Source organism: Streptomyces sp. NPDC058469, assembly GCF_042721125.1.
GTDB lineage: Bacteria > Actinomycetota > Actinomycetes > Streptomycetales > Streptomycetaceae > Streptomyces.
Map to the genome: position 1 here is coordinate 10,757 of NZ_JBHXME010000036.1, position 56,808 is coordinate 67,564.

The following is a 56,808-nucleotide window of genomic DNA, read 5'->3' on the forward strand; positions in this document are numbered from 1 at the left end:
TCGGGGCCATTGTATTTGGGGGGTTCTATTTCGGGAGGCACCCCCCCCGCCACCCCCACCCAACCCCCCCGCCACGGGGGGGGGCGGGTGCCACCCCCCCCCCCCCACGCCCCCGTCGACTTCGTCCGCTCAACCCCGCCAGGGCAGCTCCGCCGTGATCCGGGTAGGCCCACCCACCGGCGAGTCCACCACCAGGATCCCGTCCACCGCACCGAGCCGCCCGGCAAGACCGGCCAGCCCCGAACCGCCGGAGGCATCCGCACCGCCCACCCCGTTGTCCACGACCTGCAACATCAGCCGGTTCTCCACCCGCCACACGTCCACCGCGGCCCAGGTCGCCTTCGCGTGCTTGCTGATGTTCTGCAGCAGCTCGGAGACGGTGAAGTACGCGATCCCCTCGATCGCCGCCGCCGGCCGCGCCGGCAGGTCCACCTCCACCTGTACCGGCACCGTGCACCGCGAGGCCACGGACGACAGGGCCGCGTCCAGCCCGCGGTCCGTCAGCACCGCCGGATGGATCCCGCGCGCCAGATCCCGCAGTTCCTGCAGCGCCGTCTTCACCTCGCCGTGCGCCTCGCCCACCATGCGCGCCGCGGCCTGCGGGTCCTCGGTCAGCTTCTCCTTCGCCAGCCCCAGATCCATGGCCAGCGCTACGAGCCGAGCCTGCGCCCCGTCGTGCAGATCGCGCTCGATCCGCCGTAGATCCGCCGCCGCCGTGTCGACCACGACACCCCGGTCCGACTCCAGCTCCACGACCCGCGTCGCCAGCGTCGACGGTCCGAGCAGCCCGTGCACCATCAGCCGGTCCACCATCGTCAGTGCCCGCACGATCCACGGCGTGGCCAGCGTGAACAGCAGTCCCACCAGCGCGGTCACGGTGATCTCGAAGGGGTTGTCCAGATAGATCTGGTGGTGCTCGTCACCGTAGAGCTGGAGGCCGCCCTGCCCGCCGTACATCGGGAACACCCAGAACCACAGCGGGTACGTCAGCAGGGCCCAGCCGTAGGCCCAGAAGTTGAGGGCGACGACGAAGGAGAAGACCGCCCACGGGAAGTGCAGCACCGCGTACAGCAGGTGGCGCCAGGACGTGCCGCTCTTGAGGACGGCGCCCATCCAGGCCATCGGGCCGTGCTTCTTCATGCGCAGCGGCTCGGGGTCGGCGACGTCCAGGTCGAGCAGCCGCCGTGCCCGCGCCCGCTCCAGCGCGCCGAAACCGCGGCAGCCGGCCAGCGCGGCCGCCAGGACCGGCACACCGAGGAACGTGATCAGCAGGCCCGCACCGAGCGACACCATCGTGACCGCGTAGGTGAAGAGCAGGATGCTGATCGGCAGGCTCAGCAGGACGTATCCGAACTCCCGCCAGCTGCGCGCCTCCAGGGGTGCGCGCAGCGCGGTCGGCAACCGGTGCCGGCGCCTCTCGTCGAGGTCGAACGTGCCGTGCGTTCCGTACCCCTGCCCGTACTCCGTGGCCATTGACGTCGTCCCGTTCTACTCGTTTCCGCAGCCGTGCCAGCCGTGCTGTCGTATCTCCAGACTGCTCGACCGCAGGTCCGCGAACCATGGAGTCCGTCGGCCTCTCGGGAGGGGGGTTTTCCCTACCCCGGCTTCCCTACGTCCGACCTCGGCTTCCCTGCGCCCGGCTTCCCTGCGCCTCCGGCCTCGCTACCCCCGGCTCGGCTCGGTGGTCCGTTCGCGCCAGGGCAGTTCCGCGGTGACGGTCCTAGGGCCGCCGGGCGGGAGTCGAGGACGAACAGGCCGTCGACCGCGCCGAGTCGGTCGGCGAGGCCGCGCATGCCGGTGCGGTTGTGGAGGCGTGTGGGGTGGGGGCGCTGTCTCTGGTCGCCCGGCTAGGCGGTCCGCTCCCGCCATGGCAGCTCCGCCGTGACGGTCGTCGGGCCGCCGGGTGGGGAGTCGAGGACGAAGAGGCCGTCGACGGCGCCTAGTCGGTCGGCGAGGCCGCGCATGCCGGTGCCGCCGTCGAGGTTGGCGCCGCCGCGGCCGTCGTCCCAGACCTGGATGAGCAGCCGGTCCTCCGACCGCCACACGTCCACCGACGCCGTACGGGCACCGCTGTGCTTGCTGATGTTCTGCAGCAGCTCGGAGACGGTGAAGTACGCGATCCCCTCGATGGCGGCCGCCGGGCGCGCGCCCAGATCGGCGGTCACCTTCACCGGCACCGTGCAGCGCGAGGCGACGGAGGACAGAGCGGCGTCCAGCCCGCGGTCCGTGAGGACAGCGGGATGGATCCCGCGCGCCAGATCCCGCAGCTCCTGCAGCGCGAGTTTCACCTCGCCGTGCGCCTCGTCGACCATCGCGGCGACCTGCTCGTCGGCCTGGCCCTCCAGCAGCTTCTCCTTGGCCAGCCCCAGCCCCATGGCCAGATTGACCAGCCGGGCCTGCGCCCCGTCGTGCAGATCGCGCTCGATCCGCCGTAGATCCGCCGCCGCCGTGTCGACCACGACACCCCGGTCGGATTCGAGCTCGGCGATACGGCGTTCCAACTCGTCGGAGGGGGAGAGGAGGCCGCGCACCATCGCGCGGTCCGCGTTCGCCAGCCCGCGTGCGATGAACGGCAGCACCGGCCACAGCACGAACAGCGAGGTCAGCGTGATGGTGAAGGTCACGATGCCCCACGGCAACCGCATCCCGTCGTACAGCACCGTCCGCCAGCCCACCGGATCCTTCAGCGCCATCCACACCCGCTGCAGCAGCCCGCCGCCCTTGCGCCACGGCAACGGGCTCGGCTCGTCGATCCGCACCCCGAGCAGCCGCCGGGCCCGGCCCCGCTCGAACTTCCCGATCAGCCGCTCGCCCATCAACCCCAGCGCGAGCAGCGGAAACCCGACCACGGTGACGGTCAGCCCGGCGCTGATGAAGAGCATCGTCACCACATAGACGAAGCCGAACACCGACACCGGCAGGTTTGTCAGGAGATGTGCGATCTCCTTCCAGGTGTGTCTGTCGTAGGCGAAGCGGGCCGGCGGCAACGGCTCGTCGAGCTCGCCGCCGGGTGCCGCCGGGTCGGCGTAGGGAATGCGTACGGTCATATGGGCCAGCGTGCCGCGCGACGCGCCCCAGCGCCATGAGGTCCGCCGCCCGGGTCTGCTGGGGAAAACCCCACCACGGCATCTCAGGGTGATCTCAGGGGGAGCTCAAGGCGTGACGGGCTGCTTACCGTCCCTTTAACAGGGCCTAGACTCCCGTGCGTACAGATCGTCGAACACAGAGTTCACATGGGTCACCGGGGTAGCGGCGGTGTGGCGGCGGCGTATCGGGCCGAACTGCCGGTCGCCGGTGGTCGGTCGCCAAGGATGAGGAGGGGTCGGACTTGCGGGAGATGTTGCCGGGGACCTTGCCGGACACCTTGGGGACCTTGCGGGAACCGACCGTGGTCGTCGCGGCGGACTACTTCCGGTCCTACTCCGTCGTGGGACTGCTCGCCGTCGTCGGCGTGCTCTTCGTCGCCGTGGCCTTCGGCGCGGGCCGCCTGCTGCGCCCGGTCGTCCCCACCCCCGAGAAACTCCTGACGTACGAGTGCGGCGTCGACCCCGTCGGCGAGGGCTGGGCCCACACCCAAGTCCGGTACTACGTCTACGCGTTCCTGTACGTCATCTTCGCCGTCGACTCGATCTTCCTCTTCCCCTGGGCCACGGTCTTCGCCGCGCCGGGCTACGGCGCGACCACCCTCGTCGAGATGTTCATCTTCCTCGGCTTCCTGACCGTGGGCCTGCTGTACGCATACAAGAAGGGCGTCCTGGCATGGACGTGACGCCAGACATGACTTCGGCCTCTTCCTCTTCCCCGGCTTCCCCGGCCTCTTCCCCGGCTCATTCTTCGCCGGAGCCGGTGTACCTCCCCGAGCCGAAACGCCTGGGCGCCCTCGCCCGCCTCGCCCCCGAACCGATGAAGGTGGTCCTCAACTGGGGCCGCCGCTACTCCCTCTGGGTCTTCAACTTCGGCCTAGCCTGCTGCGCCATCGAGTTCATCGCCGCGTCCATGGCCCGCCACGACTTCATCCGCCTCGGCGTGATCCCCTTCGCGCCGGGCCCGCGCCAAGCCGACCTGATGGTCGTCTCCGGCACGGTCACGGACAAAATGGCCCCGGCCGTGAAACGCCTCTACGAGCAGATGCCCGAGCCCAAATACGTCATCTCCTTCGGCGCGTGCAGCAACTGCGGCGGCCCGTACTGGGATTCGTACTCGGTCACGAAGGGCGTCGACCAGATCATCCCGGTCGACGTCTACGTCCCCGGCTGCCCACCCCGCCCCGAAGCCCTCCTCCAGGGCATCCTCAAACTCCAGGAGAAGATCGCCCGGGAGTCGCTGGGGGAGCGGTATGGGGTGTCGGGGGGCCGGGCTTCTACGGCGGCGCTGCAGAGCGGGTTGGTGTCGGCTCCGGCTCCGGTGCCGGAACCGGTGTCGGGAACGGTGCAGGTGGCTGGTGGGGGGCCGGGCTCGGCCGGTGCGGGCTCGGAGGGCGAGGGTGCGGGTGCGGGCGCGGAGTCAGGGTCGGCGGGTGCGGGCTCAGGTTCGGGTCCGTCCTCCGACTCGGGCTCCGACTCGGGCTTGGACTCCGGCTCCGGCTCCGGCTCGGGCTCCGGCTCCGGCTCCGACTCCGACTCGGGCTCCGACTCGGGCTCCGACTCGGGCTCCGGCTCGGGCTCCGGCTCCGGCTCCGGGTCGGGGGATGCCCGATGACCGCCGTCGGTTGGCTGCCCGCTCCGGTCGAGGAACTGTTCGGTACGGAGGCCACGGCCGAGGAGTCCTACGAACTCCTCACAGTCGACGTACCTCCCACCACGTGGCTCACCGCCCTGCGCACCGCCCGTGACGACCTGGGCTGCACCTACTTCGACTGGCTGAGCGCGGTCGACGAACCCGGCACCGGCTTCCGCGTCTCCGCCCACGTCGTGGCGCTGTCACCGGTACGCCGACTCCTCGTCCGTACGACAGTCCCGCACGAGACCCCGGTACTGCCCACCGCCGTCGACGTCTACGCGGGCGCCGCCTGGCACGAACGCGAGACGCATGAAATGTTCGGCGTCGACTTCGAGGGCCACCCGGCACTGGACCACCTCCTCCTCCCGGAAACCTTCGAAGGCCACCCCCTCCGCAAGGACTTCGTCCTCGCAGCCCGAGTCGCCAAGGCCTGGCCCGGCGCGAAGGAACCGGGCGAGTCCGACCACGGCGCCCCCAAACGCCGCCAGATGCTCCCGCCCGGCGTCCCCGACCCGAACGAGTGGGGCCCGTTGAAGGGCCAACTCCCTGCGGCCCCGGCTCGCCCTGCCCGGGGTGCGGCACGGGCGGCGGGCGAGCGTCCGGTGCGTGGGGCGGGGGAGCGTGCGGTACGGGCGGAGGGTGAACGTCCGGTGCGTGGGGCGGGCGAGTCTCCGGGACGTTCGGGGGGTGAGTCTCCCGCACCTGCGGCGGGTGACGGTCCGGTACGTGCGGCTGGCGATCGCCCTGTGCGGCGGGCCCGTTCGGCTTCGGAGGGGTCGGTGAGTCAGGGGGCGTCGGCTGGGGGTGAAGTGCCTTCGGTTGGGGGTGCGGTGCCGCCGGCTGGAAGTGCAACGCCGACTGCTGAGGGTGCGGTGTCATCTGCTGGGGACGCGGTGCCACCAACCGGGGGTGAGGCGCCGTCGGTTGGGAGTGCAACGCCGACTGCTGAGGGTGCGGTGTCATCGGCTGGGGGCGAGGCGCCACCAACTGAGGGTGAGGCGCCGTCGGTTGGGAGTGCAGCGTCGTCGGCTGGAGGCGCGGTGCCGTCGGCCGGGAGGGAAGCGTCGTCGGTTGAGGGGGCAGCACCGGCGAGTGAGGGTGCGGTGCCGTCGACCAAGGGGCAGGGTCAGGCTCAGTCGGCCGAGGGTGTTCACGCCCCCGCGGTGCCGCCTGCGGGGGCGCGCCGGGCGCGTAGCGCGAGCGAGGGTTCGGTGAGCCAGGGGCAGGGCGAGGGCCCCGACCGGGAGACCGGTGACGGGTCCAGTACCGGTCGCGGGGAGCAGGGTTCGGGAACCCCGGCTGCGCCGCGCCGCGCACGCAGCGCCTCGGAGGGCTCGGCGAGTCAACAGGGGACGGGCGCGGCACCCTCTCGCCGGTCGCGCAGCGCGAGCGGCGGCTCGGCATCGCAACAGGCGCAGGCACCGGCACCGGCACCGGCGCAGGCACCGGCACCTGCGGCGGAACCGGAATCGACACCTGCGGCGGAACCGTCACAGGGACCGGCACCGGCACGAGAGGGCAGCACCGCCCAGCCCCCCACTGCTCCCCGCAGCGCAGACGCACCGTGGCACAACGCCCGCCCAGCCTTCGACGAGCCTGAGCCTGAAGCCAAGCCGGAGTCCAAGCCCGAGCCCGAGCCGGAGTCCAAGCCCGAGCCCGAGCCGGAGTCCAAGCCCGCGTCCGAACCCGAGCCCGAGGCCAAGCCCGAGCCCGAGCCGGAGTCCAAGCCCGCGTCCGAACCCGAGCCCGAGGCCAAGCCCGAGCCCGAACCGAATCCGAGCCCTGCCAAGAGGCCGGCCGACGGACCGACAGCCGAAGCCGACTCGCCTGCAATTGAGCCAGCCCCGCCCGCCACGGAGCCAGCCCCGCCCGCCACGGAGCCGGACTCGGACGCCACCGAGCCGGACTCGGACGCCACCGAGCCGGACTCGGCCACAACTGCACCTGACTCGGACGCAGTTGAACGGACCGATTCGCCCCCCACCACCGAAGACCCCACCCGCGAAGGCCCCACCCCCGAAAACCCAACTCCCCAACCCTCAACTCCCCAGCCCTCAACTCCCGACACCCCCGCAGGAGGCCCGCAGTGAACGACGTGCTCGACGTCGCCCTGCGACTCCTGATCGTCTTCGTCGTCTTCCTCACCTTCCCCCTGATCGTCGGTCAGACCGAGCACAAGGTGATGGCCCACATGCAGGGCCGCCTCGGCCCCATGTACGCCGGCGGCTTCCACGGCTGGGCCCAACTCGTCGCGGACGGCGTGAAGTTCGCCCAGAAGGAAGACATCGTCCCGGCGGGCGCGGACCGCCGTATCTTCCAACTCGCCCCCGCCGTCGCCCTCCTCCCGTACCTGCTCGTCCTCCTCGCCATCCCCATCGGCCCGAGCGAGGGCGCCGTCGGCCAGGTCCTGGACGCGGGCATCTTCTTCGTCCTCGCGGTGATGGGCGTGAGTGTCCTCGGCTCCCTCATGGCCGGTTGGGCCTCCGCCAACAAGTTCTCCCTCCTCGGCGGCCTCCGCACCGCCGCACAGCTCCTCGCCTACGAACTCCCCATGCTGCTCACCGCCGCCTCCGTGGCGATGGCAGCGGGCACGGTCTCCCTCCCCGGCATCCTCGACGCCTTCCACTGGTGGTGGCTGCCCTGGCAGATCGTCGGCGCGATCGTCTTCTTCGTGGCGGGCCTGGCGGAACTCCAGCGACCTCCCTTCGACATGCCCGTTGCCGACTCCGAGATCATCTTCGGCGCCTACACCGAGTACACCGGTCTCCGCTTCGCCCTCTTCCTCCTCGCCGAGTACGCCGGAATCGTCGTCCTGTGCGGCCTGACCACCGTCCTCTTCCTGGGCGGCTGGCACGGCCCCTGGGGCGCGGACGGCCTCGGCTGGGTGTGGACCCTGCTGAAGACCGCGCTCCTCGCCTTCGTCGTCATCTGGCTCCGCGTCACCTATCCCCGCCTGCGCGAGGACCAGCTCCAGAAACTCTCCTGGACCCTCCTCGTGCCCCTCTCCCTCGCTCAGATCGCCCTCACCGGCATCGTGAAGGTGGTGTTCCTCTAATGGCCCCGATCCCCGGCTCCGGTCTGGCCAAGGGCCTGGCCGTCACCCTCCGGACGATGACGAAGAAGACCGTCACCGAGCAGTACCCGGACACCCAGCCCGACCTCCCGCCCCGCACCCGGGGAGTTATCGGCCTGTTCGAGGAGAACTGCACGGTCTGCATGCTCTGCGCCCGCGAGTGCCCCGACTGGTGCATCTACATCGACTCCCACAAGGAGACGGTCCCGGCGGCGGCCCCCGGCGGCCGCGAGCGCAGCCGCAACGTCCTAGACCGCTTCGCCATCGACTTCTCCCTGTGCATGTACTGCGGTATCTGCATCGAGGTCTGTCCTTTCGACGCGCTGTTCTGGTCCCCGGAGTTCGAGTACGCCGAGACCGACATCCACGAACTCACCCACGAACGCGACAAGCTCCGCGAGTGGATGTGGACCGTCCCGGCCCCACCCGCCCTCGACCCCGCCGCCGAGGAACCCAAGGAGATCGCCGCCGCCCACAAGACCGCCGAGAAGCTGGCCGCGATTCAGGCAGCCCAGGCCGCGGAAGCCGCGGAGGCTATGCAGACCGCGGAATCCGCAGCGACCGCAGAGACCGCGCAGACCGACCCCGTCGACCCCACCGAGCCGCCGGAGGGAGAGTCGTGACCCTCGCCGATACCGTCGCCGTGACCGCCACGGCAGCCGCCGCCGCCCCCCACACCCACGGCTTCCTCTCCCCGACCGGCGTAGAGATCGCCTTCCTCCTCGTCGGCCTGGTCACCTTCGGCGCCGCCCTCGTCACCGTCACCACCAAGCAGCTGGTGCACGCCGCCCTGTGGCTCGTGGTGACCCTCGGGGGTCTGGCCGTCGAATACCTCCTGCTCGCCGCCGAGTTCATCGCCTGGGTGCAGGTCCTCATCTATGTCGGTTCCGTCGTCGTCCTCCTTCTCTTCGGTCTGATGCTCACCAAGGCCCCCATCGGCCGCTCCCCGGACGCGGACTCAGGGAACCGCTGTGCCGCCCTAGCCGTGGCCGTCGCCGCCGCGGCGGCCCTGGTCTGGGTCGTCGTCGACGCCTTCCGCGCGACCTGGATGGACCTGGACGGCCCGGCCGCCGGCTCGACCGCGGTGACCGGCGCGAGCCTGTTCCAGAACTGGGTCCTCCCCTTCGAGGCCCTCTCCGTCCTCCTCCTCGCGGCCCTGGTCGGCGCGATCGTCCTGTCCCGCAAGACGAAGTCGGAGCTGAGCTCTCCCCCTGTGAACTCCCGGCGCACGACCGGTAGTTCCCCATCCGTCCCGGATTCCCGTAATCACACGTTCAGGCGAAATAGCCGGTCTCAAGGCAACGATCCGACCAGGCGGGACAACCGGACCGAACGGAACACCCGGTCAGAGCGGAACGACCCGACCGAGCGGAACGACCCGACCGAGCGAAATGACTCGGCCGAGCGGAACCTGACCGAGCAGAACAACTCCACTGAGCGGAACAACGCCACCGAGCAGAAGGGAGCCCGCTGATGCACCTCGTCTATCCCGCCGTGCTCGCCGCCCTCCTCTTCTGCACGGGCATCTACGGCGTCCTCGCCCGCCGCAACGCGATCCTCGTCCTGATGTCGGTCGAGCTGATGCTCAACGCCGTCAACCTGAACCTGGTCGCCTTCGACGTCTGGCTCAGCAGGACCGCCGAGGAGAAACTGCACTCCGGCCAGGCCCTGACCCTGTTCACCATCGCCATCGCCGCCGCCGAGATCGGCATCGGCCTGGCGATCGTCCTCGCCGTCTACCGCGGCCGCGGTACCTCGGACATCGACAAGTTCCGCGACACCGCCGAGGGCCACGAATCCGACGGTCCGGACGGCCCCGGCGGCGCCAATCCCGGCGGCTCCGACAGCACCGGCGGGTCCAGTCCCGGCGGCTCTGACAGCGACGGCACCGAGCCCCCCGCGGCCGAGAAGGCTGAGGCCACCGCGTGACCACGACCACCCTCGCCGTCCTCGTCCCCCTCCTCCCGTTCCTGGGCGCCGCGGCCGGCCTGCTCCTGGGCCGCATCGCCCCCGGCTACGTCCGTCCGCTCGCCGTCCTGCCGACGCTCGCCGCGCTCGCGCCGGCCGCGGTCGTCGCCGTACGCCAGGGCGGCGACGCGGCCATCGACTCCGCCACCGAACTCACGCCCACCGGCTCGGTCCCCGTCGAACTCGCCCTGCACATCGACGGCTTCGCCGCCCTCGTCGCCGTCCTGGTCGCCTTCGTCGCGACCTGTGTGCAGATCTACTCGACGGGCTACCTGCGCGACGACCCGCGCTACCCCTCGTACGCCGCGCTCGTCTCCCTCTTCACCTCCGCGATGCTTCTCGTCGTCTACTCCGGCGACCTGATCGTGCTGCTGGTCGGCTGGGAAGTCATGGGCATCTGCTCCTACTTCCTCGTCGGCCACTACTGGGAGACCCCGGAGGCCCGCGCCGCCTCCATCAAGGCCTTCCTCGTCACCAAACTCGGCGATGTCCCCTTCCTGATCGGCCTGTTCGCGCTCGCGACCGACGCCGGGTCCTTCCGCATCACCAAGGTCCTGAGCACCGTCGCGAACGGCGGGCTGCACCACCCGACGCTGATCGCCCTGCTGCTCCTGGCCGGCGTGGCGGGCAAGTCGGCGCAGTTTCCGCTGCACACGTGGCTCCCCGACGCGATGGCCGGTCCCACTCCCGTCTCCGCGCTGATCCACGCCGCGACGATGGTCGCCGCCGGTGTCTACTTCGTCGCCCGTCTCCTCCCGGTCTTCGAGGCCTCCTCGGCCGCGATGGTCGTCCTCGCCGTCATGGCCGCCGTCACGATGGCCGGCTCGGGTCTCGCCGCGCTCGCCCAGGACGACATCAAACGCGTCCTCGCCTACTCGACGATCGGCCAACTCGGCTACATGACCGGCGCCCTGGCCGTCGGCGACCGCGGTGCCGCCGTCTTCCACCTCCTGTCCCACGGCGCCTTCAAGGCGCTGCTCTTCCTCGCGGCCGGCGTGGTCATCCACGCCTCCGGCACCAACTCGCTGGCCGCCATGTCCCGCATGGGCAACCTGCGCGCCCGCGTCCCCGACGCCTTCTGGACGATGACCGTGGCGCTCCTCGCGCTCGCCGCGATCCCGCCCTTCAGCGGCTTCTTCTCCAAGGAGTCCGTCCTCGGCGCCGCCGAACACGCGGCCACCGGAGACACCGCGCACATCCCCGGCGTCGCGGGCTGGATCGTCCTCGTCGCCGGCCTGCTCGCCGCCCTCCTCACCGCCGCGTACGCGACGCGCCTGTGGCTGCTCGCCTTCCACGGACGGGGAGTTGAAGCCCCCGACCACGGCAGGCAGCCCGTGGCGATGAACGCCGTGCTGTGGGTGCTCGCCGTCCCGTCCCTCGCCCTGGGCGGACTCGCCTATCGCGTGCTCCCCGACTGGTTCGACGGCCGCGACCTGACCCCGACGCTCACCACCTCGGTGCTGGGCACGGGCGTCGCCCTCGTCGGCGGCATCCTCACCTACGGCGCCTGGCGGCACACCACCGCGCTCGTGGCCCGCGCACCGCTGGGTGCCGTCGCGGCCCACCCGGAGGGCGATGCCGGACTCGTCGAGGCCGAGGCCATCGCGAGCCACACGCCCGCCTACGGAGACGTGGCATCGGCACCCGACCCGGCGGATCCGGGCCGCCTCCTGCTCGGCCCGCTGCACCGCCACGCGGCCACCGGCTTCCACCTGGACGCCGTCTACGCGGCCCTGTTCGTCCGCCCGGTGCTGGCCGCGGCGAGTCTCGTCCGGTTCCTCGACCGCGAGGTCGTCGACACCTACGTACGGGGTGCGGGCACCCTGCCCCGCCTGCTCGGAGCCGCCGTCAGGCGCGCCCAGACCGGCAATCTGCAGACCTATGTGAGCGCGCTGCTCGCCGGCACCGTCGTCCTGACGGTCGCCGTCCTCCTCGTCGCCACGGGAGCGTGAGCAGGCGTGATCGATATCAACGAGTCCGTGATGCAGGTCCTTCTGGCGTTCATCGTCGTCGGCCCGCTCCTCGGCGCCGTCACCGCTCTGCTGCCCGCTCCGCCCGGGCTGAAGGGGAGGTCGCCCGAGCAGGCCGTACTACGGCACGGCGTCACCGTGACCGGCGTTATCCTCATCGCCGCGATCGTCCTCGCGCTCGGCTTCGACCACGCCCATCCGTCGAAGATGCAGGCCACGACCGACATCAGCTGGATCCCCGCACTCGGCGTGCGCATCCACCTCGGCATCGACGGCATCTCCCTCCCCCTCCTGGTCCTGACCGCGCTGCTGACCTTCCTCTGCGCGCTCTACTCCTACTTCAAGATGCCTGCGGGCCCGTCCCCGAAGGCATTCGTCGCCCTGATCCTCGTCTTGGAGTCCGGCACCCTCGCCACCTTCGCCGTCCTCGACCTGATCCTCTTCTTCCTCGCCTTCGAGACCGTGCTCATCCCGATGTACTTCCTCATCGCCCGCTGGGGCGGTGCCCAACGGACCCAGGCCGCCTGGAAGTTCATCCTCTTCACGCTGCTCGGCTCCGTCGTCATGCTGCTCGGCCTGCTCCTGATCGGAATCAAGGCGGGCACATTCGACATGGTGGCACTCGCCACTGACAACGGCCGGTCGCTGTCCACATCCGTGCAGGTCATCGCCGTTCTGGCGATCGGGATCGGGCTCGCGGTCAAGACGCCGATGTGGCCGCTGCACAGCTGGCTGCCCGACGCCCACACCGCCGCCCCGACCGTCGGCTCGGTCCTGCTGGCCGGCGTGATGCTCAAGATGGGCACGTACGGGTTCGTCCGCATCCTGCTGCCGATCGCCCCTGACGGCATGCACACCTTCGCGCCGTACCTCGCCGCCTTCGCCGTCGTCGGGATCATCTACGGCTCCCTGGCCTGCCTCGCCCTCGCCAGACAGGGCGCGAGGGGCGACCTCAAGCGCCTCATCGCCTACTCGTCCGTCGGCCACATGGGCTTCGTCCTGCTCGGCATCTCGACGATGACCCCGACCGGCGTGAACGGCGCGCTGTTCGCCAACATCGCCCACGGCCTCATCACCGGCCTCCTGTTCTTCCTCGTCGGCGCCCTCAAGGACCGCACGGGCAGCACCGACCTCGACACCCTCGCAGAGGAGACCGGCGCAGCCCTCTACGGCAAGGCACCACGCCTCGGCGGCCTGCTCGCCTTCGCAGCCGTCGCCTCGCTGGGACTGCCCGGACTCGCGGGATTCTGGGGCGAGATGCTGGCGCTGTTCGGCGCGTTCAAGCCCGCCGCAGGCCTCAGCCGCCCCGCGTTCCTCACCTTCATGGCGATCGCGGCCTTCGGCACCCTGCTGACCGCCGCGTACATGCTCGCCGTGGTCCGCCGCGTCTGCATGGGCGCCGTGGCGCAGGAAGCGCCGAAGCTCGCCGACGTCCAGACGTACGAGTTCGCGGCCTGGACCCCGCTCGTCGCCCTCACCGTCGCCGCCGGCCTGTGGCCGAAGGCACTCCTCGGCCTGACCGACCCGGCCGTGCAGCAGCTCCTCGCAGGAGGCACCCGATGAGCGCCCTGGCCCAGCCTCTCGCGGAGTCGATGGTCCAGTCCGTCGACTGGCTCGCGATCGCACCGCCCACCATCACGGCGGTCGTCGGCCTGGTGGTCCTCGTCGCCGACCTGTTCCTCCAGGAGGCCAGAAAAGCGCTCCTGGGCTGGGTGTCGGTCGCGGGCCTGGCAGCCTCCGCATTCATGCTGCTGCCCCTCCTGGACGGCGACCGCGCCACCTTCTGCCTCACCGGCGACGCGACCGCCTGCAGCTACACGGCGGACCGCTTCACCCTGGTCATCCAGTTCCTGGTCCTCGGCGGCGCCCTCCTCGCGGCCCTCCTGTCGATCACCACCCTGAAGGACGCCGACAAGGGACTCCCCGAAGGGGAGTACTGGTTCCTGCTTCTGTCCTCCGCCGCGGGCGCCGCTCTCCTGCCCGCCTCCCGAGACCTCGCGACCCTGATCGTCGCCCTGGAGGTCGCCTCCCTGCCCGCCTTCGCCCTCGTCGGCATCCGGCACGGCGACAAGAAGTCCGCCGAAGCGGCCCTCAAGTTCTTCCTGTCCTCGGTCACCGCGACCGCGGTCAGCCTGATGGGCGTCAGCTTCGTGTACGCCACCACAGGCACCCTGTACCTCACCCGGATCGCCGACCGCATCCAGCACGTCGACGGCCAGTTCCACACCCTCGCCCAGACCGGCGTCGCCCTCACCCTCATCGGCTTCGCCTTCAAGACGGCAGCGGTCCCCTTCCACTTCTGGGTACCCGACACCTACGTAGGGGCGCCCCTCCCGATCGCCGCCTACTTGTCGGTCGTCGGCAAGGCGGTCGGCTTCTCCGGCCTGATCCTCCTCACCGTCGTCGCCTTCCCGTCGTACGCCGACGTGTGGGGCCCGGCACTCGCCGCACTGGCCGCCCTCACCATGACGGTCGGCAACCTGGGCGCCCTGCGCCAGCAGGCCACGCGCGCGTACAGCGCGGTACGGCTGCTCGCCTGGTCCTCCGTCGGTCAGGCCGGCTACCTCCTGGTGCCGATCGCCGCCGCCGCGTACTCCAAGGACGCCCAGAAGTCGATCGGCTCCACCGTCGCCTACGCCCTCATGTACGCCGCCGTGAACCTCGGCGCCTTCGCGGTGGCCGCACTGGTGGGCCGTAGAAGAGCACTCAATCGCGTCAGCGACTACCGCGGCCTGTACGCGTCGAACCCGCTCGCAGCCCTGCTTCTGGCCTTCTTCCTGCTGTGCCTCGCCGGACTGCCGCCCGGCGTCATCGGTCTCTTCGCCAAGGTCACCGTCTTCTCGGCGGCCGTCGACGCGGGCCTGGGCTGGCTCGCGGTCGTCATGGCCGTCAACGTGGTGATCGCGCTCTTCTACTACCTCCAGTGGACGGCCCTGTTGTTCCGCGCCCCGGAGGGCGAGCACGCCAAGCACCGCGTCCCCGCACCCCTCACCGCCGCGCTCGCCCTCACAGGCGCCCTCGGAATCGCCCTCTCCGGAGCACCCCAACTCGTCCTGCGCTTCGCCGACACCGGACTCTTCTGAGCCACCGGCACATACCACCGTCCTCACCCGGACGGCCCACCCCCGGCGCCGCACGCACAAGGGAACTAGAGCCCCCCGCCTGGCGTTGACCAGTACGGGAGGGTCCACTGGACGTGACACCACGACACCGGTGGCATCAGAGATCAGCAAGCAAAGGGTTCCCCTGCTGCACGATTTGGAGGGCGTACCGTGCACCGCCGGCACAACGGGCTCAGGACCGCAGTTCTCCTCGGGGGACTGTCCGCACTCATCATCGTCATCGGCAGCTTCTTCGGCCGCACGGGGCTCGTCGTAGCGGTCGTGATCGCGCTGGGCACGAACGCGTACGCGTACTGGAACAGCGACAAACTGGCGCTACGCGCGATGCGCGCCCGCCCGGTGAGCGAGTTCGAGGCCCCGGCCCTGTACCGGATGGTCCGTGACCTCTCCACCCAGGCCCGCCAGCCCATGCCGCGCCTGTACATCTCGCCCACGGAGGCCCCCAACGCCTTCGCGACGGGCCGCAACCCGCGAAACGCCGCCGTGTGCTGCACCGAGGGCATCCTGCGCCTCCTGGACGAGCGCGAGCTGCGCGGAGTCATCGGCCACGAACTCAGCCATGTCTACAACCGCGACATCCTGATCTCGTCGGTCGCCGGCGCTCTCGCCTCGGTGATCATGTTCCTGGTCAACTTCGCCTGGCTGATCCCGATCGGCCGCTCGAACGACGACGACGGCCCCGGCATCCTGGGCATGCTGCTGATCATGATCCTGGGTCCCCTCGCGGCCAGCCTCATCCAGTTGGCCATCAGCCGCTCCAGGGAGTACGAGGCCGACGCGTCCGGCGCCCAGCTCACCGGGGACCCCCTCGCCCTCGCGAGCGCGTTGCGCAAGCTCGACGCCGGCACGAAGCAGCTTCCGCTGCCCCCGGAGCCCCGCATCGAGACCGCGAGCCACATGATGATCGCGAACCCCTTCCGCCCGGGCCAGGGACTCTCCAAGATGTTCTCGACACACCCGCCGATGGCGGAGCGCATCGCCCGGCTCGAGAAGATGGCAGGTCGCCCCCAGTGAAAACCATCCTGAACGTCATTTGGCTCGTCCTGAGCGGCTTCTGGCTGTTCCTCGGGTACCTGCTCGCCGGCGCGCTGCTGTGCATCACCATCATTGGCATCCCGTTCGGCATCGCCGCTTTCCGTATCGGCGTCTACGCCCTGTGGCCCTTCGGGTACACGACGGTCGAGCGCCGGGACGCGGGCGCCCCCTCGTGCGTCGGCAACGTCCTGTGGCTGATCCTCGCGGGCTGGTGGCTGGCCCTCGCACACATCGTCACCGGCATCGCCATGTGCATCACGATCATCGGAATCCCGTTCGGCATCGCCAACTTCAAGCTGATCCCGGTCTCGCTTTTCCCCCTGGGCCGCGAAATCGTGCCCACGGACCAGCCGTTCGCCACCCGCTGACGGCGGCCAGCGGTGGGGGCGCCGAAGTACGTCCTGCTGTCGTACGACGAGGGGGCCGAGTCCACCGGCGAGCACGCCTACGAGGAGACCTGGGCCCTGTGCGAGGACGCAGCCGACCTCTTCGCCGACCCGCCCCCACCCGCGCGCGGGACGTACGAACTGCTCGGCTGCGCGCCCGAGGGCAACCTGCGAACAGCCCTCGCACGCGCGCGTGCCGACGGTTCGGCACCGCTCGGCCTGCTCACCCTGGAGACCCTCGACAAGACCGGCGGGGGAGAGGGCGAGTGGTGGCTGGAGGACGTACGCGTCGTAGGCGACCGTCCATGCGCCCGTGACCTGTCGTTGAGGGACATCACCGTCGAGGGCAGACAGTCCGACGACAACCCCTACGACTATCCACAGCGCCCGCCCCTGTCCCCGGGTTATCGGGTACTGGGCGCGGACGGCCAACCATGGGGCGGCTGCCGGGACTTGGTCCACATACAAGAGGGGTGCACCGAACAACTGGAGCCTCCTCTCCGCCTGTTGGGCTGCTCCCCGCGCGGTGCGCTGAGGGCGGCACTGGACGCCGGGGAAGAGGACTTGGGCCACGCCAAGGTGGTGCGTATCGACGCGTCCGGCCGGTCCGTGCAGCCCGCCGCCGAGGGCGAGTTACGGGCCTGGATCCCGTCCGCGCGCGGCCATGGCCTGGTCGACCTCACCCTCGACCCATGGTCGGAACGGCCACCGCTCGCGGCCCGGGAGGTGTGGGACCTGTGGGGCGAGGGCCGCCCCTCCGAGCCCAACCGCTGGGCCGGTTGCGACGCCGACGGCCGCCGATTCTGGCTCGACACGGCCCTGGCGAACCACACCCACACCCACACCCACACCCACACCCACGCCCACACCCGCGCCATCCCTGACCGACCGCCGGGCACCATCTACCACCTCGACGGCAGACACATCACCGACCCACCCGGCTTCTTCTGCGCCCTGGGCGAGGCGGTGAACGGCCCGGCCGGATACTTCGGTTGGGGCCTGAGCGCCCTCGACGACTGCCTGCGTGGGCGCCGGGGCGCCGAGCCACCCCTCACCCTTGTCTGGCACGACGCCGCCGTAGCCCGCGCCTGCCTCGGCGTCACCCCGCACACAGGCCCACGCCCGCCGACGTTCGAGGAACTGCTCGCCTTCCTCGCCGAAAGGGCCGTCGACGTCCGCCTGGCCTGACGGCTCGTCACCGCACCACGTCGGCCGCCCCCCGGCTCATGACCAGCAGGTTTTCCACAACCGCCAGGTTGTCCACAGGCCGGACCGACTGTCAGTGGCACGCGGCACCATGAAGCCATGACCGAGAACGAGCAGCAACTGCTGACACGGGTGGCTGCCGAGGCCCGCAACGCCCTCCCGCTGGGCTGGACTTCACTCCCCACCCCCGTGGACGACTCCACGGTGACCCGCGCCGAGGCCGCCCTGGGCTTCCGCCTGCCCCCGCTGCTCGCCGTGCTCTACTCGCGCATAGGAGACGGCGGATTCGGCCCGGAGTACGGCCTGTTGCCCCTGCTCGACCACCCGCCGGCCGGCGGGTCCGCCGCCGTCACGCAGTACCTCGCCAACCGCGCGAGCGGACACAAGGACCCGGACTGGCCCTGGCCCGAGGGCGTCCTGCCGATATCCCATTGGGGCTGCGCGATGTACGCGTGCGTGGACTGCCGATCCCCGCAGGCCACGGTCCTCCTCTACGAGCCGAACGCCGACGAAGCCGACCACGCGTGGTACGTCGACGCGCCCAGCCTCGCCGACTGGCTGCGCTCCTGGCTCGACGGCACGGGCTGGTACGAGGACCACGAAGGCGACGCCGAACCGACACCGTGGACCGACTTCCGCGTACGCACGACGGCACAGGCATCCTGAGCGGCTCCAGCTCCAGCTCCAGCTCGGGCTCGGGCTCGGGCTCCGGTGATCACCACCACGGGGTCGCGCCACCGATGCCTGCAACCACCACACGCATCCGTGACGTCCTGTTCATCGACACGGCGGAACATGCAGCGACAGGCCGTGCGCAGGGACCTAGAAACACAGCCTGTCCGGGCGGAATTCACAGCTCCGGATCAGTGCAAGCACAGCGCGAGAGGGCAGGTTCACGGCATGGGCATCATCAGCTGGATCATCCTGGGACTGTTGGCCGGAGCCATCGCCAAATTCCTGCTGCCGGGCCGCGACCCGGGCGGCTTCATCGGTACGACCATCATCGGCATCGCGGGCGCGTTCATCGGCGGCTGGATTTCAGCCCGTTGGCTGGACCACCCGGTCGCCAAGAACTTCTACGACGGCGCTACTTGGGCCTCGGCGATAGGCGGCGCGCTCGTCCTCCTGATCGTCTTCCGCATCCTGTTCGGCAACTCGCGCAACTAGCGCGCCCCCGTGCCGCAGCCAGCAGGCGAGAAGGGTGGGTACCGACGGGTGCCCACCCTTCCTCGTACCGGCGCGCGGCGGACGCGCGAGGCGCGGTTCTACCGGTAGTTCACGTACTGCAGCGCGAAGTCGAAGTCCTTGCCCTTGAGCAGGGCCTGCACGGCCTGGAGGTCGTCGCGGCTCTTCGAGCTGACCCGCAGTTCGTCCCCCTGCACCTGGGCCTTCACGCCCTTGGGACCCTCGTCGCGAATGATCTTCGCCACCTTCTTCGCGTTGTCCTGGGAGATGCCCTCCTCGATCGACGCGAAGATCTTGTACTCCTTGCCGGAGAGCTGCGGCTCACCGGCGTCCAGCGCCTTCAGCGAGATGCCGCGCTTGATCAGCTTGGACTGGAAGACGTCGAGGATCGCCTTGACCCGCTCCTCGGAGTTCGCCTCCATGAGGATCTTCTCGGCGGACCAAGCGATCGAGGCACCCACGCCCTTGAAGTCGTAGCGCTGCGAGATCTCCTTGGCGGCCTGGTTGAGGGCGTTGTCGACCTCCTGCCGCTCGACCTTCGAGACGATGTCGAAACTGGAGTCGGCCATGTCCTGTGGCTCCTTGTATCGGGATGCGTATCGATGCGTGTCACTGCGTATCGGCGTGCGTCGGGGCAGCCGCCGAGCCCGGTGTAGGCCCCGGGCCGCATCCGCATAAGCCTAGCCACCCCCTCCCCTCCGAGCGCCGGTCAATCGGGTGGCGAAGCACCCCTGTGCATCGGGTATCGTTTACGTCGTTGCCACGGAGCACCGCCGAAAAGCGGTTCGAGAGGCAGCAACCCTGGCGGTGTGCCCGAGCGGCCAAAGGGAGCAGACTGTAAATCTGCCGGCTTAGCCTACCCAGGTTCGAACCCTGGCGCCGCCACACGGAAACGAAGGGCCCGTGACCTGCATTCAGTGCAGGTCACGGGCCCTTCGTCATGCGCCGTGCCGATCTACGTACTGTCTCGCTCTGTCCCGCGTTCGAACGCCCCGTCTCGAAGCGGGTGGACGGGGAGTGGACGGGATTTCGGGATCGTCACTTCGGTCGTTGTCAGGGCCCGGGTGCGAGCCGCAGCCCAGAGCTCGCCATAGCCCGTGTCCTGGACCGGCCCACCGCGCATCGTCTGGAACACCCGCCCATCGGGGGCCGTGCCGTACGCGGTGAGGTGCCACCGCAGCGAGGCCACCGGGCCGGGCGGGATCGGCCGATGGCTTCAGCCGGCTGTGCCGCCGCGTAGTAGACGCAGCCGAAGAGCGTCACGAGACGGCGACTGCGCGGATGTCGGCGGCGGGACTGGCGTGCATGCGGAGTGCTTGGCCAAAGACGGATACGCAGTCCCTTCGGTCGATCCCATCGCCCGCCCTGTTGAGCAGGCGTCCGCCATCTGCGCGGCGTCTCTTTTCGACTTCACCCCGGCGTACTTCCATCGGGCAGAAAGCCTTGGCCGCGCGAAGGGCTGAGCAGTATCCAGAATTGCTCGCCTCCAGCGCGCACTTGCTTTCCGTGGGGCGTGCCCCGCAAGCGTCACCGGTGAAACAGCAGTGGCTTGGTCGCCCCGTAATTCCTGGACCCTGAAAGAACGCCAAAGACAAGGGAATTCACACTCCAAAGAAACGCGGCCCTGATTCCTGATCGACGTCGACTCCTGACGCTGTCCGGAGCGGCTCGCGGGCGTTGGCCAGCGGATGGGTGAGGCGTTCGGCGAAGCCCGGGGCAGCCGGTGAACCGGGCCCGCTGAGCGGAACAAGGAGCGACAAGCGGCTCCTGGCGCACCACGCTGACCGCCGAGCGTTCGGTGTAGTCGAAGGAAGAGGGGATCACCAGCATGAAAAAGCACACCCTCCGGAAGGCGGCTACCGGACTCGCGGCGATCACTGCGGCGTTCGGCTTCGTCCTGGCCTTTACCTCGCCGGCGAGCGCGGGTGCCTCGACCGTCACACCTCGGTCCGTGACCTACTACCAGTTCAAAGATCTGAACAACGGTAAATGCCTGGACGCCGGAGGTCAGGTCAACGGCTCCGTAGTCCAGCAGTACACCTGCAATGGAACCGTCAATCAGCAGTGGGCGTTGCGGGCGACCGACAGTGGCTATTTCCAGCTCGTCGTCGCGAGCAGCGGCAGATGCATGGAAGTCGCGAATTCGAGCCAGAGCGAACAAGCCTTCGTTCAGATAGAGGACTGCGACAGCGGGTACAACCAGCAGTGGACCAAGGGCGCGAGCACCGTCAGCGGCTGGTCGCAGCTCGTCACCCGACACAGCGGCAAGTGCCTGAGTCCCATTGATCTCGGCTCGGTCGACCGTACCCGGGAGGTGCAGTACTCCTGTTCCTTCTCCGGGTATCAGCAGTGGAACCAGTCCTGACCCCGGCGAGAACGGACGACCCTGCCCGCTGCGAGAACTCCGCGATGTCCACCACGCCGTGGGCCAGGCCGGGGATCTCACCGTCAACCCGCACACACCGGCCGCCCGGCGGCATGGACGGTGAGTGGGGTCCACGTGGGGCGGGTCCGGCCGGAGAAAGGGTCTGTGATCAGCGGCAATGCTGATCACAGACCCTTTCGTCGTTGCCGAGGCATTCCGCGGCCCCCGCTCGCTCTGCCGCCAACCTTGACGTGCCCGTGCCACGGTCCTACTGTCGCGGCATCGCGTTCACGTTGAAACATGAAGTTCATATACGTGAACCCGCGCTTCGCCAACCGAGTCCACAGAGCAGACAGGAAGGCACCCCCCATGCGCATGCGTACGCTGCTCACCTCCCTGGCCACCGTCGTCGCCGTCACCGGCGGCCTCGCCCTCGCGGCTCCCGCCGCGTCGGGCAGTACCGGCGCCGCCGGCGTCGTCGCCTCACCCCTGGCGGACCCCTCCGTCGCGCCCGGCGGGAACTTCGACCTGGGGGTGTGGCAGCTCCAGGAGCCGATCGGTTCCCCCGGCTCGCCCACGACGATCTCGTCGTCCCGGCTCCAGGGGGCCAACGGGTTCCAGGACTCGTACTTCTACACGGACACCCGCGACGGCGCGATGACCTTCTGGGCGCCGGAGAAGGGCGTCACCACCCCGAACTCGAACTACGCCCGCTCCGAACTGCGGGAGATGAACCGCAGCGGCAGCGCCGCCAACTGGTCGCTCAGCGGCACCCACACGATGAAGGCGACGCTGCGGGTCGTATCCGTCACCTCGAACGTCTGCGTCGGCCAGATCCACCTCGGCACCGGAGGCACCTCCACCAAGCCGCTGCTGGAGCTGTACTACCGGTCGAGCGGCGACATCGTCCTCGGCACGGAGAACTCGCCCTCCGGCGGACAGACCCTGCACACCGTCGGCAACGTCTCGGTCGGCAAGACGTGGAGCTACACGATCGGCGTCTCGGGCGGAAACACCATCAACCTGACGGTCAACGGGAGCACCACGCACTACGCCATCCCGTCGTCCTTCAACGCCTACAAGCAGTACTTCAAGGCCGGTTCGTACAACCAGTCGTCCTCCGACAGCACCACCAAGGGCGCCCGCGTCGCCTTCTACGGCCTCACCGTCGCCCACAGCTGAGCGAGCCTCGACCGCCGACCCGGCGTGCGGCGGGGCAGACTGATCCCATGTCGTCACGCCGCAGAAGCTGCCCCGAGTGCCGTCGTGAAATCGCCGTCGTGGCCGGCCGATACGCGCGGCACGACCCGCCCGGCGCGCGGGAGACCGGGGACCTCGTGTCGTGCCCCGGGTCCCGCCGCCAGGCGGAACTCGGGGCGGCCCAGCCCGCGTTGGACGGGTACGTGGTGCCGGAGTTCCCCGGACAGATGCCGCTGTTCTAGACGGCGGGGAACCTCGGTTCCTCGGCTCTCCGGTTCCTCAGTTCCCCGCCACCGACTTCACCGCCACCGACACCGGCGCGGATCCACCGATCAGCTCCAGCGTCAGGCCGGCCGTCGCCGGCGTCTCCACCAACTCCGCGAGTACGGCGGCCACGTCGTCGCGGGGGATCGCGCCGCGGCCGGTGTGGGCCTCCAGCCGGACCAGCCCGGTGCCGGCGTCGTTCGTGAGCGAACCGGGGCGCAGGATCGTCCAGTCCAGGGCGTCCAGGCCGCGTACGTACGCGTCGGCCTCGCCCTTGGCCCGCAGATACACGTCGAAGACGCCGTCCCCGGAGTGCGTCGGATCCGCGCCCATCGAGGACACGACGACGTGGCGCCGTACGCCCGCCAGGACCGCCGCGTCGGCGAACAGCACCGCCGAACCCCGGTCCACCGTGTCCTTGCGGGCCGTGCCGCTGTTCGGGCCCGCGCCCGCCGCGAAGACCGCCGCGTCCGCGCCCCGCAGCTGCGCCGCGACCTCCTCGACCGAGGCCGACTCCAGGTCGAGCAGGAGCGGTTCGGCGCCGGCCGCCCGTAGATCGTCGCTCTGTTCGGCGTTGCGGATGATGCCCGCGACCTCTTCACCGCGCGCGGCGAGCAGGCGCTCCAGCCGCAGCGCGATCTGACCATGACCTCCAGCGATGACAATGCGCATGCCTTCGACCGTACGCCCGGACGGCCGCACGCGCCGCATGACTTCAGCCGCGTCCCAGCGGCGCACACCCGCGATGGACGCGCCGGGCGCGCGGACCCGAGCCCCAGTGCCTCAGGCGTGCGCCCCGGCGCGGCGCCGACGGCTCACGACAAGTCGCCCCGTCCCTGCCGGGGCAGCCCCAACTCCGAGCCCGCCGCCGTGTTGCAGTACTCCCGGACCGCGCTCGTCCGTGCCACCACGCGCCCCCGGTGCACCACGATCCGGCTGTACGCCAACGACAGCGCACCCGCGAGCCGGTCGCCGCGCACCGCGAGCAGTTCGGCCGGAAATCCCGCCTCGACCCGCACCTCGGGCAGGCCGAGCGCCGCGCGTGCCGAGGAACTCACCGTGTCGTAGGCGTCCTCGGGCCGCATCCCGTGGCGCGAGGCCAGCAGGTAGGCCGCCTCCAAGGGGTCCCCGCGGCCCACCGGGTTGGACACGTCACGCAGGGCGCCGCTGCCCGCGGCCACCTGGACGCCGGCCGTGCGCAGCAGCCGTACGGGAGCCGTGCCCCGGCGGTCGACGCCGCCGCAGCCGCCCTGCGGCAGGCAGACCACCGTCACGTCGGCCGCGGCCAGTTGGTCCGCGATCCGTGTGACCGTGTCCGCAGGCAGCCGTCCCAGGCCGCCGCAGGGGCCGAGCGTCACCCCGGGGCGCATTCCGCCCGCGACGGCCGCCAGCCGGGCCAGGCGGGTCGGGTCGGCGGCGTCCGTGTGCAGGTCGACCGGGCACCCGTGCTCGGACGCGACCTCCAGGACCGCCTCCACGTACCCCGTCGGATCGGGGTCCAGATCTGGACAACCGCCCACTACGGAGGCACCCATTTTCAGCGCGTCCCGCAGCATCGCGAGCCCGTCAGCCCCCGCCACCCCGGTCAGTAGCCGGGGCATCGCCACCGCCGTCAACTCCGCCAGCCCCCGCAGCGCCCGCCGCGCCTGCAGTACGGCGGCCAGCGCGCTCAGCCCCTGAACGTCCCCCACGCGCACGTGTGCCCGCTGTGCCGTGGCCCCGTGCCCGAGTTGCAGCAGCGCCGCCTCGGTCGCGCGGCGCTGGACGTCATCGGGGTCGTAGGAGACCGGTCCGCCGTTCTCGGCCGACAGGGCGGTGTCACTGTGCGTGTGCGGTTCGGCGGGGGCCGGGAGGAGGAGATAGCCGCTGAGGTCCACGCGCGCGCCGCACGCGCGCGTGGCGTCCGTCGCCAGGCTGCCGGCCGTGCCGACCGCCTCGATGCGCCCGCCGTCGAGCCGTACGTCCACGGTCCGGCCGTCGGTCAGCCGGGCCCCGCACAGCAGGAGCGCGGCCGGGTCGGCCGGTCCCGACGAGCCTGAGGAACCCGACGGACCAGACGACGAGTGGGACGGCTGGGGCTGGCTGTCGGGCATCGCGCTCCAGGGGCTCAGGGCTTCGCGGGCTCGGGGCTGCGGGGCTCAGGACTGGGGACTGCGCAAAGGGGCGCAAGATCACGCAGAGTGAGTCGAGCCTAGGGCGGTGATCCGCTCACGGCCGGGAGGAGCGCAATAGTCGTACCGGTGTGGTCCCCCATACGGGAGGGGCCCCTGAGGCCTCTGGGAGGGTCGTGGAAGCGGTTGGAGCGGTGCCGCGAAACGGATTTGGGCGAACGGTCGCCGAGCGTGTAATGTCTTCATCGCTCGCCCCAATAGCTCAGTCGGTAGAGCGTCTCCATGGTAAGGAGAAGGTCTACGGTTCGATTCCGTATTGGGGCTCTGGTGTGTGAGGTTCTCGTCGCAAGGTGGGAACCGATCGCATCGCAGCGGTGTAGCTCAGTCGGTAGAGCAAGCGGCTCATAATCGCTGTGTCACCGGTTCAAGTCCGGTCACCGCTACTGACAGTAGCCGATTGCGGGGTCGGTCCTTCGATCGGCTACTCTGTTATGCGTTCATAGTCCCATCCGTTCGTCAAGGAGCACTCCTGTGGCTGCCACCGACGTCCGCCCGAAGATCACGCTGGCCTGCGTGGAGTGCAAGGAGCGGAACTACATCACCAAGAAGAACCGGCGTAACAACCCGGACCGACTGGAGATGAAGAAGCACTGCCCGCGTTGCAATGCGCACACCGCGCACCGCGAAACGCGATAAGAATCAGGCTCGTACACGAGGCCGTCCCCGAAGTCTGGGGGCGGCCTCGCGTCGTTCCCCACACAGCAGCAGGAACATCAGGAGGTACCGGGCCATGGCGCTCGACCAGTCCTTCGTGGGGCGGACCTACCCGCCCACCGACCCGTACGAGGTGGGCCGGGAGAAGATCCGCGAGTTCGCGGAGGCGGTGGGGGACGCCAACCCGGCGTACACGGACCCGGAGGCCGCCAAGGCGTTCGGCCACCCCGATGTGATCGCCCCGCCGACCTTCGTCTTCTCCATCACGTTCAAGGCCGCGGGACAGGTCGTCCAGGACCCGCAGCTCGGCCTCGACTACAGCCGGGTCGTGCACGGCGACCAGAAGTTCGTCTACGTCCGCCCCGTGCGCGCCGGTGACCGCCTCACGGTCACCTCCACGATCGAGGCGATCAAGTCGATGGCGGGCAACGACATCCTGGACATCCGCGGTGAGGTCCACGACGAGGCCGGCGAGCACGTCGTGACCGCCTGGACCAAGCTCGTGGCCCGCGCGGCGGAGGAGAGCTGACATGACGGCGAACATCGCGTACGACGACGTCGAGGTCGGCACCGAGCTGCCGGCCCAGGCCTTCCCCGTGACCCGCGCCGCCCTCGTCCAGTACGCGGGCGCCTCCGGGGACTTCAACCCGATCCACTGGAACGAGAAGTTCGCCAAGGAGGTCGGGCTCCCGGACGTCATCGCGCACGGCATGTTCACCATGGCCGAGGCGATCCGCGTGGTCACCGACTGGACCGGCGACCCGGGCGCGGTCGTCGAGTACGGCGTCCGCTTCACCAAGCCCGTCGTCGTCCCGAACGACGACCAGGGCGCGACCGTCGAGGTCAGCGCCAAGGTCGCCGCCAAGCTCGACGACAACACGGTCCGCGTGGACCTGGTGGCGATGAGCGCCGGCCAGAAGGTGCTCGGGATGTCACGGGCGGTCGTACGACTGGCGTGAGCTGAGGTAAGGGGCGGCCGCTATTGTGGGCGCCCCTTACCTGTAGGTCGGCCTACTTGTAGGTCGTCCCGGGCCGACTTGGTGACTGGCAGTGACACCGGCGGGTCCGGAGCCGACCCGCCCATGTGCCGTGCCACACATCCGGCGATCCCCGCCGCCCGTTCCCGCTCCCGTCCCGGAACTCCGCCGGACCCACCCCTTGACCAAGTTAGTGATTGAGTACTAACTTTCTCGCATGGTCAGGATGAGCGCAGAAGAGAGGCGCGAGAGCGTCGTCCGCGCGGCGATCACCGAGTTCGCGCAGCGGGGGTACTACGGCACCTCCACCGAGGCGATCGCCAAGCGGGTCGGTGTCTCGCAGCCGTATCTCTTCCGGCTCTTCCCGGGCAAGAAGGCGATCTTCGCGGCGGCCTCGCTGCGGTGCGTCGAGGACGTGTGCCGGGTCTTGGAGGAGTCGTCCAAGGGGCTGGAGGGCGAAGAGGCCCTGCATGCCATGGCCAACCGCTATGTGCAGCTCATCACGGAGTATCCCGAGAAGCTGCAGATGCAGATGCAGACGTACATCACGGTGGCCGCCGCCGAGGCGGAGGGTGACCACGAGTTCGGCGAGGCCGTACGGAAGGGCTGGATGAAGCTCTGGGACGTCGTGCATCTGCCCTTGGGGGCGGATGTGGACCAGACCACGACCTTCCTGGCGTACGGAATGCTGATCAACACCCTTGCGGCCATGGGTTTTCCGCCCGAGCATCGGGTCTGGGAAGGGTTGTATCCGTCGGCGCGGATCACCGGCCGGCTGGAGAAGTAGCGGGCATCGACAAGGGGCGGATCCTTCGCCTTTTCCTGCGCGGCAAAGTTAGTCATCAATAACTAATCATCGGTACGAGCACCCTTTGGGGGAGCGATGTCACAGCCAACCGCACGGCGCGGGGGAATGGTCTGGGCCCTCGTCATCACCAGCGTCGCCGGATTCATGGCGGCCCTGGACAACCTCGTCGTCACCACCGCCCTGCCGTCCATCCGCAAGGACCTCGGGGGAGCGCTGGGCGACCTGGAATGGACCGTGAGCGCCTACACGCTCACCTTCGCCGTCCTGCTGATGTTCGGCGCGGCGCTCGGCGACCGGTTCGGCCGCCGCCGGCTCTTCCTCGTCGGCATCACCGTCTTCACCGGCGCCTCCGCCGCCGCGGCCATGGCACCCGGCATCGAGTCCCTCATCGCGGCCCGCGCGGTCCAGGGCGTCGGCGCGGCGATCATGATGCCGCTGACACTGACCCTGCTGACGGCGGCCGTACCCGCGGCCAAGCGCGGGATGGCGTACGGCATATGGGGCGCGGTGAACGGGCTCGCCGTCGCCTCCGGCCCGCTCATCGGCGGCAGCCTCACCGAGCACATCTCCTGGCACTGGATCTTCTGGCTGAACGTCCCGCTCGGCCTGGCCCTGCTGCCGCTCGCCCGCCTGCGCCTCTCCGAGTCGTACGGCACCGGCGCCCCGCTCGACTTCCCCGGCACCCTGCTCGCCAGCGGCGGCCTCTTCGGCATCGTGTACGGCCTGGTCCGCGGGCCCGCCGACGGCTGGACCAGCTCGCTCGTCCTCGCCGGACTGTTCGCGGGGAGCGCGCTGTTCGCCGGCTTCATCATCTACAGCGTCAACGCCAAGAACCCGATGCTCCCGATGCGGCTGTTCCGCTCCCGCGCCTTCTCCGGGATCAATGCCGCGAGCCTGCTGATGTTCCTCGGGATGTTCGGGTCGATCTTCCTGCTCAGCCAGTACATGCAGGGCGTCCTCGGCTACTCGCCCACCGAGGCGGGCCTGCGGATGCTCCCCTGGACCGGTATGCCGATGCTCGTCGCCCCCATCGCCGGCATCCTCTCCGACCGCATCGGCGGCCGCCCGGTCGTCGCCGCGGGCCTCTTCCTGCAGGCGGCCGGTCTCGGCTGGATGTCCTACGTCGTCACCACCGACGTCTCCTACGGCGCCCAGCTGCCCGGCCTGATCCTCAGCGGCATCGGCATGGCCCTGTTCTTCGCGCCGGCCTCCAACCTGGTCATGTCCAGCGTCCGCCCCCAGGAACAGGGCATCGCCTCCGGCGCCAACAACGCGCTCCGCGAGGTGGGCGGCGCGCTCGGCATCGCCGTCATGGCGTCCATCTTCTCGGCCCAGGGCGGCTACCAGACCGCACAGACCTTCGTCGACGGCCTGAAGCCCGCGCTGGTCACCGGGGCGGCCGTGGTCGCCCTCGCGGGAGTCGCGACGCTCATGATCCCGACGAGGCGGCGAGCGGCGGAGCTTGCGGCGACTTCCGAATCGGCCGAGCCGGCGGATCGTGCGGGGTCGGCCGGGTCTTCCGGGTCCGACTCGGTACTGGAGAACGCCGGTCACTGACCGGGACACCTGTGCACGCACGCGTGGGGCCCTGCCGTTGGCGGTGGGGCTCCACGCGTGCGTGCGGCTTGGCCTGTGGGACTTCAGGTGGGTGGGCGTCTGCCGTTGCCGGGGGAGCTTCACGGGTGCGTGGTCCGGGTGGATGCGGCACATCGTGCGGGGCGCGTGACCCGTGCCGGATGCGGTGCCCGCGTCAGTCGCCCCGCCCCGCGCCGCACACACTGCCCGTGTCGGACGTCCGCCCCGCGCCGAAAACGACGGCCACACCCCGCCACCCCCAGACTTGTCAGTCCCGTCTCGTACGCTTGGCCCCGTGCAGGAACTCCACGATGCCCCCCTCGCCCCCCTCACCACCTTCAGGTTGGGCGGTCCCGCGACCCGGTTGATCACCGCGGGCACCGACGCCGAGGTGATCGACGTCGTGCGTGAGGCCGATGACGCCGGGACGCCGTTGCTGGTCATCGGGGGTGGGTCGAACCTCGTCATCGGGGACAAGGGGTTCGAGGGGACCGCCCTGCGGATCGCCACCCGTGGCTTCGAACTCGACGGCACGCGGCTGGAGTTGGCGGCCGGTGAGGTGTGGACCGATGCCGTTGCCCGCACCGTCGAGGCCGGGCTCGCCGGGGTCGAGTGTCTCGCCGGGATTCCTGGATCGGCCGGTGCGACCCCGATTCAGAACGTCGGGGCGTACGGCCAGGAAGTCTCCGCCACCATCACCGAGGTCGTCGCCTACGACCGCGCCACCCGCGAGACGGTCACCCTTGCCAACGAGGAGTGCGCCTTCTCCTACCGGCACAGCCGGTTCAAGGCCGACCCCGAGCGCTATGTCGTGCTGCGCGTCCGCTTTGAGCTGGAGGACGCGGACGGGCTGTCGGCGCCGGTCAAGTACGCCGAGACGGCCCGGGTTCTCGGGGTCGAGCCCGGTGACCGCGTGCCGCTCGCGCGGGCCCGGGAGACCGTTCTCGCGTTGCGCGCCGGCAAGGGCATGGTCCTGGACCCCGAGGACCACGACACCTGGTCGGCCGGTTCCTTCTTCACCAACCCGATCCTCACCGACGCGCAGTTCACCGCGTTCCACGCGCGCGTGGAGGAGCGTCTCGGGGAGGGTGCGGAGCCGCCCGCGTACCCGGCGGGGGAGGGGCACATCAAGACCTCCGCCGCCTGGCTGATCGACAAGGCCGGCTTCACCAAGGGGTACGGCAGCGGGCCCGCCCGGATCTCCACCAAGCACACCCTCGCCCTCACCAACCGGGGCGAGGCGACCACGGCGGACCTGCTCGCCCTCGCGCGCGAGGTCGTCGCCGGCGTCCACGACACCTTCGGGGTCACCCTCGTCAACGAACCGGTGACCGTCGGCGTCAGCCTCGACAGCCGGTAAGTCGCCCTCAAGGGACCTCAATAGGCCACCCCCACCCCCTGCTTCACCGTCCGGGGATCGTCCGCCATCGTCAGCATCGCGTGGGCGACGTCCGCGCGGGCGATGAACCGGCCTCGGGCGGGGAAACCGCCCACGACCGTGCGGTATGTGCCGGTCAGCGGTTTGTTCTGCAGGCGTGGCGGGCGGATGCTCGTCCAGTCCGTGGCGCTGCCGGCCAGGGCCGCCTCCATCTCCCGCAGGTCGTCGTAGACGTCCTTCAGGAGGGCCGAGATCAGCCCGCGCGCGGTGCGGTCGAGGAGCCCGGCGCCCTCCGGGTCCGGGCCGATCGGACCGGCGCTCACCACCAGCACCCGGCGCACCCCCTCCGCCTCCATGGCCGCCAGGACCGTACGCGTGAGCCGGGTCGCGATCCCCGCGTCCTTGCGGCTGCGGGCGCCGAGCCCGGACAGGACCGCGTCCCGGCCCGCGACCGCCGGGCGTACCGCCTCCGGGTCGGTGAGGTCCGCGCGGAACACCTCCAGGCCCGCGCCCCGCACGGTGAGCCGCGCCGGGTCCCTTACGACCGCCGTGACCTCGTGGCCCGAGGCCAGTGCCTGGCGGACGATCTCCTGGCCGATGCCTCCGGTGGCACCGAAAACGGTGAGCTTCATGGCGCACTCCTGCCTCTTCGTGAGGTGGGTGAGTGTTCACTCACCCCTGCCTCCCTCTAGAGTGGGTAAGTACTCACCCACCCGTCAAGCCCGAACGGACCGGCCATGGAATCCTTGGGCCCCATGCAGCAGAAACAGGCCCCGGAGCCCGCCCCTCAGAAACCCGCCCGGGTCCGCATCCTCGACGCCGCCCACGAGCTGATGCTCACCGTCGGTCTGGCCCGGGCGACCACCAAGGAGATCGCGAAGGCCGCCGGCTGCTCCGAAGCCGCGCTCTACAAGTACTTCGCCAGCAAGGAGGAGCTGTTCATCCGCGTCCTCGCGGAACGGCTGCCCCAGCTGACCCCGCTGCTGCGCAGCCTCGCCGCCGAGCCCGGACGGCACTCCCTGGAGGACAACCTCACCGAGATCGCCCGCCAGGCGGCCCTCTTCTATGAGCAGAGCTTCCCGATCGCGGCCTCCCTGTACGCCGAGACCCAGCTCAAGCGGCGCCACGACGAAGCGCTGCGGCAGCTCGGCTCGGGCCCCCACAAGCCGATCGAGGGCCTGGACGCCTATCTGCGCGCCGAACAGACCGCCGGCCGCGTCCGCCCCGGCGCGGACACCTTCGCGGCCGCGTCCCTCCTCCTGGGCGCCTGCGCACAGCGCGCGTTCGCCTACGAGGCGGCGGGCACCGGCGTACGACCGCCCGTGGACGAGTTCGCGCCACGCCTGGCCCGGACGCTGCTGGGCGGAATCTCCGTTGTCGAGGACCCCTCCTGACCGCGCCCCTTGGCGGATGAGGCACCGCAAACGGAGCTGAGACCCCGCCAGTTCAGACCCCGGATCGGCCCGCACGAACACCGTGTCGTCCAGCCGAGGCAACCTCTGCGCCACACCTCAGTGCGCGACCCGGCGCCGTACGGGATGCTCATGGGGATCACGACGGGCTGAGCCGGCTGGCGGGGCTGTTCTCGTTCGCAGCCTGCTCGCGGCACACCATCGTGCACATCCCGCTGCGCGAGAGCGTGCCGCCCGACGAGGGGTGCGGGGAGCTGGTCGATCTGCGCCGCGCGCTCGGGCGTGGCACCCCGCTCACCGTCCGCACGGACGAGGCCCGTACCGAGCGCCACGCGCGCGCGTGGCTGGAGCGGCCGTACGCCCAGGGGCAGTTGCGGCACACCACGCACGCGCGTACGTACGTACTTCCTCATCGGCGGCCGTGACGTCCTCGCGTCCGCCGCCACGTCCTTCGCCTACACGGCGGGCTGGGGACCGCGGGCGAAGCGGGTCGTCAAAGGGCAGTCGGCGTTCATGGCCTCCCTGGACGGCGAACTGGCCCCTGACCGTGGCGGTGGGCACGGTCCCGAGGTCCTGATCTGTTTCAAGCCGTGTCCGCCCTACGCGCACTTCAGGCGACCGGGGCGCTGAGCCAGTCGTCAATGCCCGACAGCAGCTTGGTCTTCATGTCCTCCGGGGCGGCCGATCCGCGTACCGACTGCCGGGCCAGTTCGGCCAGTTCGCGGTCCGAGAAGGCGTGGTAGCGGCGGGCGATCTCATACTGGGCCGCCAGCCGGGAGCCGAAGAGGAGGGGGTCGTCGGCGCCGAGCGCCAGTGGGACGCCCGCTTCGAAGAGGGTCCTTAGGGGCACGTCCTCGGGCTTCTCGTAGACGCCCAGCGCCACGTTCGAGGCGGGGCACACCTCGCAGGTGATGCCCCGGTCCGCGAGCCGCTTCAGCAGGCGCGGGTCCTCCGCCGCGCGCACGCCGTGGCCGATCCGGGTCGCGTGCAGGTCGTCCAGGCAGTCCCGCACCGAGGCCGGGCCCGCCAACTCGCCGCCGTGCGGGGCCGACAGCAGGCCACCCTCCTGGGCGATCGCGAAGGCCCGGTCGAAGTCCCGTGCCATACCCCGGCGTTCGTCGTTCGAGAGGCCGAAACCGACCACACCCCGCTCCGCGTACCGCACGGCCAGCCGGGCCAGCGTGCGCGCGTCCAGGGGGTGCTTCATCCGGTTCGCGGCCACCAGGACCCGCATCCCGAGCCCGGTCTCGCGGGAGGTCGTCTGCACCGCGTCCAGGATGACCTCCAGCGCCGGGATCAGGCCGCCCAGGCGCGGTGCGTACGACGTCGGGTCGACCTGGATCTCCAGCCAGCCCGAGCCGTCCCTGACGTCCTCCTCGGCGGCCTCGCGGACCAGCCGCTGGATGTCCTCGGGCTCCCGCAGGCACGACCGCGCCGCGTCGTACAGCCGCTGGAAACGGAACCAGCCCCGCTCGTCCGTCGCCCGCAGCTTCGGCGGCTCCCCGCTGGTCAGCGCCTCGGTCAGGGCGTCGGGCAGTCGTACGCCGTACTTGTCGGCGAGCTCCAGCACGGTGGTCGGCCGCATCGACCCGGTGAAGTGCAGGTGCAGATGGGCTTTCGGCAGTTCAGAGACATCACGTACACGCTCCATCTGGGAATCCTGCCGTACGTTCCCGCCGTGCCGGTACCACTTTCCTCGATCGTGGTCTTGCTCGCACAAAGCAACGGGCCGCCTCCCCGGAGAGAAACGGCCCGCACGCACGCGTAGAGGTACGAAAACTCAGTCCGTGGCTTCGGACAGCAGCTTCTGGATGCGGCTGACGCCCTCGACGAGGTCCTCGTCACCCAGGGCGTACGACAGCCGCAGGTAACCGGGGGTCCCGAAGGCCTCGCCCGGGACGACCGCGACCTCGGCCTCCTCCAGGATCAGCGCGGCCAGCTCGACCGAGTCCTGCGGGCGCTTGCCGCGGATCTCCTTGCCGAGCAGCGCCTTGACCGACGGGTACGCGTAGAACGCGCCCTCGGGCTCCGGGCAGAGCACGCCGTCGATCTCGTTGAGCATCCGCACGATCGTCTTGCGGCGGCGGTCGAAGGCCTCGCGCATCTCCGCCACGGCCGTCAGATCACCGGAGACGGCGGCCAGCGCGGCGACCTGGGCCACGTTGGAGACGTTCGAGGTGGCATGCGACTGGAGGTTGGTCGCGGCCTTGACGACGTCCTTCGGGCCGATGATCCAGCCCACCCGCCAGCCGGTCATGGCGTACGTCTTGGCGACGCCGTTGACCACGATGCACTTGTCGCGCAGCTCCGGCAGGATCGCGGGCAGCGAGGTGAACTTCGCGTCGCCGTAGACCAGGTGCTCGTAGATCTCGTCCGTCATGACCCACAGGCCGTGCTCGACGGCCCAGCGGCCGATCGCCTCGGCCTCGGCCTCGCTGTAGACGGCGCCGGTCGGGTTGGACGGCGAGACGAAGAGGACGACCTTGGTGTTCTCGGTGCGGGCCGCCTCCAACTGCTCGACCGTGACGCGGTAACCGGTCGTCTCGTCGGCGACGACGTCCACCGGGACACCGCCCGCGAGGCGGATCGACTCCGGGTACGTCGTCCAGTACGGCGCCGGGACGATGACCTCGTCGCCCGGGTCGAGGATCGCGGCGAAGGCCTCGTAGATGGCCTGCTTGCCGCCGTTGGTGACCAGGATCTGCGAGGCGTCCACCTCGTAGCCCGAGTCGCGCAGCGTCTTCGCGGCGATCGCGGCCTTCAGCTCCGGGAGACCGCCGGCCGGGGTGTAGCGGTGGTACTTGGGGTTCGAGCAGGCCTCGATGGCGGCCTGGACGACGTAGTCCGGGGTCGGGAAGTCCGGTTCACCCGCGCCGAAGCCGATCACCGGACGTCCGGCGGCCTTGAGGGCCTTTGCCTTGGCGTCCACGGCGAGGGTGGCGGACTCGGAGATCGCGCCGACTCGGGCGGAGACCCGGCGCTCGGTGGGAGGGATTGAGGCGCTCATGGGGCCCATCGTTTCAGACCGGAAACCCGCCCGGCACACCGGTTTCACAGACTGAACAGGATCGGGCGAGCATGGAACAACCGTCCGGATTCCCGCCCCGGCCTGGGTGATCTTCCGTCGCCAATCCCCGTACAGGCACTTTCTGTTCGACGACCGGCCGCGGAACACGTACACTCCTAGCTCGTTGGCCTTCAACAGCCGCGCCCTACTGGGTGCACACCGAGCACTCGGGTGGATGCGGTACGTTGGGGGATGTCACAAAGGGTCGTAGCTCAATTGGTAGAGCACCGGTCTCCAAAACCGGCGGTTGGGGGTTCAAGTCCCTCCGGCCCTGCTACACACACCTTCGCCAGGATGTGTGCGCAGCGCATGTACGTACAGCAATGCACCGCCGTGCGGCTCAGTCCGGGCGCGGCACGGCCACGACCCGGGAACAGGTGAGGACGAATGGCGGACGCCGTGGGCTCCATCGACATGCCTGATGCCCAGGACGAGGTGTCGGAGTCCAAGAAGAAGGCCCGCAAGGGTGGCAAGCGCGCCAAGAAGGGCCCGCTGAAGCGCCTCGGCATCTTCTATCGCCAGATCGTCGCGGAGCTCCGCAAGGTCGTCTGGCCGACGCGCAACCAGCTGACGACGTACACGACGGTTGTCATCGTCTTCGTCGTCATCATGATCGGTCTCGTGACCGTGATTGACTATGGACTCAATCACGCCGCGAAGTACGTCTTCGGCTGAGGCCGGAAGCGAAGGGCGCCCTGACCGGCGCCCCTTTCGCGTGTTCCACCCCCATGTATCCAGGAAGAAGCAGCCACGTGTCTGACCCGAACCTGAACGAGGCCGTCGAGCCGGACGAGTCCGTGGAAGACGAACTCGACATCGTCGAGGGCGCGGACGAGGAGCTGGACGAGGTCGAGGCTGCGGACGCCGACGCGGGCGAGCCGGCCGAGGAAGCCGCCGTGCACGTCGAGGACGAGGACGAGGAAGCGACCGAGGACCTCGACGACGAGGCCGCGGCCGAGGACGACGAGGAAGAGGCCGAGCCGGCCGAGCCCGTCGACCCCGTCGTCGCCCTGCGCGAGGAACTGCGTCTCCTTCCAGGCGAGTGGTACGTCATCCACACGTACGCCGGTTACGAGAACCGCGTGAAGACGAACCTGGAGCAGCGCGCCGTCTCGCTGAACGTCGAGGACTTCATCTTCGCGGCCGAGGTGCCGCAGGAAGAGGTCGCGCAGATCAAGAACGGCGAGCGCAAGACGATCAAGCAGAACAAGCTCCCGGGCTACGTCCTGGTCCGCATGGACCTGACGAACGAGTCCTGGGGCGTCGTCCGCAACACCCCCGGCGTCACCGGCTTCGTGGGCAACGCCTACGACCCGTACCCGCTGACCCTGGACGAGATCGTCAAGATGCTCGCCCCGGAGGCCGAGGAGAAGGCCGCCCGCGAGGCGGCCGAGGCCGAGGGCAAGCCGGTTCCGCAGCGCAAGCTCGAGGTCCAGGTGCTGGACTTCGAGGTCGGCGACTCGGTCACCGTCACCGACGGCCCGTTCGCGACGCTGCAGGCGACCATCAACGAGATCAACGCCGACTCCAAGAAGGTCAAGGGTCTCGTCGAGATCTTCGGCCGCGAGACGCCGGTGGAGCTCTCCTTCGACCAGATCCAGAAGAACTAGTTCTTCCTGGAGTTACGTCTTCCGCGCAGGTCAGACGGGCTGTCAAAAGCCTCTCTGACCTGCGCGGTTTTTAGCCACGCAGGGATACCCGTTATCGTTGTGCGGTATGCCTCCATCCGGATTAACCGGACAGAGGCCGAACACTCTCACTAGGACCCGGAGAGAGCAATGCCTCCCAAGAAGAAGAAGGTCACGGGGCTCATCAAGCTCCAGATCAACGCCGGTGCGGCGAACCCGGCTCCGCCGGTCGGCCCCGCGCTGGGTCAGCACGGCGTCAACATCATGGAGTTCTGCAAGGCCTACAACGCGGCGACCGAGTCGCAGCGTGGCTGGGTGATCCCGGTGGAGATCACGGTCTACGAAGACCGCTCCTTCACCTTCGTCACCAAGACTCCGCCGGCCGCGAAGATGATCCTCAAGGCCGCTGGTGTCGAGAAGGGCTCGGGCGAGCCGCACAAGACCAAGGTCGCCAAGATCACCCAGGCGCAGGTCCGTGAGATCGCCACGACCAAGCTTCCCGACCTGAACGCCAACGACCTGGACGCCGCGTCGAAGATCATCGCCGGCACCGCCCGTTCCATGGGCATCACGGTCGAGGGCTGACCTTCACCTCGTAGGAAAGACCGTGGCAGGGCCTGCTCGGCCCACACCACGACTCCTCAGAACACACACAGGAGCAGTAGTGAGCAAGCGCAGCAAGTCTCTCCGCGCTGCGGACGCCAAGATCGACCGGGACAAGCTCTACGCCCCGCTCGAGGCCGTCCGTCTCGCCAAGGAGACCTCCACCTCCAAGTTCGACGGCACCGTCGAGGTCGCCTTCCGTCTGGGTGTCGACCCGCGCAAGGCGGACCAGATGGTCCGTGGCACCGTGAACCTCCCGCACGGCACCGGTAAGACCGCCCGGGTCCTGGTCTTCGCGACCGGTGACCGTGCCGAGGCAGCGACCGCCGCGGGCGCCGACATCGTCGGCTCCGACGAACTCATCGACGAGGTGGCGAAGGGCCGGCTGGACTTCGACGCCGTCGTCGCCACCCCGGACCTCATGGGCAAGGTCGGCCGTCTCGGCCGCGTGCTCGGTCCCCGTGGTCTGATGCCGAACCCCAAGACCGGCACCGTGACCCCGGACGTCGTCAAGGCCGTCAACGAGATCAAGGGCGGCAAGATCGAGTTCCGCGTCGACAAGCACTCGAACCTGCACTTCATCATCGGCAAGTCGTCCTTCGACGACACCCAGCTGGTGGAGAACTACGGCGCGGCCCTGGACGAGATCCTCCGTCTGAAGCCGTCCGCCGCCAAGGGTCGCTACATCAAGAAGGCCGCGATCAGCACGACGATCGGCCCCGGCATTCCGCTCGACCCGAACCGCACCCGCAACCTCCTCGTCGAGGAGGACCCGGCCTCCGTCTGAGCCCCGCGCTCACTCCGGTAGCCGCGTCAGGTACGCGTCATCTTTGGACGGGCCCCGCAACCTTCGGGTTGCGGGGCCCGTCCTTTTTCTCGTACGGGGTGTCAGTGCGCTGCGTTAGCGTTCTTGGCAGGCACAGCAATCGCATAGGGGTGGGGACGAATGAAGAGCACGACCGTGCGCCGGGTGGGCCTCTCGATCGCGGTGGCGACAGCGCTGGCCTCGGTGGCCGCCTGTGGTTCCCCGGGTTCCTCCGGGGGCTCCGGCAAGGACGACAAGGCCGCGGGCAAGGGCTCGACGCGGGTGAGCCCCATAGCGGCCCTGCGCAGCGCCGAGCAGTCCACCGACAAGGCGGACTCCGCCAAGGTCGAGTCCTCCACCGTCATGGGCTCCCTGATGTCCATGGACGCCAAGGGCGACCTCGGCTGGGGCGACGGCATCACCGGCGTCCTCACGATGACGTACACCGGCGGCACGATGGCCCAGACGATGCGCGCGGCCGGCAGCACGTCGATGGAGGCCCGCTATCTGCCGGACGCCTACTACGCGAAGATGGGCGAGAAGTTCGCCGAGCAGGCGGGCGGCAAGCACTGGCTGAAGTACGCGTACGACGACCTGGCCAAGCTCGGCGGCAGCTCCGGCGCGTACCTCAAGGACCAGATGCAGAACTCCACGCCGAACCAGTCGGTGAAGCTCCTGCTCGCCTCCGGGGACGTCCAGAAGGTCGGCACGGAGTCGGTGCGCGGCCAGCAGGCCACGCACTACGCGGGCACGGTGGACGTAGCCGACCTCGCCGCCAAGAACTCCAGCCTCACCGCCGGCCAGCTCGCCGGCCTGAAGAAGCAGCTCACCGCGGCCGGCGTCACCACGGAGCAGGTCGACATCTGGGTCAACGCCCAGGACCTGCTGGTCAAGAAGGTCGAGAAGGGTCAGATGTCGTCCGGCCAGTACACCCAGACCGCCTACTACAGCGACTACGGCGTGAAGGTCGACGCCACCGTGCCCCCGGCGAGCGACACCGAGGACTTCACGGCGCTGCTGAAGCAGCAGGGCCTGACGCCGGGCAGCGCCGGCACGGCGACGGGGTCCGGCACGAGTTCCTGAGCGGAGTCCGACTCCGGCCGGGCCCAACTCCGTTCAGGCCCAGAGGACTTCGCCGAGGCCCACGGGAATTCGGAAGACCCCCGCACCCACCCGAGGCTAAGCTCACGGCTCTTGCTGTGAATCGGCCATGTGTTCCATGTGTTCCTTGTGGCCGTCGTGTTCCCTGGGGGGAATCAATGGGGTCTTCCGTACGTCGTGCCACGCGCCGCAGAGCGATGGGTGCCGGGCTCGCCGCCCTGTTCGTCGCCGCCGGAGCCGTCGGCTGCTCGAAGTTCGCCGGGGACCGGTCGCCGGACATGGCGCCCGCGGCCGCCGTGGCCAAGGCGGCGAAGAAGACGGAGGACATCACGTCGCTCCGCTACCGGATGGCCGGCGAGATGCCGGGCGAGGGGACCATCGAGGGCGAGGCGGCGATGAGCACCAAGCCCCAGGCCCTGAGCATGAGGATGAGTTCGGCCAAGTCCGGTGACACGGTGGAGCTGCGCGTCGTAGGCAAGGCGCTCTACATGAACGGCGGCGCCGAGGCGGCGAAGGAGATGGGCGGCAAGAGCTGGCTGAAGCTCGACACGTCCGCCCTCGGCGGGGCGGCGAGCGACCTGAGCGCCAACTCCATGAGCGCGGCCGAGGCCGAGAAGAACCCGGCCTCCGAGGCCGCCTCCCTCACCGGCGCCAAGGACGTGAAGAAGGTCGGCACCGAGACCGTCGACGGGGTGCGGACCACCCACTACGCGGGCAAGGTCACCCTCGCCGACGTCAAGGCCGCCGCCGCCAAGGGCGACGACAAGGCCGCCAGGGAGCGGCGCGAGAAGAGCGTCGAGCAGTACGCGAAGATGGGCGTCGACGCGCTCACCATGGACATGTGGGTCGACGGTGACGACCACACCAAGCGGTTCCGGATGCGCGGCGAGGGCGACAAGGGCCCGCTCGACATGACGATCACCTTCCTCGACCTGAACCAGCCGGTGACGGTCACCACCCCGCCGGCGAAGGACACCACCGACCTCGCCCAGCTGATGAAGGACGCCCGGGGCTGAGCCGTACGGGCGGATTTGCTTGAATCCGTGACGCTCGCGTACGGTGGTCCAGAAGCCAAAGACCGCTGGTCGTTGCCGTGCTTGTCAAAGAGCGCGGTGACCGAAGGATCCGCTGAACAGCGGACGACCCGCGTAGGTGAACTGGATGTGTTCCCGGCGGATTTCATTGCCGGTCGAGCTACGCCCCGTGCGCCTGCGCCGGGGCGTTTCGTTTGTCCCAGCCCCTTCTGAGCGGTCCTCATCACCCGGAAGGAGGCCGACGCTCTATGGCAAGGCCCGACAAGGCTGCCGCGGTAGCCGAGCTCGCGGACCAGTTCCGCGACTCGAACGCCGCCGTGCTGACCGAGTACCGGGGTCTCACCGTGGCGCAGCTCAAGACGCTGCGTCGTTCGCTCGGTGAGAACGCCCAGTACGCCGTGGTGAAGAACACGCTGACCAAGATTGCGGCCAACGAGGCCGGGATCTCTACGCTCGACGACCTGTTCAACGGTCCGACGGCGGTCGCCTTCATCACCGGTGACCCGGTGGAGTCGGCGAAGGGTCTTCGTGACTTCGCCAAGGACAACCCGAACCTCGTCATCAAGGGCGGTGTCCTTGACGGCAAGGCGCTGTCCGCCGACGAGATCAAGAAGCTCGCGGACCTCGAGTCCCGCGAGGTTCTGCTCTCCAAGCTGGCGGGTGCCTTCAAGGGTAAGCAGACTCAGGCTGCTCAGCTCTTCCAGGCGCTCCCGTCGAAGCTCGTCCGTACCGTGGACGCGCTCCGTGCCAAGCAGGACGAGCAGGGCGGTGCCGAGTAATTCGGCTCGCGACATGACCGCCGCCTGAGGCTCCGCGCCCAAGGCAACGGTCGTAGCGGGCCGAACGTACGCCCGCCAGACATGTACATCCCGGCACCAGCCGAAAATTAGTGGAAGGAAGCCATCGTGGCTCTCACCCAGGACGAACTGCTCGCCGAGTTCGAGACGATGACCCTCATCCAGCTTTCCGAGTTCGTGAAGGCGTTCGAGGACAAGTTCGACGTCACCGCCGCCGCCGCGGTTGCCGCCGCCCCCGCCGGCCCGGCCGCTGCCGTCGAGGCCGAGGCCGAGCAGGACGAGTTCGACGTCATCCTCACGGGTGCCGGCGAGAAGAAGATCCAGGTCATCAAGGTCGTGCGTGAGCTGACCTCGCTGGGCCTGAAGGAGGCCAAGGACCTCGTGGACGGCGCCCCGAAGCCCGTCGTCGAGAAGGTCGCCAAGGACGCCGCCGAGAAGGCCGCCGAGTCCCTCAAGGCCGCCGGCGCCTCCGTCGAGGTCAAGTAACACCTTCGAGGCCCCCTCAGGGCCTCAGCGCGCCGTAGCGGCCCTCGCGGGGGCTGTAACGCGACCGCACCGAAGAGCGATCATCCATCCGGGTGGTCGCTCTTCGGCGTATCCGAGGGTCGGCGTGCGACTGCCTTGCGGGCAGGGGTGCTCGGAGTATGGTGATCTTCGTCGTGCCTTCGAGGACCCCTGGTGGCAGGCCGCAACGTGACGATGGCAGCAACCGGTTTGGGCAAGAGAGGCCTTGACGAACCGCACGCAGCGCGCAATTCTCAGGACGCGTCGTCACAACGATCCGGATCCGAGGCATGGATCGACGACGAAGAGGGCAGTATCAACGTGCATTGAGGGCGTGGGCTTGCGCAGGTGTCGAGAACAACGAGGGTCTCAAAAAACCCGCACTGGACATCAGTGTGCCTTGTGGCTACACTGACCCTTTGCGCTGCCTGTTAGCTGTCCCCTGCCCGTCACCAGGGGCATGCCCTCACTTGAGCATCGATGACCGGACTACCTCTGACCTGGCCTTTCCGGGCCGCTCAGGAAGTCCGTGTCCCGGTGCCCCTGCGAGGGGCCGGTACGCGCGTAGTGAGTCCGAGCCCTCGGAAGGACCCCCTCTTGGCCGCCTCGCGCACTGCCTCGACCGCGAATATGAACAACGGCGCCAGCACCGCCCCGCTGCGCATCTCCTTTGCAAAGATCAAGGAGCCCCTCGAGGTTCCGAACCTTCTTGCGCTGCAGACCGAGAGCTTTGACTGGCTGCTCGGCAACGCCGCGTGGAAGGCTCGTGTCGAGGCGGCTCTGGATTCAGGTCAGGACGTCCCCACCAAGTCCGGTCTGGAGGAGATCTTCGAGGAGATCTCCCCGATCGAGGACTTCTCCGGGTCGATGTCGCTGACGTTCCGCGACCACCGTTTCGAGCCTCCCAAGAACAGCATCGACGAGTGCAAGGAGCGCGACTTCACGTACTCCGCGCCGCTCTTCGTCACCGCCGAGTTCACCAACAACGAGACCGGCGAGATCAAGTCCCAGACGGTCTTCATGGGCGACTTCCCGCTCATGACCAACAAGGGCACCTTCGTCATCAACGGCACCGAGCGTGTCGTCGTGTCGCAGCTGGTCCGTTCGCCGGGTGTCTACTTCGACTCCTCCATCGACAAGACGTCCGACAAGGACATCTTCTCGACCAAGGTCATCCCGTCCCGGGGTGCCTGGCTGGAGATGGAGATCGACAAGCGCGACATGGTCGGTGTCCGCATCGACCGCAAGCGCAAGCAGTCCGTCACCGTCCTGCTCAAGGCTCTCGGTTGGACAACCGAGCAGATCCTGGAGCAGTTCGGCGAGTACGAGTCCATGCGCGCCACCCTGGAGAAGGACCACACCCAGGGCCAGGACGACGCGCTTCTCGACATCTACCGCAAGTTGCGTCCGGGCGAGCCCCCGACCCGCGAGGCCGCGCAGACGCTTCTTGAGAACCTCTACTTCAACCCGAAGCGCTACGACCTCGCCAAGGTCGGCCGCTACAAGGTCAACAAGAAGCTGGGCAGCGAAGCCCCGCTGGACGCCGGTGTGCTGACCGTCGAGGACATCATCTCGTCGATCAAGTACCTGGTGAAGCTGCACGCCGGTGAGACCGAGACCGTTGGTGACAACGGCGCCTCGATCGTCGTCGAGACCGACGACATCGACCACTTCGGCAACCGTCGTCTGCGCAACGTCGGCGAGCTCATCCAGAACCAGGTCCGTACGGGCCTGGCGCGTATGGAGCGAGTCGTCCGCGAGCGGATGACGACCCAGGACGTCGAGGCGATCACGCCGCAGACCCTGATCAACATCCGGCCGGTAGTCGCCTCCATCAAGGAGTTCTTCGGCACCAGCCAGCTGTCGCAGTTCATGGACCAGAACAACCCGCTGTCGGGTCTCACCCACAAGCGCCGTCTGTCGGCGCTTGGCCCGGGTGGTCTCTCCCGTGAGCGGGCCGGCTTCGAGGTCCGTGACGTGCACCCCTCGCACTACGGCCGCATGTGCCCGATCGAGACCCCTGAAGGCCCGAACATCGGCCTGATCGGCTCGCTCGCCTCCTACGGCCGGGTCAACGCGTTCGGCTTCGTCGAGACGCCGTACCGCCGGGTCACCGGTGGTGTCGTCACCGACGAGGTCGACTACCTGACGGCCGACGAAGAGGACCGGTTCGTCATCGCGCAGGCCAACGCGCCGCTCAGTGACGAGTTCCGGTTCGAGGAGTCCCGCGTCCTGGTCCGCCGTCGTGGCGGAGAGGTCGACTACGTCCCCGGTGACGACGTCGACTACATGGACGTCTCCCCGCGCCAGATGGTGTCCGTCGCGACCGCGATGATCCCCTTCCTGGAGCACGACGACGCCAACCGTGCCCTCATGGGCGCGAACATGATGCGTCAGGCCGTGCCGCTGATCAAGTCCGAGGCGCCGCTGGTCGGCACCGGCATGGAGTACCGCTGTGCGGTCGACGCCGGTGACGTCCTGAAGTCGGAGAAGGACGGTGTGGTCCAGGAGGTCTCCGCGGACTACATCACCACCGCCAACGACGACGGCACGTACACGACGTACCGCCTCGCGAAGTTCTCCCGCTCCAACCAGGGCACGTCCGTCAACCAGAAGGTTGTCGTGGACGAGGGTTCCCGGGTCATCGCCGGCCAGGTTCTGGCCGACGGTCCGGCGACCGAGAACGGCGAGATGGCGCTCGGCAAGAACCTGCTCGTGGCGTTCATGCCGTGGGAGGGTCACAACTACGAGGACGCGATCATCCTGTCGCAGCGCCTCGTACAGGACGACGTCCTCTCCTCGATCCACATCGAGGAGCACGAGGTCGACGCCCGTGACACCAAGCTCGGCCCCGAGGAGATCACCCGGGACATCCCGAACGTCTCCGAGGAGGTCCTCGCCGACCTCGACGAGCGCGGCATCATCCGTATCGGTGCCGAGGTCGTCGCCGGTGACATCCTCGTCGGCAAGGTCACGCCCAAGGGTGAGACCGAGCTGACCCCCGAGGAGCGCCTGCTCCGCGCGATCTTCGGTGAGAAGGCGCGCGAGGTGCGCGACACCTCGCTGAAGGTGCCGCACGGCGAGATCGGCAAGGTCATCGGCGTCCGCGTCTTCGACCGCGAGGAGGGCGACGAACTGCCGCCCGGCGTCAACCAGTTGGTCCGTGTGTATGTTGCGCAGAAGCGCAAGATCACCGACGGTGACAAGCTGGCCGGCCGCCACGGCAACAAGGGTGTTATCTCGAAGATCCTGCCCATCGAGGACATGCCGTTCCTCGAGGACGGAACTCCGGTCGACATCATCCTGAACCCGCTGGGTGTCCCGTCCCGAATGAACCCGGGACAGGTCCTGGAGATCCACCTCGGCTGGCTCGCCAGCCGCGGCTGGGACGTCTCCGGCTTCAGCGAGGACTGGGCGCGGCGCCTGCAGGTCATCGGCGCCGACCAGGTCGCCCCGGGTACCAACGTGGCGACCCCGGTCTTCGACGGTGCCCGCGAGGACGAGATCTCCGGTCTCTTCGAGGCCACGATCCCGAACCGCGACGGGGACCGGCTGGTCAAGGCCTCCGGCAAGGCCAACCTGTTCGACGGCCGCTCCGGCGAGCCGTTCCCGGAGCCGGTCTCGATCGGCTACATGTACATCCTGAAGCTGCACCACCTGGTCGACGACAAGCTTCACGCCCGTTCGACCGGTCCGTACTCGATGATCACCCAGCAGCCGCTGGGTGGTAAGGCGCAGTTCGGTGGTCAGCGCTTCGGCGAGATGGAGGTGTGGGCGCTTGAGGCTTATGGCGCCGCGTACGCACTCCAGGAACTGCTGACGATCAAGTCCGACGACGTCACCGGCCGCGTGAAGGTCTACGAGGCCATCGTCAAGGGCGAGAACATCCCCGAGCCCGGCATCCCCGAGTCCTTCAAGGTGCTCATCAAGGAGATGCAGTCGCTCTGCCTGAACGTGGAGGTGCTGTCCAGTGACGGTATGTCCATCGAGATGCGTGACACCGACGAGGATGTCTTCCGCGCAGCGGAGGAGCTCGGCATCGACCTGTCCCGGCGCGAGCCGAGCAGCGTCGAAGAGGTCTGACGGGAGTCCGGAGACCTGCGCCACGCAGGTCTCCGGCCCCAGGACCCCCGTATCAGACCCCAAGACTTACAACCCTGAGAGGGATTGACGCATAGTGCTCGACGTCAACTTCTTCGATGAGCTCCGGATCGGTCTGGCCACCGCTGACGACATCCGTCAGTGGAGCCACGGCGAGGTCAAGAAGCCTGAGACCATCAACTACCGCACGCTCAAGCCCGAGAAGGACGGACTCTTCTGCGAGAAGATCTTCGGTCCGACCCGGGACTGGGAGTGCTACTGCGGCAAGTACAAGCGCGTTCGCTTCAAGGGCATCATCTGTGAGCGCTGCGGCGTCGAGGTGACCCGCGCCAAGGTGCGTCGTGAGCGGATGGGCCACATCGAACTGGCCGCGCCCGTCACGCACATCTGGTACTTCAAGGGTGTCCCGTCACGTCTGGGCTACCTGCTCGACCTCGCCCCGAAGGACCTCGAGAAGGTCATCTACTTCGCGGCGTACATGATCACGTTCGTCGACGAAGAGCGCCGTACGCGTGACCTGCCCTCGCTTGAGGCGCACGTCTCCGTGGAGCGTCAGCAGGTCGAGAACCGTCGGGACTCCGACCTCGAAGCCCGCGCCAAGAAGCTCGAGACCGACCTGGCCGAGCTTGAGGCCGAGGGCGCCAAGGCCGACGTGCGCCGCAAGGTGCGCGAAGGTGCCGAGCGGGAGATGAAGCAGCTGCGCGACCGTGCGCAGCGCGAGATCGACCGCCTGGACGAGGTGTGGACCCGGTTCAAGAACCTCAAGGTCCAGGACCTGGAGGGCGACGAGCTCCTCTACCGCGAGCTGCGTGACCGCTTCGGCACGTACTTCGACGGTTCGATGGGTGCCGCGGCGCTGCAGAAGCGCCTGGAGTCCTTCGACCTGGACGAGGAGGCCGAGCGCCTCCGCGAGATCATCCGCACCGGCAAGGGCCAGAAGAAGACCCGTGCGCTGAAGCGGCTGAAGGTCGTGTCTGCCTTCCTGCAGACCTCCAACAGCCCCAAGGGCATGGTCCTCGACTGCGTCCCGGTCATCCCGCCGGACCTTCGCCCGATGGTGCAGCTGGACGGTGGCCGCTTCGCGACCTCCGACCTGAACGACCTGTACCGCCGTGTGATCAACCGCAACAACCGCCTGAAGCGACTCCTCGACCTCGGTGCTCCCGAGATCATCGTGAACAACGAGAAGCGCATGCTTCAGGAGGCCGTCGACGCGCTCTTCGACAACGGCCGTCGTGGTCGCCCGGTGACGGGCCCCGGCAACCGTCCGCTGAAGTCGCTGTCCGACATGCTCAAGGGCAAGCAGGGTCGCTTCCGTCAGAACCTGCTCGGCAAGCGTGTGGACTACTCCGCGCGTTCCGTGATCGTCGTCGGTCCGCAGCTGAAGCTGCACCAGTGCGGTCTGCCGAAGGCCATGGCGCTGGAGCTCTTCAAGCCGTTCGTGATGAAGCGCCTGGTCGACCTGAACCACGCGCAGAACATCAAGTCGGCGAAGCGGATGGTCGAGCGCGGCCGCACGGTCGTGTACGACGTCCTGGAAGAGGTCATCGCCGAGCACCCGGTTCTGCTGAACCGTGCGCCGACGCTGCACCGCCTCGGCATCCAGGCCTTCGAGCCGCAGCTGGTCGAGGGCAAGGCCATCCAGATCCACCCGCTCGTCTGCACCGCGTTCAACGCGGACTTCGACGGTGACCAGATGGCCGTCCACCTGCCGCTCTCCGCGGAGGCGCAGGCCGAGGCCCGCATCCTGATGCTGTCCTCGAACAACATCCTGAAGCCGGCTGACGGTCGTCCCGTCACCATGCCGACCCAGGACATGGTGCTGGGTCTGTTCTTCCTCACCACCGACGGTGAACTCCGCGACGTCAAGGGCGAGGGCCGCGCGTTCGGCTCCACGGCCGAGGCGACGATGGCGTTCGACGGCGGCGAGCTGGCGCTCCAGTCGGCCGTGGACATCCGCTTCCCGGTGGGCACCATCCCGCCGCGTGGCTGGGTGCCGCCGGTCCGCGAGGAGGGCGAGCCCGAGTGGCAGCAGGGTGACACCTTCCGCCTCCGTACAACCCTGGGCCGCGCGCTCTTCAACGAGCTGCTGCCCGAGGACTACCCGTTCGTCGACTACTCGGTGGGCAAGAAGCAGCTCTCCGAGATCGTCAACGACCTGGCCGAGCGCTACCCCAAGGTCATCGTGGCGGCGACGCTCGACAACCTGAAGGCGGCCGGCTTCTTCTGGGCGACCCGTTCCGGTGTCACCGTGGCCGTCTCCGACATCGTCGTTCCCGAGGCGAAGAAGGAGATCGTCAAGGGCTACGAGGCGCAGGACGAGAAGGTCCAGAAGCAGTACGAGCGCGGTCTGATCACCAAGGAAGAGCGCACGCAGGAGCTCATCGCGATCTGGACCAAGGCGACCAACGAGGTCGCCGAGGCGATGAACGCGAACTTCCCGAAGACCAACCCCATCTTCATGATGGTCGACTCGGGTGCCCGAGGAAACATGATGCAGATGCGTCAGATCGCGGGTATGCGCGGTCTGGTGTCGAACGCCAAGAACGAGACGATCCCGCGCCCGATCAAGGCCTCCTTCCGTGAGGGCCTGTCGGTGCTGGAGTACTTCATCTCGACCCACGGTGCTCGTAAGGGTCTGGCGGACACGGCTCTGCGTACCGCCGACTCGGGTTACCTCACCCGTCGTCTGGTCGACGTCTCCCAGGACGTCATCATCCGCGAGGAGGACTGCGGCACCGACCGCGGCCTCAAGCTGCACATCGCGGAGCGCGGCGCGGACGGTGTCCTGCGCAAGGCCGACAACGTCGAGACCAGCGTGTACGCCCGTGCGCTGGCCGAGGACATCACCGTCGACGGCAAGGTGCTGGCCCCGGCCAACACCGACCTCGGCGACGTCCTCATCGACGAGCTGGTCAAGCACGGCATCGAGACGGTCAAGACCCGCTCGGTCCTGACCTGCGAGTCCGCCGTCGGCACCTGTGCCATGTGCTACGGCCGCTCGCTGGCCACCGGCAAGCTGGTCGACATCGGTGAGGCGGTCGGCATCATCGCCGCCCAGTCCATCGGTGAGCCCGGTACCCAGCTGACGATGCGTACCTTCCACACCGGTGGTGTGGCCGGTGACGACATCACCCAGGGTCTGCCCCGTGTCGTCGAGCTCTTCGAGGCTCGTACGCCGAAGGGTGTCGCCCCGATCTCCGAGGCCCAGGGCCGCGTGCGGATCGAGGAGACCGAGAAGACCAAGAAGCTCGTCGTCACCCCGGACGACGGCAGCGAAGAGACGGCGTTCCCGATCTCGAAGCGTGCCCGTCTCCTGGTCAGCGAGGGTGAGCACGTCGAGGTGGGCCAGAAGCTCACCGTGGGTGCCACCAACCCGCACGACGTGCTGCGCATTCTGGGTCAGCGTGCCGTCCAGGTCCACCTGGTCGGCGAGGTCCAGAAGGTCTACAACTCGCAGGGTGTGTCGATCCACGACAAGCACATCGAGATCATCATCCGGCAGATGCTCCGCCGTGTGACGATCATCGAGTCCGGCGACGCCGAGCTGCTGCCCGGCGAGCTGGTCGAGCGCTCGCGCTTCGAGCAGGAGAACCGTCGTGTGGTCCAGGAGGGCGGTCACCCGGCCTCCGGTCGTCCGCAGCTCATGGGTATCACCAAGGCCTCGCTGGCCACGGAGTCCTGGCTGTCGGCGGCGTCCTTCCAGGAGACGACCAGGGTTCTGACGGACGCGGCGATCAACGCCAAGTCCGACTCCCTGATCGGCCTCAAGGAGAACGTCATCATCGGTAAGCTCATCCCGGCCGGTACGGGCCTGTCCCGCTACCGCAACATCCGGGTCGAGCCGACCGAGGAAGCCAAGGCCGCGATGTACTCGGCCGTCGGCTACGACGACATCGACTACTCGCCGTTCGGCACGGGCTCCGGCCAGGCCGTCCCGCTGGAGGACTACGACTACGGTCCGTACAACCAGTAGGCGAGCAGCCTGAGTTGAACTGAAGGGCGGTCACTCCCGTTTCGTACGGGGTGGCCGCCCTTCGGCGTTCCCGGGTGCTTCTCAGTGCGGTGTCAGTTCCCAGGCGGTGACCACCACCGTGGCGATGGCGGCCAGGGCGCCGATGCTGGCGAGCGGCCAGCGTGACCGTTCCAGGGCGTCCAACCGCTGTTCGTGGTCGGCGAGTTGGCGGTCGGTCTGGTCGCTGCGCTGGACCAGCAGCGCGAGCGAGCCGTCGACCCGGGCGAAGCCGGCCTCGACGGTCCCGCGCAGCCGTTCCAGTTCCACGGCGACGGCGATCGGGTCGGACAGGGAGGAGGGTTCGTTCACGTGTCCCCCCGTTCCGGATCGGCCTTGACCAGCTTCAGCAACGCGCCGTCCCCGGCCGCCGGCACGTCGGTGCGCAGCCAGGAAGGCAGCAGCGCCTGTACGGCGGGCAGGGCCATGACCCGGGTGACCCCGGCGGCGACGGCCAGTGCCGCGGCCACCCAGGGCAGGGTGTCCGGGACACCGGCGGCGTCGACGACCGTCGGCAGCAGGACACACAGGCCGACAGCGGTCTGGAGGACGGTACGGAGGGTGCGCTTGGCGGCCTCTGACATGGGTGGACCTTGCCTTTCCGAGGGGTTCAGGAGCTGTACGGGACCTTCAGCGCGATCCAGGAGGTGGCGCCGGGCCAGCCGTCGGCGGCAGTGCCCGTGTAGCCGAGCTTGCGCTGCCACTTGGCGTAGGAGGCCTTGTCGGCGGTCGTCCACTGGGGGCCGGGGCCCGAGGTGTACGCCGAGCAGCCGACGGCCACCAGTCGCTTGCCCATCGCGGTGACGATCGCCGACTTGGGGTTTTTCTTGAACCAGTCGGCGCCCGGGAAGGGCTGGTAGGTGGGCTTGGTGGGGGTCGTGGACGGGGGCGTGGTGGGCTTGGTGCCGAGGCGGGTGGCTACCCGGGTGCGGAAGTCGGCCATGGTGAAGCCGCGCGGGTCGATCTTGGTGTTCGTCCACTCCTTGTGGCCGATCACCGAGTGCGCGTTCCAGCTGTGTGCCCGGCACAGTGCGGCCGAGGCCCGGACCATCGCGTCCAGTTGGACGGCGGGCCAGGGGTCCTTGCCGTCGCCTAGGTTGACGCACTCGAAGCCGTAGAAGTGGACGTTGCCGTCCGTGTTGTTCTGGTTCGGGGCGGGGAGAGTGGCGCTCTGGGCGATCACGGCCTTCAGTACGTCGGCGTCGCCGCTGCCGGCGTGGTTGGCGCGGCCGTTGCCGACCAGGTGGACCGTGCCGTCCTTGGCGATGACTCCGTGGCAGAGGGGGCCGGGGAGTTCGGAGTGGCCGTTGTAGCAGAGGTTGACGGAGCTTGTGGTGCCGGAGGTGACGGTGTGGTGGATCACTACGCCGTTCACTGGGCCCCAACTTCCCTTGCTGTTGCGGTTGTTGGTGCGCCAGCCGGGGTGCTCTACGACTGTGATGCCCTCGGTGCGGAGGGCGGCGATCAGGGCGTCTGGGGAGAGGGGTGTGGCCATGGGGTGCCTTTCGGGAGGTGGGCCGGGGGGAAATGGGCATGAAAAAACCCGGGCCGGGGGTGGGGGCTCGGGTTGTGTGCGGGGTGCGGGTGCGTTGTGGCTGGTCGCGCAGTTCCCCGCGCCCCTTGGGGGGGTTGGGGTGGGGTGAGAGGGGTGGTCGCGGCCACGCGGTGGTAGCCGATGTTCGATACAGTCCCGTGCCCCTTGGGGGGTTGGGGTGGGGCGGGGTGAGAGGGGTGGTCGCGGCCACGCGGTGGTAGCCGCATGTTCGATACAGCCCCGTGCCCCTAAGGGCGTTGGGGTGGGGCGGGGTGAAGGGGCTAGGCGGCCTTCGTGGACGCGCTGTCGGCGGTTTCGCCGTCGCCGTCTCCGGAGCCGTCTCCGTCTCCGGAGCCGTCTCCGTCTCCGGAGCCGTCTCCGTCTCCCGAACCGTCGTCCGTGGGAGTCCACTTGGCGGCCAGGGCGGTGTAAGTGGCCGTGTTGTCAACGAAGTTGGCGAGGGCTGCGGCCACTACGCTCTGGATCGCGGTCTGGTCGGGGACGACCATGGCCGTGCCGATGGGCATGATCGTGGTGCGGGCGCTGCCTCGGATGGCGGCGCCGTTCGCGCCCGTCTCGGTGAACTGGGCGGCGACCGTCACGGGCGCGTAGGTGCCGCTGACCGAGTCGGGGGCGATGACGCTGTTGTAGCTGGAGTCGGAGACGTTGACGTAGATCGTGTGGCCGGCCTCGGTGATGGTGGCGCGGCCCGCGAAGTCGATGGCCAGGCCCCAGGGTTGGGTGGTGTCGATGTCCATGGGTGATGGTGTCCCTTCTCAGGTTTGGCGGCCGTACATCAGGATCGGGTTGGCGTAGACCGTGCCGGAGGCGCTGGTGACCTGGGCCTGGACCTCGACCTTGAGCTGGGTGCCGTAGACCGAGCCGAAGTCGGAGCTGATCAGGGCCTCGTAGATGAAGTCCGTGCCGGCGCTGACCGTGCTGCCCCACTGGGCGCCGTTGACGAGGACCTGGACGGAGCCGGTGGCGCCGGAGCTGGCGCGGGTGTTCATGACCAGGCGCATCTTCGGCTGCCAGGCGATGTTGTAGGACATCGCGATCGTTGTCATCGAGGTCGATGTCGTCTGCGGCCAGCGGGTCGTGCTCGTGTCCTGCGGTGGCAGCATGTTCAGCCAGGGGCGGGCCAGGCCGCCGGTGCTGATGTCGTCCGAGACGATCTCGCGCTCCGCCTTGTCGTAGAGGCGGAGTGGCTGGAGTGAGTCTGCTGTGCCGTCGCCGTTGTACATGCTCATCGCCAACTGGCCGGTCTGGCGCCGGAGTTCCATGCGGTACTCGTCGGTGCCCGGCCACTTGCCGACCTTGAAGACCGGGGAACCGGTGGGCGGGCCCACCTCCAGGGTGCCGCCCGACACTGTGTTGAGGGCGGGGCGGGTGTTCACCGCGGTGGAGAGCTGCTGGATGCGGCGTTCCATCTGGGTGAGCCGGTCGATGATGTCTTCGGGGAGCTGGGGCATCAGACCTCCTCCAGGTAGAGGTCGGCGGTGTCGGGGCGCCCGCGCTGGGCGGGGCTGACCTTGACGCCGATGATCCGGTAGCGGGTGTCGAGGCCTTCGGCGTACCACTCGTCGGTGATCCGGATGCGGACCGTGCGGCCGATCAGCGCGCCGGGGACCAGGTCGTCGAGGCGCACGCTGATCTCGGGGATCACCACCGCGCCGGTGGCCGCGGCCAGTTCGGTGCGGGCGAGGGCGGTCAGGGTGGCCGCGTCTGTGATGTCGTTGTGGTCCGAGGTCAGGTCGATGCGCGGGTAACCCGCTTGTCCGATCAGGGAGTTGGCGACCGCGACGGTTGAGCAGAGCGGCCGGGACTCGCTGGCCTGGTCGGAGTTGGTGGAGGCGCCTCGGGCGCGGTCGGTGGTGCCGCCGCGGGTGGCGTCGCGCGGGAAGGAGTACGACAGGATCGTGCCCGGCCGGTCCATCACCAGGTCGGTGGCCCCGGTGAGGATCTTCGGGCTGCCGAGGCGGAGGCGGCGTACGCGGGCTCCGGTCGTCGGGTCGGTGTAGACCGAGATGTAGTGCTCGAAGCCGTTCTCCAGCGCGGCCAGCGCGTCCAACGCGTCGAGATAGACCGTCTCGTCGCCGTCGCGGTAGCTCGCCGAGCGCGTCACCCCGGAGGTCTCGGTGCCGTAGGTGACGCCGATGTCGCCGCCGGGGAGCGCGGTCTGGAGGTCCGTCCACAAGGCCCTTGCTACGTCCAACTGGTCTCCGTTGAGGGCCAGTTGGTAGTTCGCGTCGTATTCGGGGGTCGTTGCCCGGATCAGGCGTCTTCCCGCGTACGACTCGAAGGTCGCCGCCTGGATGCCGAGGGTGAGCACGCCCTGGTCGTCGCTCTGCAGGGTGTTCGTCCAGACGATGCCGCCCCACCACAGGTCGCCGCCGCGCTGGAGGTAGACCGAGGTGCGGCCCTCCTCGATACGGCGGACCCGGGCGGCCATCGCCGTGTCGGGGACGGGGATGGTGCCCGACAGGGAGCCGGCCTTGCCGATGTAGTCGTCGACCGTGACGTCGCGCAGCGGCAGGATGTCGATGGTGTTGTCGGTGAGTAGATCGCAGAAGATCGCCCGGTAGGGCGTGTTGATGGTGGTCATACGGCTGTCAGCTCCTTGACCGGGTCGGGGGTCACAGCACGAAGCAGGCGGAGATCCGCACGTTGTTGCCGACCTGGATCACCCCGCTGGTCGACCAGGTGATCAGGTAGACCGAGCCGTCGGTGGTGATCCGGGCCGCTCCGTCGGCGTATCCGTCGCTCGCCGTCGCGTAGGTCTCGGTGGCCGGTCGCCAGCCGGAGGGCAGGGTGCCCAGCAGTTCGTCGCCGACGTTGCCGGGGTTGGTGGTGCCGGCGGCGGTGGCGGTGAGGCTGCTCGTCGTGCGGGTGAGGCCGAGGGTGAACGAGCAGACGCCGTGGGTGCGGCGGGCGTTGTAGGACTGCAGGGACCAGTTCCCGGACACGGTGGCCCCGGAGGTCGCGGTCTCCACGACGAGCGGCGGCTGGTAGTCGGCCCAGGCGGTGCCGTTCCAGCGCTGGAGCACTCCGTTCACGTCCCGGTACTGGCCGGGGTAGGAGCCGTTCGCGGTGTCGGTGGTGGCCGGGAGGATGCCGCCGAGGCCGACCGTCGCGGTGCGGACGCCGGTGAGGGCGGTGGACCAGGCGATGCCGCCGGTGCCCGCGCTCGTGTTCTTGGGCACGGCCACCTGGTACAGCGGGATGGCGAGGTCGGGGGTGGCCGGGATCGCCGGGGTGGCCGCGGGGGTGCCCGGGACGATCTCGACGACGGCCTCGGTGCGGCCCGAGCCGTCGTAGACGTCGTCGTAGATCCGCAGCACGAGCAGGTCGATGCGGCCGTACAGGGCGTCGCCGTCCGAGAAGGTCACGTTCTCGAACTCGGTCAGCGCGACCGGGTAGGCGCCCCGGGTGTCGGTGGACTGGACGATCGCGCGGCCGGGGCTGACGGTGCCGCTCATGGTGCCGGTGGCACCGGTCAGCGTGAAGCCGTTGATGCGGTACAGGCCGGTGGTCGACCCCGGCAGGATGCCGGAGCCGACCTGGACGGCCGAGACCGGGGTGAGGGCGCCGAGCGAGACGAGCCTGGTGTCCTCGCGGGACTGGCTGTCCGGGGACAGCCAGCCGGAGCGTGCGGCCATGGTCTAACTCCGATCAGAGTGCGGGGAGTTGAGGGGAGGTGGGGGCTCAGGTGAAGGGAGGCGGAGGCGGAGGCGAGGGGAGCTGAGGGGGTGTCAGGTGATCGGGTCGACGCGGAGATGGATGTTGTCGAACCAGCAGGTGACGGTCGACAACGTCGACCGGTGCATGGCGGTGACCGTGTAAGTGGAGCCCGCCGTCAGGGAGTTGAGCCGCAGCTGGGTCGAGACCGACTTGCTGACGGCACCCGACCCGGACGCGGCCCGCTCGTCGTCCGCCGCCCAGATCACCGTGGAACCCAGGGTGACCTGTGGGGACATGTACGCCGTCGTGGTCTCGCTGCCCACCGTGTACACCCGTGCGCCCACGCCGATGATCACCGAACCGGACGGCGGCGCCGTGAAGGTGAGCGTCAGCGTGGTGACGGTGGTGCCCGTGAGCGTGGCCGTGTACGTCGTCGACGTGGTCGAGCCGGCGTCCAGCGACTGCGCGAACGCCGGGCCCGGTACGGCGGGGAGCCATGAACTGCCGTTCCAGCGCTGGAGTTGGCCGGCGGAGGAGTCCCGGTACTGGCCGCTGTAGCCGCCGGTGGTCAGCGCACCCGCCGGGGCGATACCGCCGAGCCCCTTCGGATACGACACCCAGGCCGAGCCGCTCCACCGCTGGAGCGTGTCGGTGATGTCCCGGTAGTGGCCGGGGTAGCCGCCCGCCGCGGTGTCGTCGGAGCGGGTCGGCAGGATGCCGCCCAGTGGAACGGTGGTTGGGCGCAGGTCGGTGCTTGCGGTGGTCCAAGGGATACCGCCGCCGCCCGTACTGGTGTTGGCGGCCACCGCGACCGTGAACAGCAGCAGCGAGACGTCCGGGACCGCGGGCGCGACCGGGACGGCGGCCGGGGTGCCGGGCACGATCTCGACGGCGGCCTCGCCGCGGCCGGAGCCGTCGAACTCGTCGTCGTAGATCCGCAGCACGACCAGGTCGATGCGGCCGTACTGGGCGTCGCCGTCGGGGAAGGTGAGCGGGACCGGTTCGGTGACGGCCACCGGGTAGGCGCCGCGGGCGATCGAGGACTGGACGACGGCCCGGCCTACGCCGACCGTGCCGCTCATGGTGCCGGTCGTGCCGGCCAGCCAGAGCCCGGTCACGCGGTAGACCCCGCCCTCGGAGCCCGGCAGGACACCGGAGCGGCCCTTGATGTCGGTGACCGGGGTGAGCGCGCCGATCTGGGTGGTGCGGGTGTCGGCGCGGGTCTGGCCGTCCGGGGACAGCCACGAGGAACTGACGGTCATGACGCGGACTCGTACGTGCCGTGGATCGACAGCACGTCACCGGTGGCCCAGGTGAAGGGCAGCGCCTTGGCCCAGATGCCGGAGCCGCTCGCGAGGCTGTCGCGCAGCGAGCGGACGTAGCCGATGCCGCTGGTCACCGCGAGCAGGCCGCTGCCCTGGTAGAGCGTCCCGGGTGACGTGGAGTCCCAGGCCTCCGCGTTCAGTACCCGTCCGTCCAGCTTCCACGCGGTGCCGACCGGTGCGAACGGCAGCCGGAACGTCCAGTTGGCGGCGGCGGCCTGGGCGGTCAGGTTGGTCGTCGACCCGATCTTCAGATAGATCCGGACGTGTACGACCGTCCCCAACTTCGCGTACGACCCCGCCAGCGTGCCGTTGCCGATCGCGGGCGCGGTGCCGGTCTCGACGCCCCACACCGGCGTGTAGTCCGTCCAGGTCGGCGCCTGCTGGTAGTTCACCCACGTCGTGCCGTTCCAGCGTTGCAGCACCCCGGCGGAGGTGTCGCGGTACTGGCCGGTGTAGCTCGCGGTGGTGACCGCGCCGGCCGGGGCGATGCCGCCCAGCGCGCTCGGGTACGACACCCAGGCCGAGCCGTCCCAGCGCTGGAGCGCGCCGCCGGAGTCGCGGAACTGGCCCGGGTAGGCGCCGTTGCCGGTCTCGCCGTACGCCGGGAGGATGCCGCCGACCGCGACGACGGGTGTGCGCAGGTCGGTGACGTCGGTGCTCCAGGTGATGCCGCCCTTGCCGGCGCTGATGCCTGCGGCCACCTTGACCTGGTAGAGCGCGAGGCCGATGCCGGGGATCAAGGGGGCGACGGGGGTGGCGGCCGGGGTGCCCTTGACGATCTCCAGGGCGGCCTTCGTCTGCCCGGAGTTGTCGTAGAGGGAGTCGTAGATCCTGAGGACTACGAGGTCGACGCGGGGGTTGGTCGCGTCGCCGTCGGTGAAGGTGAGGCCGGTCGGTTCGGGGAGCGTGACCGGGTAGGCGCCCCGGGTGGCGCCGGCCGCGACGACGGCGCGGCCCTCGTGGACGGTCGCCGTCATCGCCCCCGAGGCGCCCTCCATCCAGAAGCCGGACATCCGGTAGAGGCCGTCGTACGACCCCGGGAGGATGCCGGAGCGGACTTCCAGGGGGTTGGCCGGGGTGGTCGCGCCGAGTTGGGTCAGCCGGGTGTCCTCGCGGGTCTGACCGGTCTCGGCCACCCATGAGCTGCG

Annotated in this window: 51 protein-coding genes, 4 tRNA genes and 2 pseudogenes (1 of these 57 running past the window's edge); 40 read left to right on the forward strand and 17 right to left on the reverse strand. The window is 69.3% G+C overall.

All coding sequences use genetic code 11. The features are described from left to right. Window positions 1–129 precede the first annotated feature (129 nt). On the reverse strand, window positions 130–1,473 hold the full coding sequence (locus tag ACFWP5_RS18020) for a sensor histidine kinase (RefSeq protein WP_384156801.1): 1,344 nt from the start codon (window positions 1,471–1,473) through the stop codon (window positions 130–132). 374 nt (window positions 1,474–1,847) lie between these two features. Continuing rightward, a complete protein-coding gene (locus tag ACFWP5_RS18025) occupies window positions 1,848–3,047 on the reverse strand; it encodes a sensor histidine kinase (protein WP_384156803.1) in 1,200 nt (399 codons plus the stop codon). Between the two features lie 290 nt (window positions 3,048–3,337). On the opposite strand from ACFWP5_RS18025, the gene ACFWP5_RS18030 reads away from it, so the two are divergent. The 15 genes and pseudogenes from ACFWP5_RS18030 to ACFWP5_RS18100 all read left to right on the forward strand — a co-directional run bounded on the left by ACFWP5_RS18030 (window position 3,338) and on the right by ACFWP5_RS18100 (window position 18,646). Then, entirely contained in the window at window positions 3,338–3,769 is a 432-nt protein-coding gene (locus ACFWP5_RS18030; RefSeq protein ID WP_384156936.1) for an NADH-quinone oxidoreductase subunit A, read from the forward strand. A gap of 8 nt (window positions 3,770–3,777) precedes the next feature. Further along, window positions 3,778–4,527: pseudogene (locus ACFWP5_RS18035) on the forward strand (NADH-quinone oxidoreductase subunit B); the annotation flags it as partial. Between the two features lie 167 nt (window positions 4,528–4,694). Then, a complete protein-coding gene (locus tag ACFWP5_RS18040) occupies window positions 4,695–6,809 on the forward strand; it encodes an NADH-quinone oxidoreductase subunit C (protein ID WP_384156806.1) in 2,115 nt (704 codons plus the stop codon). After that, window positions 6,806–7,774 (forward strand): NADH-quinone oxidoreductase subunit H, encoded by a 969-nt coding sequence (locus ACFWP5_RS18045; RefSeq protein WP_384156809.1) that lies wholly within the window; start codon window positions 6,806–6,808, stop codon window positions 7,772–7,774. Before ACFWP5_RS18040 ends, ACFWP5_RS18045 begins: the two co-directional genes overlap by 4 nt. After that, the gene (locus ACFWP5_RS18050) at window positions 7,774–8,415 is read left to right on the forward strand and encodes a NuoI/complex I 23 kDa subunit family protein (RefSeq protein WP_384156812.1); all 642 of its coding nucleotides are present in this window, start codon (window positions 7,774–7,776) and stop codon (window positions 8,413–8,415) included. The genes ACFWP5_RS18045 and ACFWP5_RS18050 overlap by 1 nt, the downstream gene beginning before the upstream one ends. Then, window positions 8,412–9,266 (forward strand): NADH-quinone oxidoreductase subunit J, encoded by an 855-nt coding sequence (locus ACFWP5_RS18055; RefSeq protein WP_384156815.1) that lies wholly within the window; start codon window positions 8,412–8,414, stop codon window positions 9,264–9,266. Before ACFWP5_RS18050 ends, ACFWP5_RS18055 begins: the two co-directional genes overlap by 4 nt. Next, complete coding sequence (gene nuoK, locus ACFWP5_RS18060; RefSeq protein WP_384156818.1) at window positions 9,266–9,721, forward strand: NADH-quinone oxidoreductase subunit NuoK; 456 nt, start codon at window positions 9,266–9,268, stop codon at window positions 9,719–9,721. Before ACFWP5_RS18055 ends, nuoK begins: the two co-directional genes overlap by 1 nt. After that, window positions 9,718–11,712, forward strand: coding sequence for an NADH-quinone oxidoreductase subunit L (locus tag ACFWP5_RS18065; protein WP_384156821.1), 1,995 nt, complete (start codon window positions 9,718–9,720; stop codon window positions 11,710–11,712). The genes nuoK and ACFWP5_RS18065 overlap by 4 nt, the downstream gene beginning before the upstream one ends. A 6-nt stretch (window positions 11,713–11,718) precedes the next feature. Then, a complete protein-coding gene (locus tag ACFWP5_RS18070; protein ID WP_384156824.1) occupies window positions 11,719–13,293 on the forward strand; it encodes a NuoM family protein in 1,575 nt (524 codons plus the stop codon). Next, complete coding sequence (locus ACFWP5_RS18075; RefSeq protein WP_384156827.1) at window positions 13,290–14,813, forward strand: NADH-quinone oxidoreductase subunit N; 1,524 nt, start codon at window positions 13,290–13,292, stop codon at window positions 14,811–14,813. The genes ACFWP5_RS18070 and ACFWP5_RS18075 overlap by 4 nt, the downstream gene beginning before the upstream one ends. A 189-nt stretch (window positions 14,814–15,002) precedes the next feature. Further along, entirely contained in the window at window positions 15,003–15,866 is an 864-nt protein-coding gene (gene htpX, locus ACFWP5_RS18080) for a zinc metalloprotease HtpX (protein ID WP_384156830.1), read from the forward strand. After that, the gene (locus ACFWP5_RS18085; RefSeq protein WP_266860840.1) at window positions 15,863–16,255 is read left to right on the forward strand and encodes a YccF domain-containing protein; all 393 of its coding nucleotides are present in this window, start codon (window positions 15,863–15,865) and stop codon (window positions 16,253–16,255) included. The genes htpX and ACFWP5_RS18085 overlap by 4 nt, the downstream gene beginning before the upstream one ends. Window positions 16,256–16,267: 12 nt before the next feature. Next, window positions 16,268–17,461 carry a barstar family protein gene (locus tag ACFWP5_RS18090; RefSeq protein ID WP_384156834.1) on the forward strand — a complete coding sequence of 398 codons (1,194 nt, stop codon included), beginning with the start codon at window positions 16,268–16,270 and terminating at the stop codon, window positions 17,459–17,461. A gap of 117 nt (window positions 17,462–17,578) precedes the next feature. Beyond that, complete coding sequence (locus tag ACFWP5_RS18095; RefSeq protein WP_384156837.1) at window positions 17,579–18,145, forward strand: SMI1/KNR4 family protein; 567 nt, start codon at window positions 17,579–17,581, stop codon at window positions 18,143–18,145. 234 nt (window positions 18,146–18,379) lie between these two features. Next, window positions 18,380–18,646, forward strand: a complete 267-nt coding sequence (locus ACFWP5_RS18100; RefSeq protein ID WP_384156840.1) for a GlsB/YeaQ/YmgE family stress response membrane protein — start codon at window positions 18,380–18,382, stop codon at window positions 18,644–18,646. 98 nt (window positions 18,647–18,744) lie between these two features. Here the strand turns inward: ACFWP5_RS18100 and ACFWP5_RS18105 are convergent, their stop codons facing one another. Further along, complete coding sequence (locus ACFWP5_RS18105) at window positions 18,745–19,233, reverse strand: YajQ family cyclic di-GMP-binding protein (RefSeq protein ID WP_019061142.1); 489 nt, start codon at window positions 19,231–19,233, stop codon at window positions 18,745–18,747. Window positions 19,234–19,467: 234 nt separating this feature from the next. Here ACFWP5_RS18105 and ACFWP5_RS18110 point away from each other — a divergent pair. From ACFWP5_RS18110 to ACFWP5_RS18125, 4 genes are all read left to right on the forward strand, one after another. Next, window positions 19,468–19,549, forward strand: a tRNA-Tyr gene (locus ACFWP5_RS18110). A 943-nt stretch (window positions 19,550–20,492) separates the two neighbouring features. Beyond that, window positions 20,493–21,029, forward strand: coding sequence for an RICIN domain-containing protein (locus ACFWP5_RS18115; protein WP_384156845.1), 537 nt, complete (start codon window positions 20,493–20,495; stop codon window positions 21,027–21,029). Between the two features lie 369 nt (window positions 21,030–21,398). Beyond that, entirely contained in the window at window positions 21,399–22,211 is an 813-nt protein-coding gene (locus tag ACFWP5_RS18120; RefSeq protein WP_384156848.1) for a polysaccharide lyase family 7 protein, read from the forward strand. Between the two features lie 47 nt (window positions 22,212–22,258). Continuing rightward, window positions 22,259–22,471 carry a hypothetical protein gene (locus tag ACFWP5_RS18125; protein ID WP_384156851.1) on the forward strand — a complete coding sequence of 71 codons (213 nt, stop codon included), beginning with the start codon at window positions 22,259–22,261 and terminating at the stop codon, window positions 22,469–22,471. Between the two features lie 37 nt (window positions 22,472–22,508). Here the strand turns inward: ACFWP5_RS18125 and ACFWP5_RS18130 are convergent, their stop codons facing one another. Then, window positions 22,509–23,165, reverse strand: coding sequence for an NAD(P)H-binding protein (locus ACFWP5_RS18130; RefSeq protein ID WP_384156854.1), 657 nt, complete (start codon window positions 23,163–23,165; stop codon window positions 22,509–22,511). Between the two features lie 143 nt (window positions 23,166–23,308). Continuing rightward, window positions 23,309–24,586 carry an amidohydrolase family protein gene (locus ACFWP5_RS18135; protein ID WP_384156857.1) on the reverse strand — a complete coding sequence of 426 codons (1,278 nt, stop codon included), beginning with the start codon at window positions 24,584–24,586 and terminating at the stop codon, window positions 23,309–23,311. 269 nt (window positions 24,587–24,855) lie between these two features. On the opposite strand from ACFWP5_RS18135, the gene ACFWP5_RS18140 reads away from it, so the two are divergent. The 8 genes from ACFWP5_RS18140 (at window position 24,856) to ACFWP5_RS18175 (ending at window position 30,038) form a co-directional block, all read left to right on the forward strand. Beyond that, window positions 24,856–24,928 (forward strand) — tRNA-Thr (locus ACFWP5_RS18140). 46 nt (window positions 24,929–24,974) lie between these two features. Then, a tRNA-Met gene (locus ACFWP5_RS18145) sits at window positions 24,975–25,047 on the forward strand. 88 nt (window positions 25,048–25,135) lie between these two features. Beyond that, complete coding sequence (gene rpmG, locus ACFWP5_RS18150; RefSeq protein ID WP_003948671.1) at window positions 25,136–25,300, forward strand: 50S ribosomal protein L33; 165 nt, start codon at window positions 25,136–25,138, stop codon at window positions 25,298–25,300. Window positions 25,301–25,394: 94 nt separating this feature from the next. Further along, entirely contained in the window at window positions 25,395–25,847 is a 453-nt protein-coding gene (locus tag ACFWP5_RS18155; RefSeq protein WP_384156860.1) for a MaoC family dehydratase N-terminal domain-containing protein, read from the forward strand. 1 nt (window position 25,848) lies between these two features. Then, a complete protein-coding gene (locus tag ACFWP5_RS18160) occupies window positions 25,849–26,277 on the forward strand; it encodes a MaoC family dehydratase (RefSeq protein ID WP_384156863.1) in 429 nt (142 codons plus the stop codon). 235 nt (window positions 26,278–26,512) lie between these two features. Further along, window positions 26,513–27,082, forward strand: coding sequence for a TetR/AcrR family transcriptional regulator (locus ACFWP5_RS18165; RefSeq protein WP_384156865.1), 570 nt, complete (start codon window positions 26,513–26,515; stop codon window positions 27,080–27,082). Window positions 27,083–27,178: 96 nt separating this feature from the next. After that, entirely contained in the window at window positions 27,179–28,660 is a 1,482-nt protein-coding gene (locus ACFWP5_RS18170; protein WP_384156868.1) for a DHA2 family efflux MFS transporter permease subunit, read from the forward strand. 313 nt (window positions 28,661–28,973) lie between these two features. Further along, window positions 28,974–30,038: a UDP-N-acetylmuramate dehydrogenase gene (locus ACFWP5_RS18175; protein ID WP_384156871.1), complete on the forward strand. Its 1,065-nt coding sequence runs from the start codon at window positions 28,974–28,976 to the stop codon at window positions 30,036–30,038. Between the two features lie 17 nt (window positions 30,039–30,055). Here ACFWP5_RS18175 and ACFWP5_RS18180 read toward each other — a convergent pair whose 3' ends face one another. Continuing rightward, the gene (locus tag ACFWP5_RS18180) at window positions 30,056–30,688 is read right to left on the reverse strand and encodes an NAD(P)-dependent oxidoreductase (RefSeq protein WP_384156873.1); all 633 of its coding nucleotides are present in this window, start codon (window positions 30,686–30,688) and stop codon (window positions 30,056–30,058) included. Between the two features lie 123 nt (window positions 30,689–30,811). Between ACFWP5_RS18180 and ACFWP5_RS18185 the strand changes: the two genes are divergently transcribed. After that, window positions 30,812–31,450 carry a TetR/AcrR family transcriptional regulator gene (locus ACFWP5_RS18185; RefSeq protein WP_384156876.1) on the forward strand — a complete coding sequence of 213 codons (639 nt, stop codon included), beginning with the start codon at window positions 30,812–30,814 and terminating at the stop codon, window positions 31,448–31,450. A gap of 9 nt (window positions 31,451–31,459) precedes the next feature. Further along, window positions 31,460–32,098 (forward strand): annotated as a pseudogene (locus tag ACFWP5_RS18190) (hypothetical protein). Here the strand turns inward: ACFWP5_RS18190 and ACFWP5_RS18195 are convergent. Next, window positions 32,079–33,119, reverse strand: a complete 1,041-nt coding sequence (locus tag ACFWP5_RS18195; protein ID WP_384156879.1) for an adenosine deaminase — start codon at window positions 33,117–33,119, stop codon at window positions 32,079–32,081. The pseudogene ACFWP5_RS18190 and the gene ACFWP5_RS18195 overlap by 20 nt on opposite strands. Window positions 33,120–33,248: 129 nt before the next feature. Further along, complete coding sequence (locus tag ACFWP5_RS18200; protein WP_384156883.1) at window positions 33,249–34,475, reverse strand: pyridoxal phosphate-dependent aminotransferase; 1,227 nt, start codon at window positions 34,473–34,475, stop codon at window positions 33,249–33,251. Between the two features lie 261 nt (window positions 34,476–34,736). Between ACFWP5_RS18200 and ACFWP5_RS18205 the strand changes: the two genes are divergently transcribed. The 11 genes from ACFWP5_RS18205 to ACFWP5_RS18255 all read left to right on the forward strand — a co-directional run bounded on the left by ACFWP5_RS18205 (window position 34,737) and on the right by ACFWP5_RS18255 (window position 49,084). Further along, window positions 34,737–34,809 (forward strand) — tRNA-Trp (locus ACFWP5_RS18205). Window positions 34,810–34,922: 113 nt separating this feature from the next. Beyond that, a complete protein-coding gene (secE, locus tag ACFWP5_RS18210) occupies window positions 34,923–35,210 on the forward strand; it encodes a preprotein translocase subunit SecE (RefSeq protein ID WP_019055477.1) in 288 nt (95 codons plus the stop codon). 77 nt (window positions 35,211–35,287) lie between these two features. After that, window positions 35,288–36,145: a transcription termination/antitermination protein NusG gene (nusG, locus tag ACFWP5_RS18215; RefSeq protein ID WP_384156887.1), complete on the forward strand. Its 858-nt coding sequence runs from the start codon at window positions 35,288–35,290 to the stop codon at window positions 36,143–36,145. 168 nt (window positions 36,146–36,313) lie between these two features. After that, window positions 36,314–36,748: a 50S ribosomal protein L11 gene (rplK, locus tag ACFWP5_RS18220; RefSeq protein ID WP_019072313.1), complete on the forward strand. Its 435-nt coding sequence runs from the start codon at window positions 36,314–36,316 to the stop codon at window positions 36,746–36,748. A gap of 79 nt (window positions 36,749–36,827) precedes the next feature. After that, a complete protein-coding gene (rplA, locus tag ACFWP5_RS18225; protein WP_384156891.1) occupies window positions 36,828–37,553 on the forward strand; it encodes a 50S ribosomal protein L1 in 726 nt (241 codons plus the stop codon). Between the two features lie 159 nt (window positions 37,554–37,712). Beyond that, on the forward strand, window positions 37,713–38,654 hold the full coding sequence (locus ACFWP5_RS18230; protein ID WP_384156894.1) for a hypothetical protein: 942 nt from the start codon (window positions 37,713–37,715) through the stop codon (window positions 38,652–38,654). 176 nt (window positions 38,655–38,830) lie between these two features. Next, window positions 38,831–39,688, forward strand: coding sequence for a DUF1396 domain-containing protein (locus tag ACFWP5_RS18235; protein WP_384156897.1), 858 nt, complete (start codon window positions 38,831–38,833; stop codon window positions 39,686–39,688). A gap of 266 nt (window positions 39,689–39,954) precedes the next feature. Then, entirely contained in the window at window positions 39,955–40,485 is a 531-nt protein-coding gene (gene rplJ, locus ACFWP5_RS18240; RefSeq protein ID WP_384156900.1) for a 50S ribosomal protein L10, read from the forward strand. 123 nt (window positions 40,486–40,608) lie between these two features. Then, entirely contained in the window at window positions 40,609–40,989 is a 381-nt protein-coding gene (gene rplL, locus ACFWP5_RS18245; protein WP_384156939.1) for a 50S ribosomal protein L7/L12, read from the forward strand. A 615-nt stretch (window positions 40,990–41,604) separates the two neighbouring features. Then, window positions 41,605–45,090, forward strand: a complete 3,486-nt coding sequence (rpoB, locus tag ACFWP5_RS18250; protein ID WP_384156903.1) for a DNA-directed RNA polymerase subunit beta — start codon at window positions 41,605–41,607, stop codon at window positions 45,088–45,090. A 94-nt stretch (window positions 45,091–45,184) separates the two neighbouring features. After that, the gene (locus ACFWP5_RS18255) at window positions 45,185–49,084 is read left to right on the forward strand and encodes a DNA-directed RNA polymerase subunit beta' (RefSeq protein WP_384156906.1); all 3,900 of its coding nucleotides are present in this window, start codon (window positions 45,185–45,187) and stop codon (window positions 49,082–49,084) included. 81 nt (window positions 49,085–49,165) lie between these two features. Here ACFWP5_RS18255 and ACFWP5_RS18260 read toward each other — a convergent pair whose 3' ends face one another. The 9 genes from ACFWP5_RS18260 to ACFWP5_RS18300 all read right to left on the reverse strand — a co-directional run. After that, a complete protein-coding gene (locus ACFWP5_RS18260) occupies window positions 49,166–49,432 on the reverse strand; it encodes a hypothetical protein (protein ID WP_266769420.1) in 267 nt (88 codons plus the stop codon). Next, window positions 49,429–49,704, reverse strand: a complete 276-nt coding sequence (locus tag ACFWP5_RS18265; protein ID WP_384156909.1) for a hypothetical protein — start codon at window positions 49,702–49,704, stop codon at window positions 49,429–49,431. The genes ACFWP5_RS18260 and ACFWP5_RS18265 overlap by 4 nt, the downstream gene beginning before the upstream one ends. Window positions 49,705–49,730: 26 nt before the next feature. Beyond that, the gene (locus ACFWP5_RS18270) at window positions 49,731–50,615 is read right to left on the reverse strand and encodes a peptidoglycan-binding protein (RefSeq protein ID WP_384156912.1); all 885 of its coding nucleotides are present in this window, start codon (window positions 50,613–50,615) and stop codon (window positions 49,731–49,733) included. A 320-nt stretch (window positions 50,616–50,935) separates the two neighbouring features. Further along, window positions 50,936–51,412, reverse strand: a complete 477-nt coding sequence (locus ACFWP5_RS18275) for an ATP-binding protein (protein WP_384156915.1) — start codon at window positions 51,410–51,412, stop codon at window positions 50,936–50,938. An 18-nt stretch (window positions 51,413–51,430) separates the two neighbouring features. After that, window positions 51,431–52,126 (reverse strand): hypothetical protein, encoded by a 696-nt coding sequence (locus tag ACFWP5_RS18280; RefSeq protein WP_384156918.1) that lies wholly within the window; start codon window positions 52,124–52,126, stop codon window positions 51,431–51,433. Continuing rightward, entirely contained in the window at window positions 52,126–53,259 is a 1,134-nt protein-coding gene (locus ACFWP5_RS18285; protein WP_384156921.1) for a hypothetical protein, read from the reverse strand. The genes ACFWP5_RS18280 and ACFWP5_RS18285 overlap by 1 nt, the downstream gene beginning before the upstream one ends. A 31-nt stretch (window positions 53,260–53,290) precedes the next feature. After that, complete coding sequence (locus ACFWP5_RS18290; protein WP_384156924.1) at window positions 53,291–54,313, reverse strand: hypothetical protein; 1,023 nt, start codon at window positions 54,311–54,313, stop codon at window positions 53,291–53,293. Window positions 54,314–54,406: 93 nt separating this feature from the next. Next, window positions 54,407–55,597, reverse strand: a complete 1,191-nt coding sequence (locus ACFWP5_RS18295) for a hypothetical protein (RefSeq protein ID WP_384156927.1) — start codon at window positions 55,595–55,597, stop codon at window positions 54,407–54,409. Further along, window positions 55,594–56,808, reverse strand: partial view of a hypothetical protein gene (locus tag ACFWP5_RS18300; protein ID WP_384156930.1) — the 3' portion only. Its footprint extends 9 nt past the window's final position; the window shows 1,215 of its 1,224 coding nt (coding positions 10–1,224); its start codon lies off the right edge, out of view; its stop codon occupies window positions 55,594–55,596. The genes ACFWP5_RS18295 and ACFWP5_RS18300 overlap by 4 nt, the downstream gene beginning before the upstream one ends.

Bases quoted from the DNA above. Each gene is read 5' to 3' on its own strand.
- ACFWP5_RS18020 (WP_384156801.1), bottom strand. From the start codon at position 1,473: ATGGCCACGGAGTACGGGCAGGGGTACGGAACGCACGGCACGTTCGAC.
- ACFWP5_RS18025 (WP_384156803.1), bottom strand. From the start codon at position 3,047: ATGACCGTACGCATTCCCTACGCCGACCCGGCGGCACCCGGCGGCGAG.
- ACFWP5_RS18030 (WP_384156936.1), top strand. From the start codon at position 3,338: ATGTTGCCGGGGACCTTGCCGGACACCTTGGGGACCTTGCGGGAACCG.
- ACFWP5_RS18040 (WP_384156806.1), top strand. From the start codon at position 4,695: ATGACCGCCGTCGGTTGGCTGCCCGCTCCGGTCGAGGAACTGTTCGGT.
- ACFWP5_RS18050 (WP_384156812.1), top strand. From the start codon at position 7,774: ATGGCCCCGATCCCCGGCTCCGGTCTGGCCAAGGGCCTGGCCGTCACC.
- nuoK (WP_384156818.1), top strand. From the start codon at position 9,266: ATGCACCTCGTCTATCCCGCCGTGCTCGCCGCCCTCCTCTTCTGCACG.
- ACFWP5_RS18075 (WP_384156827.1), top strand. From the start codon at position 13,290: ATGAGCGCCCTGGCCCAGCCTCTCGCGGAGTCGATGGTCCAGTCCGTC.
- ACFWP5_RS18095 (WP_384156837.1), top strand. From the start codon at position 17,579: ATGACCGAGAACGAGCAGCAACTGCTGACACGGGTGGCTGCCGAGGCC.
- ACFWP5_RS18100 (WP_384156840.1), top strand. From the start codon at position 18,380: ATGGGCATCATCAGCTGGATCATCCTGGGACTGTTGGCCGGAGCCATC.
- ACFWP5_RS18105 (WP_019061142.1), bottom strand. From the start codon at position 19,233: ATGGCCGACTCCAGTTTCGACATCGTCTCGAAGGTCGAGCGGCAGGAG.
- ACFWP5_RS18115 (WP_384156845.1), top strand. From the start codon at position 20,493: ATGAAAAAGCACACCCTCCGGAAGGCGGCTACCGGACTCGCGGCGATC.
- ACFWP5_RS18120 (WP_384156848.1), top strand. From the start codon at position 21,399: ATGCGCATGCGTACGCTGCTCACCTCCCTGGCCACCGTCGTCGCCGTC.
- ACFWP5_RS18125 (WP_384156851.1), top strand. From the start codon at position 22,259: ATGTCGTCACGCCGCAGAAGCTGCCCCGAGTGCCGTCGTGAAATCGCC.
- ACFWP5_RS18130 (WP_384156854.1), bottom strand. From the start codon at position 23,165: ATGCGCATTGTCATCGCTGGAGGTCATGGTCAGATCGCGCTGCGGCTG.
- ACFWP5_RS18135 (WP_384156857.1), bottom strand. From the start codon at position 24,586: ATGCCCGACAGCCAGCCCCAGCCGTCCCACTCGTCGTCTGGTCCGTCG.
- ACFWP5_RS18155 (WP_384156860.1), top strand. From the start codon at position 25,395: ATGGCGCTCGACCAGTCCTTCGTGGGGCGGACCTACCCGCCCACCGAC.
- ACFWP5_RS18160 (WP_384156863.1), top strand. From the start codon at position 25,849: ATGACGGCGAACATCGCGTACGACGACGTCGAGGTCGGCACCGAGCTG.
- ACFWP5_RS18165 (WP_384156865.1), top strand. From the start codon at position 26,513: ATGGTCAGGATGAGCGCAGAAGAGAGGCGCGAGAGCGTCGTCCGCGCG.
- ACFWP5_RS18170 (WP_384156868.1), top strand. From the start codon at position 27,179: ATGTCACAGCCAACCGCACGGCGCGGGGGAATGGTCTGGGCCCTCGTC.
- ACFWP5_RS18180 (WP_384156873.1), bottom strand. From the start codon at position 30,688: ATGAAGCTCACCGTTTTCGGTGCCACCGGAGGCATCGGCCAGGAGATC.
- ACFWP5_RS18185 (WP_384156876.1), top strand. From the start codon at position 30,812: ATGCAGCAGAAACAGGCCCCGGAGCCCGCCCCTCAGAAACCCGCCCGG.
- ACFWP5_RS18195 (WP_384156879.1), bottom strand. From the start codon at position 33,119: ATGGAGCGTGTACGTGATGTCTCTGAACTGCCGAAAGCCCATCTGCAC.
- ACFWP5_RS18200 (WP_384156883.1), bottom strand. From the start codon at position 34,475: ATGAGCGCCTCAATCCCTCCCACCGAGCGCCGGGTCTCCGCCCGAGTC.
- secE (WP_019055477.1), top strand. From the start codon at position 34,923: ATGGCGGACGCCGTGGGCTCCATCGACATGCCTGATGCCCAGGACGAG.
- rplK (WP_019072313.1), top strand. From the start codon at position 36,314: ATGCCTCCCAAGAAGAAGAAGGTCACGGGGCTCATCAAGCTCCAGATC.
- ACFWP5_RS18230 (WP_384156894.1), top strand. From the start codon at position 37,713: ATGAAGAGCACGACCGTGCGCCGGGTGGGCCTCTCGATCGCGGTGGCG.
- ACFWP5_RS18235 (WP_384156897.1), top strand. From the start codon at position 38,831: ATGGGGTCTTCCGTACGTCGTGCCACGCGCCGCAGAGCGATGGGTGCC.
- rplJ (WP_384156900.1), top strand. From the start codon at position 39,955: ATGGCAAGGCCCGACAAGGCTGCCGCGGTAGCCGAGCTCGCGGACCAG.
- ACFWP5_RS18265 (WP_384156909.1), bottom strand. From the start codon at position 49,704: ATGTCAGAGGCCGCCAAGCGCACCCTCCGTACCGTCCTCCAGACCGCT.
- ACFWP5_RS18270 (WP_384156912.1), bottom strand. From the start codon at position 50,615: ATGGCCACACCCCTCTCCCCAGACGCCCTGATCGCCGCCCTCCGCACC.
- ACFWP5_RS18275 (WP_384156915.1), bottom strand. From the start codon at position 51,412: ATGGACATCGACACCACCCAACCCTGGGGCCTGGCCATCGACTTCGCG.
- ACFWP5_RS18280 (WP_384156918.1), bottom strand. From the start codon at position 52,126: ATGCCCCAGCTCCCCGAAGACATCATCGACCGGCTCACCCAGATGGAA.
- ACFWP5_RS18285 (WP_384156921.1), bottom strand. From the start codon at position 53,259: ATGACCACCATCAACACGCCCTACCGGGCGATCTTCTGCGATCTACTC.
- ACFWP5_RS18290 (WP_384156924.1), bottom strand. From the start codon at position 54,313: ATGGCCGCACGCTCCGGCTGGCTGTCCCCGGACAGCCAGTCCCGCGAG.
- ACFWP5_RS18295 (WP_384156927.1), bottom strand. From the start codon at position 55,597: ATGACCGTCAGTTCCTCGTGGCTGTCCCCGGACGGCCAGACCCGCGCC.